Below are 57,671 nucleotides of genomic sequence, written 5' to 3'. Positions count from 1 at the left end.
TGCAGGCGGTCACGCGCACGCGAGCCCGCTTCGCCATCCTCGACCTGACGGGGGTCGAGGTGGTCGACACCGGCACCGCCAGCCACCTGATCCGGATGATCCAGTCGATCCGCCTGCTCGGCGCCGAAGGCATCCTCACCGGCATCCACCCGACGATCGCCCAGACGATCGTGGGGCTCGGCATCGACCTGACGCACGTGGCCGTGTTCGCCAAGCTGCGCGACGCGCTGGTGTACTGCCTCGGCAAGCTGCGGGCCCGCGCGAAGGTCTGACGGCGCTGATTTTCTGGCTTTGAGGACATGTCCTCGGGGTCATTCACCGCAGTCCGCGGGTGAGCGCCCGCGGACGAGGCTGTCCCGAGAGCCCGGAGGTTCAATCCTCCGCGCGCAGGCGGCACAGCTTGAGCCACTGCTCGACCTCCGGGTCGCGCAGGCCGGCGCCGAAGGTCACGCAGCCGGAGAAGTCGCCCAGCTCCATCGCCGCCTTGGCCTGCAGCTTGCGGACCTCGGGCTCGGAGGCCCAGCACTCGTGGTGGCGGCTCTGGTCGCGCAGCACGCCCCAGCGCTGGGTCCGGCGCGCCTCGGTCGCCTTGGCCCGGATGCGCTGACAGCGAGGGCTCAGGTGCGTCTCGTCGGCGTCGGTGTCGGTCGTGGGCGCGGGCCGGCGGGCGACCTTCGGGCCCGGCTCGGTTCGCGGCAGCTCGAGGGCGGGCTGCGGGGGCGCGAGCGGGACGACCGTCGGCGCGGGCAGGGCGGGCGGCGGCGGCTCGATCGTCGGCGCCGGCGCTGCGGGCGTCGGCGCGGGTGGCGGCGGCTCGATCGCGGCCGCGGGCTCCGGCGCGAGCTCCACCGACGCCACGCCGGCCGTCAGCAACAGGCCGGCCGCCAGCGCGAGCGGCCATCGCCGGCGCCGGACCGCGGGCTGCGGCGCGGTCGCGCCCTCGGCGGGCCGCGGCGCCGGGTTCCGCAGGTCGGCGAGCACCGCGTCGAGGCGGGGCACCAGCGCCGCGCCGTCGGCGGGGCGGGCCGCGGGGTCGATGCTGAGGCAGTCGGCGATCAGCCGCACGAGCCGCGGCGGCAGGCCGGGGCGGCGGGCGTCGATCGACGGCGCCGCGTGCAGCAGCTTGAAATTCAGCAGCTCGAACGCGTGGCGGGCGGTGAACGGCAGCGAGCCTGACAGCAGCTCGTAGAGCATCACCCCGACGGCGTAGACATCCACGGCCGGGGTCGCCGCGACGCTCGCGGCCTGCTCGGGCGCCATGTAATCGGCCGAGCTCGAGTGGGCGCCGGCCTCGTGCGACGGGTGCTCGCCCGCGCCGGCGTGCAGCACCACCTTGGCCGCGAGCCCGAAGTCGAGCAGCTTGACGACCTCGCCCTCGGGCAGCGCCGCCAGCATCACGCTGCTCGGCTTGAGCGCGCAGTGCACGATGCCCGCCGCGTGGGCGGTCGCCAGGCCCAGCGTGACCTGCCGCATCAGCGAGCACGCGCGCTCGGCGTCGAAGACCAGCACCTCCTCGAGCTCCTGCGCCAGGTCGCGGCCCTCGAGGTAGGCCATCACCAGGAACAGGCGCCCGTCCAGCAGCACGCCGGCGTCGAACACCTCGACGATGTGCGGGTCCCCGAGCGAGCCGGCCCTGCAGGCGTCGACGCGGAAGCGGCGGGCGATCGAGGCCCGCGCGCTCGGCTCGGCGTGCAGCACCTTGACCGCGACGCGATGGCCGACCTCGAGGTGCTCGGCCAGGTACACCGCACCCATGCCGCCCTCGCCGAGGCCGGCGAGGATCCGGTAGCGGCCGGCGATCAATGTCCCGACGGACATGTCCTGGGGGACATGGGGTCCGAGGTCGGCGGACGCCCTGGCTTCGAAGCTGTCCATCAGCACCCCGAGCGAGCCTCCGAGACTAACACGAGGCCCGCGGGCCCGGGCCGCCCTGCAGGCGCAGGTCGGCGCGCGCGAGCCCCGATGTTGAACCGTGTTCCGCTCGGGTTGATGGGGCCCGCGCACGGTCGCACAGCGAAGTCGAGGTCGGGTCATGTGGCCATTCCCGGCGCCGATCTCGATGGTGCACACAGCGGCGCCGACGATACGCCGCGGACGAGGGCGCGCCGACGCGCGGGTGAACGCAGCCCCGGCGGGGCGGCCGGGAGGGTGATGTGGGTCCGGTGGTCGATGTCCACATGTCCTCGGGGACATGTCATGACAAAAGGCGCCCCGAGCCGCGCGGCGAGGGTGGGGACAGATCTCATCGAGCACGAGCCCACGGCTCAGGCTGGCAGCCCGGGGCCGCGGCGCTCTGTACGCAGAATCGCCTGTCCTGCCGCTCTTGCCAGCATTGGCGCCCGGCCGGCGGCCGACGGCGTCGGCCGATTTGCCGCACCTCGTTTTCGCGCCACATCTTTCACGGTCGCTGGCCCGCCCCGGCGGGTCCCCGCGCCAGGAGGAATGCGTCATGCCAAAGCCCCAGATCTACGACATCTTGCATCGCGAGCACGAAGAGGTCAGCGAGCTGTTCCACGAGCTCGAGGAGGCCAAGGGCGCCAAAGCTCTGGAGCTGTTCACCCGGCTCAAGATCAAGCTGGTGCCGCACGCGCGGGCGGAGGAGGCCGTCCTCTATCCGCGGCTGCTCGACGAGTCCAACACCGAGGACGAGACCCGAGAAGGCATCGAGGAGCACAAGCAGGTCGATCACCTGATCGCCGAGATCGACGCGATCGGCCCCGACCACGAGGCCTGGACGCCGAAGATCAAGGTGCTCGCCGACATGGTCGGGCACCACGTCGACGAGGAGGAGGGCGAGATGTTCCCGCTGGCGCGCCAGGTCGTGAGCGACCGCGAGGCCGAGAAGCTGGCCGAGGAGTACGAGCGCGAGCGCGACTCCTTCGTCCAGGATCTCGAGCGGACCGCCCAGGAAGACGCGGCCGAGTGAGCGGCGGCGGGCCGCGCGGAGGTTCAAGCACCTGTCTCTTCGCGCAGCTCGCCCTGGTCGATGCGCCAGGTGACGCTGGTGCACGCGCGGGCGAACGCGTCGTCGTGGCTGACGGTCACCAGCGCGCCGGGGAAGGCCGCGAGCGCCGTCTCCAGCCGCTCCACCGCGGGCAGGTCGAGGTGATTGGTCGGCTCGTCGAGCACGAGCGCCCACACCGGCCGGCCGAGCCCGAACGCCAGCAGCAGCTTGCGCGCCTCTCCCGGTGAGGGCCGGCGCGAGCGCAGCAGCGCCCCCGGATCGACGCCGAGCGCGGCCACCACCGCGAGCACGCGGCCGCGCTCGTCGGCCGGCAGCTCGCGGACCGCGTCGAGGTGGGCCACGGCTTCCTGTTCGGACATGTCCTGCGGGACATACAGCACCCGGGTCGGCGGGCAGCGCAGGCGGGCCAGCAGGGCCCGGATCAGCGTGGTCTTGCCGGCGCCGTTGGGCCCGGCCAGGCGCACGTGGGCGTCGCGGGCCAGGGCGACCTGCACCGGCCCGAGCACGCGGCGATCGCCGGCGCGCAGCTCGGGCAGGTCGAGCGCGGCGAGGTAGGCCGAGGGGGCCCGCTCGCCGGCGACCGCGATCGGCCCGCCGAGCTCGCCCTCGTAGGCGTGCTCGGACAGGGCCGCGGCGCTGCGATCGATGGCGCGCCGCAGCACGCTGGCGCCGCGTCCGAGCGACTTCTCCGACCACTCGGCGAGGGTCGCCGCGCCGAGCGTGCGCGAGTCGCTGTCGTGCTTGCCCTTGCTGCGCACGCGACGGCTGCGATTCGCGGTCGCGCCGGCGAGCGCGCGCCGCTGATCGTCGAGCCGTCCCTCGAGTCGGCGGTGCTGGCCCTGCAGGGTCGCGCGGGTGGCGTTGTGCTCGGCGCGCTCGGCCTCCCAGGCGCGCCTGGCCCGGCTGTACGGCAGCGCCCAGTCCTGCACCTCGCCGCCGGTGACCCGCAGGGTGCGGTCGGTGAGCCCGTCGAGCAGCGCGCGGTCGTGGCTGACGACCACCCCGAGCCCGTGAAAGCTTCGCAGCGCGGCGAGCAGCAGCCGCCGGCCGGCGTGGTCGAGGTGGTTGGTCGGCTCGTCGAGCAGCAGCACGTCGGGCGCGTCGACCAGGGCCGCGCCGATCTGCCAGCGCTTGCGCTCCCCGGGCGACAGGCTGGCCCAGCGCTGCAGATCGGACGGATCGAGCGCGAGGTCGCCGTGCAGGCGGCGGGCCTCGCCGTCGTCGCGCGCGGCGAAGCGGGCGATCTCCGGCGTGCACACCTCCACGCTCTGGGGACATGTCGTGAGGGACAGGTCCGGAGGGTCACGCTGGATCTCCCCGCCGGTGGGCGCGAGCGCCCCGGCGAGCAGGCGCAGGAGGGTGGTCTTGCCGGCGCCGTTGGCCCCGACGAGGCCGGTCCAGCCGGGCACGAGGTGGAGGTCGACGCCGGAGAGCAGCGGCAGGTCGCCGAACGAGAACGCGAGGTCGCGACAAAAGAGAGTGGCCATGAAGATGCTCCTGAATCTCGCCCGCGGCCAATACGGCGCGTTGCGGGCGGCTGGGGGACAGCGGGATTCAGGCGTGCAGCTTCAAGGGCGGGCCAACTCCGTGGGGGTTCGACGAGGGGCACCATAGCCGCAGGCCGGGAGCGGCGCAAGTCGGCGCGCTTTGCGGAGCGCCGGGCGACCTCGGCCGTCGCGCGTGGGAGACGTCGGCGCAGCGCCGGCGTTGAGTCGCGGTCGCCCGGGCTTCACGGGACGGACCTCGTCATCGGGACGAAGGGTCTTCATGCTCGCCCCGGAGGTCACGCGAGCGGCAGCATCGTGCGCCCCATGCTCGCGTGGATCCCCTCGCCCGACGGGACCCAATCCCCGCTCTCATGCATGGGGCGGTACTCATGCGATTGTCGCGGCGCGCCAGAATGGGGGGAGTCGCCTGCAGCGAGCCGCCTTGGCCGTCGACTCGCCGCAAATTCACCGCGGTCGGCCTATCGTCGATTTCGTGCCGCCGCGAGCGGCTTCTGATAGCGTCCGCGCCATCATGATCAAGCGTTCGATCTTACTTTTTGCGCTGATGCTGCCCGGTTGCGGCGACAGCAAGTCCGGCGACAGCGACACCGAGACCGGCACCGGCACCGGCACCGACACCGACGCGCCGACCGGCACCACCACCGACGCCGGCACCGGGACCGAGACCGGGACCGAGACCGGGACCGAGACCGGCGCGCCGACCGGCAGCGGCGGCGATCAGCCGGTTCAGCTCGATCCGTCGGGGTGCCTCTCGCAATGCGTGGAGGACGTCGATCCGTCGACCTCGCTCGTCGAGGTCAACTGCGAGGTCTGCGACTACGATCCCGTCCAGCACGTGTGCGCCGCGATCGTGGCTTGCGAGCAAGTCATGGGCGGCTGGGCGATCCCTGCCGGTCAGGAGGCGTGCTTCGCCGCCCGCATCGACGGCGGCAACGAGACGCCGTCCGAGATCGACAACATGAGCCAGGCCTGCGTCGACGGCGGCAGCAACCTCGAGATCGAGCTGCTCCGCGGCGGCGAGGCGCCGGCCGGGACGTTCGTGGCCGTGACTTGCGACTGGTCGACGAACGCCGCCATGGACTGCCCCGATCTGCCGGCGCCCTGATCGCGGCGGTCGGCGCATTCGCGGGGTTCCCAATGGCGCGGGCCTTCACGGCGCGCGCCATTCGAACGTCTGCTCGCCGTGGTCACCGCCGCAGAACGGCGGGTCGTCCTGGCCGATCAGGCGAAAGCCGCGATCTTCGTAGAGGCGGCGCGCGGCGTCGAGGCCGGGCAGGGTCGTCAGGTACACCCGCGAATAGCCGCGCTCGCGGCAGAAATCCATCGCGCTGGCGAGCATGCGGCGGCCGAGCCCGAGCCCGCGGGTGGCGGGGTCGAGGATGAAGAAGCGCAGCCGCGCCGCCTCGCGGCCGGCCTCGAGGCGCGGCCCGTCGATCGTGAGGGCGCCGCAGGGGACGCCGTCGCGCAGCGCGACCCATACGCGATCGCGCGACGGATCGAAGCGGCGGAAGAACTCGCTCTGGCCCTCGGCGACGAACGCGTCGACGCGCCAGTCCGTGCCGTGGCTGGCGCTCATGCTGCGGCCGAACAGCCCCGAGACTGCCCCGATCAGGCCCGGCGGATAGTCGGCCATGGTGCGGATCTCCGTCAGCGTCACGCGCTCGAGCATGGCCGACCTTCGGCCGCGCCGCGCCGGCGGTCAAGCTCGTGTCATGCTCGACGGGCCGGGGCTCACGGGCCCGCGGAGCGCCGTTCGGGCGCGCCGGGCTCGCTGCGGGTCGGGCGGCATCGCCCCGCGAGCGAGGGCTTGATCGGGCCCGGCGGATGGGAAATCGTGGTCCATGGCTTACGCAAGCAAGGACCACCGGGGCGCGTTCGCGTGCTTCGTCGCGCTCGTCGGTTGTGGCAGCGGCGGCGGTGATTCGCAGTCCGACGCCGGCACCGCGGCGCACACCAGCGAGTCGGAGGCGACCGAGACCGCGAGCGCGCCGACCGGCAGCGGCAGCGGCAGCGACAGCGAGGGCGGCCTGCCGACCGGCAGCGGCACCGACACCGCGTCGGCGGGAGGCACCGTCAGCGCCGGCAGCGACGCGATGACCGGCTCGACGGGCGCGACCGAGGGCGTGAGCGACGGCGACGGCGAGTGCGGCAACGGGGTGCTGGAGCCCGGCGAGCAGTGCGACGACGGCAACCTCGCGGGCGGCGACGGCTGCGAGCCTGACTGCTTGCTCGCGCACACCTGCGGCGACGGCAAGCACGAGGTCGGCGAGGCGTGCGACGACGGCAACACCGAGGACGGCGACAGCTGCAGCGCCGACTGCCAGGTCGTGACGCCGCCGCAGGTGTGCGGCAACGGCTCGGTCGAGAAGCCGGAGCTGTGCGACGACGGCAACGACGGCGGCGGCGACGGCTGCGAGCCCGACTGCACCTTCACGCCGCCCGAATGCGGCAACGGGGCGATCGAGGCCGGCGAGGCGTGCGACGACGGCAACCAGGTCGACGGAGGCGAGTTCGACTATTGCAAGAACGACTGCAGCAAGCACCACCCCGCGGCCTGCGGCGCGCCGGTGACCTACGCCGTGTGCGACGACGCGATCGATCTCCACGATAAGACCGACCCGAGCGCCGCCCTGCGCGCGATCGGGGTCTGTGATCTCCAGGCCGACGACTCGGTCGTCGTCACTGCGTTCGAGTTCGATCCGGCGGCCCAGCCCGACACCTGGCAGGTCGCGCGCGGCTTCGGCAGTTACGCCGCCGACCTCGACGGCGACCCGAACACCCCGCCCGAGCGGCTCTACGCGCCGCGCGAGGGCAGCGCGTTCCTGATGCTCTCGACCGGGACGATCGCGGCGCCCGACGCCGACGGGATCGTGATCGAGGCGACCTTCTCGCAGGTGGGGCACGGGGCCAACGGCAACTCCGGCGACGACGCGCTGCCGGGCCCGTTCAAGGCGGTCGACGGCAGCAACGGCGGGGCCGGCGGCACGCCGTTCGTCGGCTGCGACAACGGCGAGCCGGGCGGCGACGGCGACTGCTCCGACACGCTGCAGGCGCAGTGGCAGAAGACCAACGGCAAGGTCAACGACCGCATCTACTTCAGCTTCGAGACGGTGGTGCCGGCGCTGACGCACGGGTTCACCTTCGACTTCGTGTTCTGCTCGTCGGAGTGGCCGGGCTACGTCGGCACGGTCTTCAACGACATGTTCTTCGCCTACCAGGTCGACCCGACCCCCGACGACCCGAACGCCAACCCGCCCGTCGACGCCTACAGCGGCAACGTGGCCTTCATCCCCGACCCGAAGGACGCGGACAAGGGGCTGCCGCTGACGATCACGGCGCTCGACAGCTACTTCGACGGCCCCGGCTACACCAAGGCGGAGCCGCAGCTGTGGGGCACCGGCTTCGAGGGCCATGCTTGCTCGCACTGGTTCACCGCCCGCGGCGGGGTCCAGCCGGGCGCGGCGATCACGGTGGGCTTCTTCCTCGCCGACATGTCCGACGCGAACTGGGCCACGGTGGCGCTGCTCGACGCGTTCCGCTGGGACTGCGAGGGCTGCGTGCCGAGCGACGTCGACGACTGCGGGATCAAGCCGCAGTGAGGCGCGCGTGGGCCGGGGCGTGCGCGGCCGCGAGCGCGGGCGTGCTCCCGGCGATCCGCGCGACCTTCAGTCGCGCGGTGCGGTACGCTCGGGCCGTGGCCGTCGTCGCGCGCTGCAACGGGACCGAGATCGATCGCCGGGACGGTGAGCTGTGGATCGTCGAGCGGCCCGCGCCGCCGCGCACCGCGGTGTTCGTGCTGGCCCTGGTGGCGGTCATCTCGCTGATCAACGCCGCGGTCCAGGCGGTGTTCGCGATCCGCGGCGGCTCGGACCACGCGATCGCGGCGGCGATCCTGACGGCGCTCGGCGGCGCGTCGGCGTGGCTGGTCGTGAGGGTCGTGCGGTTCGGTCGGCGCCGGGCCGCCGCGGAGCCGCGACCGCTGCTGATCGTCGACGTGGCAGGCGGGCGACTGCTCGACCCGGCCCGCCGCGTGCTGGCGCCGCTGGCCGCGGTTCGCGTCGAGCGCGTGTTCCAGGCCGCATCGTCGGCGCGGGCGCTGGCGCTGCGCTGGCCGCAGGGGTCCTGCATCATCGCCCGCGGCAGCCCGTTCGGCGACTCGGTCGACGACTGCGCGGCGGCCCTGCGCGGGCAGGGGCTCGGCGGTGATGCGGCCGCCTGAGGGTCGCGGACGGCTCACGGGACATCGGCGGCTCGGCGGGCCGGAGTCGGCTAGGATGGAACGATCGTGTCCACCGAGAGCGACGAGGACGAGGTCTTGCTGGCGGCGTGGCGGCGAGGCGAGCGGGCCGCCGGGCAGCAGTTGTTCGAGCGTTACTACGAGGCGGTGGCGCGGTTCTTCGTCAACAAGGTCGGCGAGGCCGGGACCGAGCTGATCCAGCGGACCTTCCTCGCCTGCGTGGAGGGCATCACGCGCTTTCGCGGCGACGGCAGCTTTCGCAGCTACCTGTTCGCCATCGCCTATCGCCAGCTGTGCCTGCACTACAAGACGCGGGCGCAGGCCCCGGTCGACCTCGCCAGCGAGTCGGTCGCCGGGCTCGATCCTTCCGTCGCGGGGATCCTCGTCGAGCGCGAGGAGCAGCGGCTCTTGCTCGCCGGGCTGCGATCGATCGCCCTCGAGCTGCAGGTCGTGCTCGAGCTTCATTATTGGGAGCAATGCACGGTCGCCGAGATCGCCGCGGCGCTCGACATCCCCCAGGGCACGGTGAAGTCGCGGCTTCGTCGCGGACGCGAGCAGCTGCGCGAGGTCATCGAGCGCCTGGCCGCCACCCCCGAGCTCGCGCTCAGCACCTTCCGCGGGCTCGAGAGCTGGGCCGAGGGCGTGCGGGTCCGCGCAGAGCGCGATCGTCCGTGAATTTTTCCGTGATCCGGATCGACCCGCGACGAACCACGCGGGCATGACCCACTCTCTCGCCGAACACGTGATCAAGATCGAAGACGTCGACGCCACGCACCCCAGCGGCTCCACAGCCGCGGCGTCGCTGACGCACGAGACCCTGCTGTCCCCGGGCATACGACCGGACGTGCTGGCCGCGCCGGAGCACCTGCACGCCAAGCGGGCCGTGGCGGCCGCCATCTTCGGGGCCGAACCGGAGGCGGTGCAGCTCGGGCGCTATCGCCTGCTGAACCGCGTCGGCGCCGGCGGCATGGGCATCGTCTACGCGGCGTACGACGATCGCCTCGACCGCAAGTTGGCGCTCAAGTTGATCCGCCCGAAGCTCCACGGCAGCGCCAGCGGGGCCTCGCGCATCCTGCGGGAGGCGCGGGCGCTGGCGCGGCTGTCTCACCCCCACGTGGTCCACGTGTACGAGGTCGGCGAGCTGGCCGACCAGCGGATCTTCGTGGCCATGGAGTTCCTGGCCGGGCCGACGCTGCGGGCCTGGCTGGACGGCGAGCGGCGCCCGTGGCCGCAGGTCCTCGCGGTGTTTCGCCAGGCGGGCGAGGGCCTGGCCGCCGCCCACGCGCAGGGCGTGGTCCATCGCGACTTCAAGCCGCACAACGCGATCTTCGGGGCCGACGGCCGGGTCCGCGTCCTCGATTTCGGCCTGGCCCAATTCGAGGGCTCCGAGGAGGCCGGTGAATCGACCGAGCCGGCGGGCGGACGCGAGCCATCGCGCAGTCTGACCAGCACCGGCGCGGTGCTCGGCACGCCGGCGTACATGGCCCCCGAGCAATTCGCGGCCAAGCGGGGCGACGCGCGCACCGACCAGTTCAGCTTCTGTATCGCCCTCTACGAGGCGCTCTACGGCCACCGACCGTTCGCGGGCGAGACCCTCGCGGAGCTCACCGACGCGGTCAGCTCCGGGCGCGTGTCGCCGCCGCCGAAGTCGGCCGCGGTGCCGGCGTGGGTCCACGCGGCGCTGCTCCGCGGGCTGCAGTCCGACCCCGAGCGCCGCTGGCCGACCATGAACGCGCTGCTGGCCGCGCTCGCCGGCGACCCGGCGGCCCGGTGGCGGACCCGCCGGCGCTGGACCAGCGTGAGCATGGTGGCCGCGGGCCTGCTCACCGGAGGGGCGTGGTGGGCCGGCGAGCAGGTGCGTCGCGCCGACGCCGAGGAGCGCGCGGAGCTCGACCGCGAGGTGGCGATCGCCCGCGCCGAGGCGACCCGGCAGGCGCACGCGAGCGCGCTGGCCCACGCCCGTGGATCGCTGGCCGAGGCGCCCCTGGCGACGCTGCAGGCCCTCGCCGAGCTCGAAGCGCTCGACCCACGCGAGGCCCTCGAGGCGCGCACGCTGGCCCTCGCGGCGCTGTCGCGCGGCCTGCCGGACCGGGTGCTGCGCGGCCCGGAGGCCGAGGTGCTCACGGTCCTGCCGGCGGCGCAGAGCCCGTGGATCTTCGCCCAGGACGGCGCCGGCGATATGTGGCGCTGGGGCGACGAGCGCGACCAGGGCCAGCGGATCGCCCGCCTCGGCGCGCCGGCTGCCCCGCTGGTGGTCGCGCCGAGCGGGCAGGCCTGGGTCGCCGCGCACGCCGACGCGCTGATCGGCGCCCACGCGTTCGCGGGCGAATGGCAGCAGTGGCGGACGGCGTGGCACGACGACCGCCGGGCGTCGGCGATCGATCGCCTGATGATCACCACCGACGAGGCGTGGCTGGTCCGCCCCTTGCCGGCCACCGCCTGGGATCTCCGCACCGGCCGCGAGATCGCCGACGCGTTCCCGCCGGCGCCGGCCAGCGACCCGCAGAACCGCGCGCTGGTGACCCCGGACGCCCGCTTCCTCGCCCGCGGAAAATTCGGGGCCGACACCGTCAGCATCTGGGACCGCACGACTGGTGAGGCCCGCACGGTCACGGCTCACGGCGGCCTCGACCATTTCCTCGGGGTCTCGTCCGACGGCCAGTTTCTGTACGGGACCAGCACGCGCGACGGCGAGGCGCGGGCGATCGCGTGGGACCTCGCCCGCGCGACGGCGCACGAGTGGCGCGGCGACGTCGGCATGATCCGCGGCCTCGGGTCGCTCGTCGGGCTGGTCCAGCGCAGCAGCGATGGGCTGGTCCTGTGCGCCACGCAGCCGCTCGCGGCGGAGTGCGCGTGGCGGCGGCCGCTGGTCCAGGGCGACGATCGCGTGCTGGTCGGCGGCGAGGGCTACGCGGTGGAGAGCGCGGCCCAGCAGCAGGTTCGCCGCCCGCTCGATCTCGGCGAGCTGGCGACCGGCGCCGTGCTGCGCCGCTTTCATGCCCCCGCCGACTACGATTATGGCCAGCTCGATCACGCGGGGCGCTACCTCGCCCGCCGCGGCCCGGCGATCGACGTGTGGGAGCCGCGGGACGCTGCGCACACGATCGTGGATCTGCGCCGCGGGCTGGCGAACACCTCGACCCTGCACTCGCCGGCGGCGAAGTTCCTGATCCGCCACCACAAGCCGACCGGCGCGCTGACGCGGATCGACACGCGAGCCGGCACGAGCCAGCCGCTGGCGCCGTGCCTGACGGCGGGCGAGGGCGGGGTGTCGATCGTCGTCGACGAGACCGGCCGCGCGCTCGTGTCGCACGGCGGCAAGCTCGATCTGTACGCCGCCGGCAGCGATCAGCCGCGCGCGATCGCGGGGGTGGTCGAGCCGGTGCTGCGGGTCTTCCTCGCCCCCGACGGTCGCGGCTTCGCGGCCATCGCCGTCGACGGCACGGTGTACGCGTGGTCCGATCCGGACACCAGCCCGCGCAGCTTCGAGGGCGGGGACGGCGGGTGGCGGACCCTCATGTACGACCCCGGCGGCGCGCGGCTGGCGTCGCTGTCGTCGACCGGCGGCGTGCAAGTCTTCGCTGACGGCGCCCTCACGCAGGTGATGGCGCCCGTGAGCCCGAAGGTGAACCTGAACATGGACATGTCCGGCGACGGACGCTGGCTGGTGGCGCTCGAGCTCGGCAGCGGGAGGCTGGTCGTGCACGACCTGGTGGCTCGCACCACCCGCCCCCTCGACGTCGCCCTGGGCCTGCGCGCCGAGGGTTACTTCGGACTGCGGGTCTCCCACGACGGCCAGCGGATCGCCGTCAGCGACGGAGAGCGGCTGTTCCTCGTCGACGCCGCGACCGCGGCGGTGCGATCGATCGACGCGGGCGGCAACATCTGGTCGATGCAATTCGACCCGGGCGGCGAGCTCCTGTTCGGCGCCGTCGGCGACACGATGCAGGTCTGGGAGCTCGAGAGCATGACGGCCACGCCGATGTGGACCACCAAGGGCTTCGCGCGGCTGCTGCAGCTCGGCCCGGACGGCGAGCTGGTGGCCCGCGAGGACGGCGAAGTCCATCGCTTCGCCCTCGGCCTGGTGCCGCGGAGCCCGGCCGAATTGCAGGCGTGGCTACGCGCCCAGGTCGCGCGGCTCACCCCGTGAATCGAGCGGGTGCCTCGCCGCGCGCCGGCGAGGCGCCGGCCGGCGCCCGCTCACGCGGTCATGCGCAGCGCCAGGCCGAGGAGCCGCGACTGCAGCCACTCCTGGGCGCCCTGCGGGCGATCGAGCTGCATTCGCTGCAGCGCCTCGAAGTCGTCGGTGGCGGCGCCGGTCATGGCGCGCACGGCGATGTGGAGCTTGTGATCGGCGTGGGCCTTGAGCCAGCCGAGCGCGCGGGCCAGCCGCTGCTCGACCGGGGTGAAGTCGCTGCCGAGCGGGTAGTCGGGCAGCGCCCCGGCGGCCCGGTGCGGGGCCAGCCGCTCGCGCAGCGCCTCGGGCGTGTTGTCGGCCCAGCGCCCCGGCGCCGTGAAGCCGCGCCGCAGCTTGAGGTTGGCCTCGGCGGCCGCCAAAAGGCCGGCCTGAAAGCGGGCGTCGGCGATCGCCGCCATGGCGATTACGCAATCCTCGTCGGCCTTGCCGCGCACGTCGGCGATCCCGTATTCGCTGACGTAGACGTCGCGCAAATGGCGGGGGATGGTGGTATGACCATAGCTCCACACGACATTGGAGGACGTGCGGCCGCCGCTGTCACGAATGGCGCGCAGCAGCAGGATCGAGCGCGCGTCGGGCATCGCGTGGGCCATGGCGACGAAGTTGTACTGCCCGCCGACGCCGGAGACGACGCGGCCGCCGTCGAGCGCGTCGGAGGTCGCGGCCCCGAGCGCGGTCGCCATCATGCAGGTGTTGAAGAAGCGGGCCTCGCGGCGCTGCAGCCGCTTGAGCGGCTCCTCGGGGCCGTCGAGGTCGTTGATGGCGCTGACGCGGCGCATGCCGATCGCGCGCCGCTCGGCGTCCGGCAGGGCGCGCAGCCAGGCGTAGAGCTCGGGCGAGCCGAGGTAGAACGCGCCGTGCAGGTACTCGCCGTCGCGCGCGAGCCGGGCCAGGTCGTCGGCGTCGGCCGAGCCGCCCTCGACGCGCTGCATCACCGCGAGGTCGTCGACGACCTTGCGCCCGACCACGCCGACTTGCACGAGCCGGCGGAAGCCCTCGTTGATCATCTCGCTGCAGCCGTAGAGGCCGACGGCGAACGGCGCGAGCGCGGGGTCGTCGGCGCGCGGCGAGCCGAGCGCGCGCAGGACGGCGCGGTAGGTCGCATTGTCGGTGTGCCGCAGGACGAGCGCGTGGCTCAGCGCGTCGGCCAGCGCGCCGATGCCGATCTGCAGCGTGCCACCGTCGCGCACCAGGGTGCTGGCGTGAAAGCCGATCGCGTAGTCGGCGTCGGCCACGGGCTGGCGCGGCAGCCCGAACAGCTGCGGATGCGGGCCCGGAGGCTCGACGACGACGTCGAACAGCTCGGTCGGCACCGCCGCGCTGCCGCCGAGCCACGGCAGCGACGGATCGATCTCGGCGATCAGCAGCGGGCGCGGCAGCCCGCGCGCGGCCACGGCGTCGAGCGCGTCGAGGGTGACGTCGGTGTTGCACGACAGCGACAGCCGGGTCGGCGGCGCGTCGCCGGGCTCGCGCGCGACCTTCTGCACGATCGCGTTGAGCCCGCGCTCGGCCAGCGCGCGGGCCACGTGGGTGTAGTTGAGGCTGGTGTAGCGCCGCTGCGCCGCCGGGGAGCCGAGCAGCGCGCCGGACTGCAGATAGAACTCCTCGACCTCGACGTGCGCCGGCAGGGCGTCGCGACGCAGCGCTTCGACGTAGGCCAGGCGCGGGAACTCGTCGCCGAAGTGGCGGCGCACGAACGGGGCGAGGAAGCGGGCCTGCAGGCCCTCGCCGGGCTCGGGCGGATCGAGCGAGAGCGCGGTGTAGAGGTGCAGGGGCCGCGTGGGGTCGGCGGCCACGCGGTGATACAGGGCGTTGAGCAGGCGATGCGGCTTGCCGAGGCCGAGCGGGGCGCCGACGTGCAGCGGGCCGGGCACGCGCGCGAGCAAGACCTCGACGGCGTCGTCGAGCGAGGCGAGGAACGTCGGCGCAGGTCGCATGCGGAGAGCCTAGCGTCTTCGCCACGCCCGGGCGGCGCGCAGAGGTTTCGCCCGGCGTGGCCTCGCCGGTGACGCGCGAGGTCGCGTGCGTGTCGCCGCGTCGGAGTCGGCGACGAGTGCCTCGCACGGCTCCGTGACGATGGGTTCTCGCGCGCCATGCGCTCGGCGGGCTCTGCCGCTCGGCGGCCGCCGCGAGATTTTTTTCGTCGAGGTGGGTCGGGCGTGTCGAAAGCGGCCCCGCGAAAACGACATCTCTCGTGAGCACGGCCGCGGAGCCGCCCAGGCAGGGCCGGGTCACCCCCAACGTCAACACGGCACATCACGAAGGATTCACCATGGCAGCCACGATCAAGCAGCGGATCTCCACCTTCCTCTGGTTCGACGATCAGGCCGAGGAGGCGGCGAACTTCTACACCGCGATCTTCCCCGACTCGCGGATCACCAAGACCACGCGCTACTCCGCCGAGAGCGCCGGGCCGGGCGGGCACAAGCCGGGCTCGGTCATGACCGTGGGCTTCATCCTCGACGGCATCGAGTTCGGCGCCATCAACGGCGGGCCGATGTTCAAGTTCACCGAGGCCATCTCGCTGGTGGTTCACTGCCAGACCCAGGCCGAGGTCGATCACTACTGGGAGCGCCTGAGCGAGGGCGGCGACCCGCGGGCGCAGCAGTGCGGCTGGCTCAAGGACAAGTTCGGCGTGTCGTGGCAGGTCGTGCCCGACGCGCTGTTCGAGGTGCTCGGCGACCCCGATCCGGCGCGGGCCAAGCGGGCCACCGCGGCGATGATGCAGATGAAGAAGCTCGACATCGACGCGCTGCGCCAGGCCGCGGCCGGCTGACGCGGGCGCGTCGGGGCGTCCGCGATGCACCACCACGCCGACGCGCGGGAACGGGCCCGCGCTCGGCCTTGACGCGGCGCGGCCGTCGGCGCCTAGACTGCGCGAGGCCGATGTCATCCTCCGACGACGCGCTGGCGGCGATCCGCGCCCGCCCCGACGACGACGGGCCGCGGCTGGCGCTGGCCCGGCAGCTGCGTCAGCGCGGCGACCCGCGCGGCGAGTTCATCGAGCTGCAGTGCGCGGCGGCCCGGAGCGAGGACGACGACGCGCAGGGCGAGCTGGTGATCCGCGCCGAGGCGCTGCTCGCCCTTCACGACGAGGCCTGGCACCACGAGCTCGGGCTGCGCGTCGGCGAGGCGACCTGGACCCGCGGCTTCGTCGACACGGTGTCGCTGACGCCGGGTCGGGTCGCGGCGATCGGCGAGCGGCTGGTCCGCGATGCGCCGGTCCAGGGGCTGCACCTGCGCGGGATCGAGGACGATCTCGAGGCGCTGAAGGCGACGCTGTGTACGCCGCTGCTCGCGGTCGTCACCAGCCTCGATCTCGCGGCCGAGCGCAACGACATCGGCGAGGACGGGGCGCGGGCGCTGGCGGAGGCGACCCACATGTCCCAGCTGCGCGCGTTGAAACTGCGCGCCAACCGGATCTTCGAGGCCGGCGGGCTGGCGCTGGCCGGCGCGAAGCACCTCGCGGGCCTGACCCGGCTCGACCTGCAGAGCTGCCGGATCGGTCCCGAGGGCGTGCGCGCGCTGGCAGCCGCGTCGCACCTCGCCGAGCTGCGCGAGCTGTGGCTCGGCGGCTCGTTCTTCGACGGCGCGGGCGACCCGTGCGGCGACGAGGGAGCGCTCGCGCTGGCGTCGGCGCGTCACCTGCGGCAGCTCGTCACCCTCGACCTGCAGTGGAGCCGCCTCACCCACGTGGGCGCGCGGGCGCTGGCCGCGACGCCCAACCTGAGCGGCCTGCGCGAGCTGTGGCTGGGCGCCAGCTACCTCGGCCCCGCCGGCGCCAGGGCCCTGGCCGAGGGCTTGCCGAACCTGACCCTGCTCGACCTCTACGACAACGAGCTCGGGCCCGCGGGCGTGCGGGCGATCGTCGGGCGGATGCAGCGGCTGCGGACGCTCGACCTGAGCCACAACCACATCGGCATCGCCGGCGTGGAGGCCATCGCCTACGCCGACTCGCTCGCGGGCCTGCGCGAGCTCCGGCTGGCCTACAACAAGCTCGACGACGACGGCGCCGCGACGCTGGCGATCGCCGATCAACTGACCGGGCTGACGCAGCTCGACCTGCGCGACAACGACATCGGCCCCGCGGGCGCGCGCGACCTGATCGAGGAGCCGTGGCTCGCGCGCCTCGAGTGCCTGCTGCTCGACGACAACCCGCTCGGCAACACCGCCGCGCGGGCGCTCGCGGAGGCGCCCCACATCACGCGGCTGAGGCGACTGAGCCTGCGGCACACCGGCTTCGGGCCGAAGGGGGCGCGTGCGCTGGCGTCGGCGGCCCACCTCGCCAGCGTGCGCGAGCTGCTGCTCGACAGGAACCACGTCGGCGACGAGGGCGTCGCGGCGCTGGCGTCGGCGCCCTGGCCGCGGCTGCGGCTGCTCGTGCTCGCCAACGCGGCGATCGGCGACGAGGGGGCGCGCACGCTGGCGGACGCGCCGCTGCTGGCCGGGCTCGCGGGCCTCGATCTGGCGGGCAACCGCGAGATCGGCGACGACGGATTCGCCGCGCTCGTAAGCGGACCGCTGGCCGCGCTGACGGAGCTGTGGTTCAGCGGCAGCGCGATCGGGATCGCGGGGGTCGCCGCGCTCGGGGGGGCGTCCCACCTCCGCCGGCTGACACGCCTCCATTTGAGCAGCCGGGAGCTCGACGGCGAGCGGCTGCGCCCCCTGGTCGGCGCGCCATGGCTGAACTCGCTGCAGCGACTGGTCACCGGGTCGCGCTGCGCAGAGGACCAATTCGAACCGACCCTGAGCGAGCTGCGGGCGGTAGCTCCAGATCTTCAGGTCGAATGATTCACCGGCGCCGGGCCGGCGCGGCGAATGCGAAGAGTGTCGAAACCCGCGACGAACGCGGAAGCCCCCTTCGCCTCCGATGTGGGTGCGACGGCCATCGGACGATGCCCGGCGGGCGGCTCCGAGATTTCGGCGATGTCGCCGAATCGCCCGCTCGCGCCGAGGCCGCGTGGCATTGACGGGGCGCGTCGGCTCCACGAAGATTTCGCGTTCGACATGACCCGATGAGGCGATTCGAGCGCGGAGACGAGCCGATGCCACGATTCGCTGATTCGCGCACCTTGGAGAGAATCTCGTGAATCACGAAAAATACGATGTAGCGATTCTCGGCTCGGGGATCGCGGGCGCCGTGCTGGCCGCGATCCTCGGCCGCCAGGGGTTCCGCGTGCTGCTGCTCGAGAAGGGCACACACCCGCGCTTCGCCGTCGGCGAGGCGATGCAGCCGCAGAGCTCGATGCTGCTGTGGATCCTCGGCGAGCGGTTCGACGTGCCGGAGATCCAAAACCTGAGCTGCACGCAGAAGATCTTGCGGCACGTGACCCGCAACTGCGGCGTGAAGAAGACCTTCGGGTTCCTCTACCACGACGAGGGCCAGTGGCAGGACCCGAACAAGGGGCACCTGTTGGTCCCGCCGCCGACGCCGCTGGCGTCCGAGAGCCACCTGTTCCGCGCCGACATCGATCACTACGTGGTGAAGGCGGCGGTTCGCTACGGCGCGACCTACCGCGACCGCACCGACGTGGTCGACTTCTCGCTCGAGGACGACGGCGTGGTCCTGCGGGCCGCCTCCGGCGAGGAGTTCCACGCCCGCTACCTGGTCGACGCCACCGGCCACAAGTCGCTGGTGGCCGAGAAGCTGGGCCTGCGCCCGGAGGTGCCGCCGCTGCGCACCCAGTCGCGCACGATCTTCACCCACATGCGCGGTTTCCAGCGCTACGACGACACCATCGCCCCGCACGAGCGGCCCGGCCTGTCGCGCGGCTACTACGAGGGCACGCTGCACCACGTGATCGACGGCGGGTGGTTCTGGGTGATCCGCTTCGACAACGTGCCCGGCTCGGAGAGCGACCTGACGAGCGTCGGCCTGACCCTCGACATGCGCAAATACCCGCAGCGCACCGATATCACGCCGGAGCAGGAGTTCTGGGACGTCGTCAATCGCTACCCCAGCATCGTCCGCCACCTGCAGGGCGCCGAGATCACGCGGCCGTGGGTCGGCACCAGCCGCCTGCAGTTCACCGCGACCGACAGCGTCGGCAAGCGGTTCTTCCTGATGTCGCACGCCCACGGCTTCATCGACGCCCTGTACTCGCGCGGCATGATCAACACGTTCGAGACGATCCACGCGTTCGCGCCGCGGCTGATCCAGGCCCTGAAGGACGACGATTTCGCGGTGGAGCGCTTCGAGTACCCGAAGCGGCTGCAGGACGCGATGCTGCTCGACAACGACCGCATGGTCCACAACTCGTTCCGCTCGTTCGCCAATTTCGAGACCTGGAACGCGTTCCTGCGGGTGTGGCTCGTCAACATCCTGTTCGGCGACCTGCGCATGTTCCGGGTCTGTCTCAAGTACCTCGAGACCGGCGACAAGGCCGAGTTCGCCAAGCTCGACGCCGACCCGCTGCCGCTGGAGCCCGCGCCCGGCGAGGATCCGCTGGAGGACATGCGCCGCTTCACCGACGCGACGTTCGACCGCTGGGAGGCCGGCGAGATCGACGCGGACCAGGCCGCCACCCTGGTGTTCGAGGTGCTCGGGCGCGCCCCCCTGCCGCCGATCCACCCGTGGGGCGACCCTGCCGCCCACCACGCCGACGTGCTGCCCGAGAAGCTGAGGCAGATGATCGAGTGGGGCAAGACCGAGGCGAAGTGGCCGATGAACCGCTGGTTCGACTTCGACCTGAAGTACCTCGAGCGGCTGCGCCCCGACCCGGCGGCCTGACCGGGCCGCGCCGGCGTGTGTCCGAGGGGACATGTCCGAAACTTTCGGACATGTCCCTTCGGACATTCCGCGCGCACGCCTCGAGCCGGCGCGCCCATGGATTGGCGCGGCTTCACTTCCGGCGCCATCCGCGTCGGCCTCGCGTCGCGGCCGGCCCGAGGCTCAGGGCCGGTTCTCGCGCGGGAAGTTGTGCATCCACGGCCCGGCCTCGTCGAGCACGCGCGCGAACGACGGGCGCGCTGCGAGCCGCGCGAGGTAGGCGGCGAGGACCGGGCGCTCGCGCAGCGATGCGATCTGGTCGGCGTAGAAGAGGGCCGGCGAGGCGGCGCAGTCGGCCAGGCCGAACGACGAACCGGCCGCCCACTCGCGCCCCTGCATGTGGGCCTCGAGCACGCCGAACGCGGCGTCCAGAGTGCGCCGCGCCTCGTCGACGCCGAACGGATCGCGGCTGCCCTCCGGGCGGATGCGGTCGCCGACGACCTTCTGCATCGGCGTCGAGAGGTAGAGGTCGCAGAAGCGGTCCCAGAAGCGAGCCGTGAGCGCCTCCTCGGGCTCGGTGGGCAGCATGCGGCGCGCGGCCGGGGCGTAGCGCTCGAGGTACTCGATGATGACGCTGGTCTCGGCGACGGTCCGCCCCGCCGTGGCGTCGACGAGCACAGGCATCTTGCCGATCGGCCACAGGGCGTAAAACTCGGCCCGCGCGGACGGGTCGGCGAGATCGAGGTGCTGGAAGGTGAACGCGGTCCCGGCCTCGTAGAGGGCGATCAGGACCTTCCAGCAATAGGAAGACAAAGGATGGGCGTGCAGCGTCAGGTCGGGCATGGGGAAGGGGGCTTCATCGGCCCACTACCACGATTATCAAACGAGGCAAAGCCGCGCGGCCGAGCCCGCTCGCGCAAGGATATCGGAACCGCGGGGGATGGGCTGTGAGAGGTGGGCGAGGCCGGTGAGCTTCAGCGACGACATGGCCGTCGAGGCATGTCCTTCAGAAAATGTACAAAAGTACATGTCTTGAAGGCCATGCCGCGCGGCCGAGGCTCACTGCTCGACGAGGATGATCGGCGAGGCGGTGAGGTCGAGGCCGAGGAGGCCGCCTTCCGGGCTCACCGGGGTGGCGGTGCCGGTCTGGCTGAAGTCCCAGGCGTGCACGTCGAAGCTCTTGTCGGTCGGCAGGTCGAATTGGGCCTGCGCCGATTCGTCGGTGCCGGGCGCGTAGGCCCAGGCGACGATCGCCTGGCGGTCGTCGGGCAGGCGGAACGCGTAGGCGCGCACGTCGGCGGGCGCGGCCAGGGCGGCGGCGGCGACCGGGTCGGCGCGCGAGTCGGCGAGCAGGGTGTTGAGCGTCTTCGCGGCGACGCCGGTGACCGAGGGCGTCGCGTCTTCCTTTTTGCCGAGATCCTTGATGTCCTGATAGAGGCCCATCTCGCCGAACGACTCGCCCGGGTCGCCGTCGCTGAGGATGAACCAGTCGGCGCCGACGAACTTCTCGGCCTGGGCGCGCGCGAACACCTTGACGTAGAAGTTGCGCGCGTACTCGAGGCCGCCGGGCTGGCCGTTCAGGGCGGTCTTGGGCGCGCCGACCTCGGTGACGTTGTAGGGCCGCTCGGGCACGCCGGCGGCCGCCATCTTGGCGGCGAAGGCGTCGCGCGTGGCGAAGAAACCGTCGGCGCCGGCGTCGGAATTGCCGGGGGTCCACAGCGGGTAATAATGGTAGTTGAGGACGTCGAAGTAGGCCGCGCCGGTCTCGGGGAACTCGCCCGTGACGGCGCCGCCGTCGGGGTTGTCGGTGTAGCGCAGCAGGGCGTCGAGGAAGTTGGGGTAGCCGATGCCGCCGAGGGCGATCTTGGCGTCGGGATCGGCGAGCAGGGCGGCCTCTTTGCTGACCCGTAGCATGCGCACGTAGTCGAAGATCGAGCCGCCGAAGCGCACCAATTGCTCCTTGGTCGGCGGATCGGTGTCCCACGTCTCGGTATAATTCCAGTCGGCGACCCAGTCGGGCTCGTTCCAGATCTCCCACATATCGACGTGGTCCTTGTACGTGCTGACGGTCTTGTACACGTATTCGGCCCAGTAGTTGTCCGGGTTGATGGCGCCATCGACGATCGCCGGCTCGTAGAGGTTGGCCGGGATGTAATGCGCGAGCTCCCACTCCGGGGTGCCGTCCGGCGCCGAGGAGTGCTCGGCGATCGGCGAGGTCAAGAAGGCGATGTGACGATCGAGGCCCATGCCGGCGTAGGCGTCGACGTCGGAGACCTCGATGTCGTAACCCCAGGTGACGAGGTGCCGCTCGGGCAGCGAGACGCGGATGCTGTTGCAGCCGACCTGTCCCGCGAGCCAGGCGCCGTCCGGATCGGGGAAGTTGGGGTTGCGCACGCCGATGTTGATGCCGCGGCGGAAGAAGCCGCCGAGCTCGTTCGGGTCGGGCGGATCGCCGGTGGTGCCGTCGGTGGTGGTGGCCGGGGGCGTGGTGTCGCTCGCGGCGGTGGTGCCGTCGGTGCCGGTCGGCGCGGTCGGGCCGCCCGTGGTCGGCGGGTCGTCGGTGGTGGTGCCCGGGGTGCCGCCCTCGGTCGCGCCGGGCATCGTCCCGGGGGAACCAGTGCCACCGGTGGTGTCGGTGTCGCCGCCGCCGCCGGTGCAGGCGAGCATGCAGAATACCGGTGCGCCCCAAAGCCATGCTGTACGTCGCATGGACATGAATGGACCACAAAACGCCGGCGCTGTCGCCCGTGGACGTCCGGCGGCGCCATTCGTCGCTCCGCGCGCGTCGGTGGGCCGGAGAGCGTGTGTCGGCGAATCCCTCAGCGCGTGTGCGGACGCCGAGGTCGTGAAGCCGCAGTCGATTTTCGCGCGAGCCGAGAATCGGTGGAGTGCATCGCGGTGCATCGAACGGCGCCGCGCCTCGCAATGCTGCGAGACGCGGGTCGCTGCACCGCTGTCTACGCGCGCAGGGTCGCGGCGAAGAGGGCCTCGAGGGCGGCGAAATGCCGCGCCTCGCAGGCCGCGTCGTACGTCGGGTTGTCGGTCACGGCGAAGCCGTGCCGGCCCGGGTAGACCTCGATCGTGTGCTCGACGCCGGCCTCGGTGAGGGCGGCCTCGAGGGTGCTCCGGGCCTCGTCGGTGAAGGTTGCGTCCTCGATCGCGCCCGCGACGTAGACGCGCGAGCGCACGGCCGCGGCGCGCAGGTGCGGGCTGTCGGGCGCCGCGGTGGCGAGGCCGCCGCCGTGGAACGAGGCCGTCGCGGCGATCCGGTCGCCGAAGATCGTGGCGATCCGCAGGGAGATGTTGCCGCCCATGCAATAGCCGGTGGTGCCGACCTTGCCGGTCACGTCGGGCCGGGCGGCGAGGTGGTCGAGCACCGCGCCGACGCCGATGCGCACGGTCTCGTCGGCGGTGGCGGACAGGTAGAAGCGCTGAAACCACCGCTGGCGCACAGCCGCGTCGCCGAAGATCGCCGTGATGATCGGCCGATCTTTCTCGCCCTCGGGCAGCAGGTCCTGAAGCTGGCCCACGCGGAAATAGAGGTCGGGGATGGCGACCAGGTAGCCGAGGTCGGCGAGCCGCCCGGCGATCTCGAGCATGGCCGGGCGCTGGCCGCCGGCGTCCGTGCAGAGGATGATCGCGGGCCAGGGCCCGGCGCCGTCGGGTGTGACGAGTTGGGTGTGGTCAGTGCCCGCGGCGGTTTCGAGGTCGACGGTGGAGACGCGCATGCGGCCCGAGCTTCGCGCGCCGCCCGGGGCACGTAAAGGTGCCCGTGCAGCGGGATCGCCGCGTCCGACCGCCCGGGCTCTCATGGTTCGAGGACAGCGCGCGCTGTCGGGCGTCGCTTCACAGCGAGCAGCCCTCGAGGATCCACTGACCGATGGTGTCGATCGCCGCCTGCGACAGCGCGGGCGCGGGCGGCGGCGGCATCATGTTGCCGTTGCCGCCGATTGCGAGGTGGGTGCCGTTGATCTTGTGCCATAGATAGCTCTGCTCCGGGACGCCGGGGACGATGAGCTGCATGTCGTTGATCTCGAACGAGGCCTGGCTGATGAGCGTGTCGTAGGGATCTCCGGAGAGGACGAACCACCCCGACGCGGCGCCACCCGGCGTGTGACAGTCCGTGACGCAATTGGCGTCCCAGATCGGCTGAATGTCGGCAGCGTGGCTCAGCCCTTCGCCGGTGGTCCCGGGTTCGGTCGGCCCGGTCTCGCCACCCGTCGGGAGGTCGCCCGTGGTCGCGTCGGTGGTCGTGGGCGCGTCGGTGCTCGTGCCAGTGGGGTCCGTGTCCGTCGCCGGCATCGTGTCGCTGCCGGGGCCGCCGCTGGGGCCGCCGCTGGGGCCGCCGCCGGGGCCGTTGCTGACGGCCGAGCCCTGCGACAGGGAATCGAGCGGGTCCTGGTTCTCACAGGCTGCGATCACGGGCAGGACGAACAGGGCGTGGCAGAGCAAAAAACGGGTCATAGATCGAGGCCAAAGTAACACGCCGAACGGTTCGGGTCCGCCATATCCCCGTGCCGCCCGCCTGCCGCATGCCTGCAGAATCTCCGGCTCCTGCCGCGCCTGGCGTCGTGAGGGCACCAGCACCCGGATTGTCGACGAACCATGCGCCATCGATCATGCGAATGGCGAATGTTTCACCAATGCGCGATCGGTATGCTTTTTCTTTCGTCGATCGTAGGGCCCGGGTCCGGTGCGCGCGGGTGGCCGCTCTTCCGACACGGGGTGCGACGCCGATGTCGTGCGCGGCTGCATTCGCAGGACAGCCGGGTCCCATGGTGATGCTGCGATCGCCGTGCTACATCGATCGCCTATGCGTTCGATTACCGTGACCTGTTTGCTGTTTGCGGCGACTCTGGCGTGCGAGCTCAAGGCCGTGCCCGAGGAGTCCGCCACCGCGCCCACGAGCGATGCGACCGAGACTTCGGCGGGCGAGACCGAGACCTCCGGGGAGCCGACCGGGACGGCGACGACGACCACCACGGAGACCACGACCACCGGGAGCGAGTCCTCGCCGAGCGAGGCCAGCGTCACCGAGACCGGCGAGGAGACCGAGCAGCCGCCGCCGCTCGAGCCGACGCCGTGCGAGGGCGAGGCGGTGCCGCTCGAGGTCGCCAAGCTGGCCCGGGTGGTCATCCCCGACGAGCCCGAGTGCGCGGTGCAGACGACGAGCTGCTGGGAAGGCCCGGAGGAGGGCACGCTCGAGGTCCACCTCGCCGGGCAGGCGCACGCGTGCGCCGATACGGAGCAGGGGCTGGAGTGCGGGCAATGGGAGGTGAAGATCTGGATCCCGCCGGGCCACCAGTCGCCGGGCCTTCATCAACTCACGGGCCCCGAGGTGCGCGGGGTCGAGTCGGTGTACGGCGCGGACCAGGGCGACGGGGTGTGCGACTGGAGCGCGACGATGCTCGACGCGACGCTCGAGATCGTGTCGATCGACGCGAGCGGGATCGAGGCCCGCCTGTGCCACGTCAACTCGCCGCAGCTGGCCGCCGCCGGGATCGACCTCGCGGGCAGCTTCTCGGTGTCGACCTGCGAGTGACAGCGAGCGCGCGACGGCTCGCTCCGCCGCGCGCCAGCTCGAGGTCACCCTCGACCTGCCTCGCCGATGAGGCGGCCGTCGGATCGCATCGAGTCACGTGAAACGGGCTGTGAGGCCACCTCACGGCGTTTCTTCGCGCATGTCCTGGAAGACATGTCCTCCGAGACATCCGTCGCGCGTACGCCCTGAGCGAGGGGATGGCGACCGCGCGCGACGGCTCGCGGCGCCCGGTCAGCGGCGGCGCGGGGCCTTGCGCGCGGCGTGGGCGATGCCTTCTTGCAGCGTCGGCAGGGTGACGACGCCGCGCAGGTCGACGTCGAGGCCGACGAGGGTGCGGGCGACGTCGGGGCGGATGCCGGTGAGGATCGGTTCGACGCCGAGGAGGCGGACGGCCGCGGCGGCGCGCAGGAGGGCGCCGGCGACGGCGGTGTCGGCGTGCGGGACGCCGGTGATGTCGAGGATCGCGTGGCGGGCCTTGCGGGCGGCGCAGCCCTCGAGGAGGACCTCGATGATCTGGTCGGCGCGGCTGCCGTCGAGGGTGCCGACGATCGGCATGGCGACGACGTCGTCGCCGAGCGGGATCAGCGGGGTCGAGCGCTCGGCCAGCGCCTGGGCCTGGGTGCGGATCAGCTCCTCGCGGATCGCGGCGCGCTCGGCCTCGGCGCGGTTGCGGCCGGTGACGTCGAGGTAGACGACCACGGCGGCGAACATCTCGCCGCTCTCGTCGCGCACGGGGGCGGCCGAGAGCTCGAGGGTGACGATGCCGACGCTCTCGTCGAGGCTGCGCACGTCGATCACGCCGCTGTGCGGGTCACCGGTGGCGAGGGTGCGGTAGAGCGGCAGCTCCGAGAAGGGGACCGGGTCGAGCGTGCCGGTCTGATACATCGTGTAGGCCTCGTAGTAGACGCGGCCGTCGGCCTCGACGCGCTGCTTGCCCATGGTCTCGACGCCGATCTGGTTGGCGAGCAGCGGCTTGTGGGTGCCGGCCTCGGCCAGGTAGACGCCGACCGGCAGGTTCTCGAGCACGGCGGTCAACATCCGCCGCTGGCGCTCGACCTGGCGCAGCGACTCCTCGCGCTCGGCCAGCAGGCGGCGGCCGGCGAGGAACGAGGCTAGCCCGAAGGACAGGGTCTTGAGGACATATCGCTCCTCGCTGGTGAACGTCCGCGGCGCGCCGAAGTGGGCCACGACGACGCCGATGACCCGGCCGGCGGCCTCGCTGTGCAGCGGCAAGAACACCTGGGCGCGGATGCCGTGGCTGATGATGAACTCGCGGTAGACGGCGTCGCAGCGCGGGTCGGCGGCGATGTCCTCGAGGAACACCGGCGCGGCCTGGTCGTACCAGAGCTGCGAGATCGAGAGGTGCGAGCGGAGGTCGATCTCGCCGTCGGTGGCCGCGAGGCCGGCGGCCTCGAACCACTGGGCGACGTGGCGAGCCAGGACCGGGACGCCGTCCTCGAACACGGTGGTGAGGTGGAGGTTGACGGCGAACGGGCCGAGCGGGCGCAGGTAGACGAGCGCAGCCCCGAGCATCTCGACCTCGTTGCGGGCCTCGGCGAGCCCGGTGAAGACCGTGGCCAGGATGTTCGCGGTCGACATGGAGAGCTCGACCGGGGGAGCGACGGTGTGGGGCATACGCGGGGGCTCAAGGTAGCTCGGGACGCAACGCCGTTCACAGGTCCGCGCCCGCGTCGCCAGTGCGCCCGCGCGCGGGGGTCGCCGCAGCGGCACCAGCGGCTCCTGGATGCGATCCTGGAGTGTCATGATCCCTCGATCGAGCGCCGCGTCGGGACGCGTGTCCGGGGCGCCGCGTCGGCGCGACGTCGCGGCCATCGCCGGTTGCGCCGTGCGTGGCGATGCGCGACGGTGCGCCCGTGACCGGCTCGTCTCGCATCTCCACGCTCGCCGTCCACGCCGGCGAGCGCCACCCGAACCCCGACGACGCGATCGTGCCGCCGATCGCCTGCACCGCGACCTATACGTTCCGCGACACCGCCGCGGTGCGGGATCACTTCGAAGGCCGGGTCCAGCGCGAGGAATACGGCCGCTACGGCAACCCCTCGGTGGCGGCGGTCGAGCGCAAGCTGGCGGCGCTCGAGGGGGCCGAGGACTGCGCGCTGCTGGCCAGCGGGATGGCGGCGATCTCGACGACGCTGTTCGCCCTGCTGCGCCAGGGCCAGCACGTGGTGTTGACGGCCGACGGCTACCGGCGGACGCGCCAGTTCGTGACCGGCTTTTTGCGCAAGTTCGGGGTCGAGGCGACGCTGGTCGAGCCCGGCGATTACGAGGCGCTCGCGGCGGCGATCGTGCCGGGCAAGACGCGGGTGCTGCTCGGCGAGTCGCCGACCAACCCGTACCTGCGCGTGGCCGACCTCGATCGGCTGGCGGCGATCAAGGCCCAGCACCGCGGCTCGGGCCTGAAGATCGTGATCGACGCGACCTTCGCCACGCCCGTCAACTTGCAGCCGCTGCGGCGCGGGGCCGACCTGGTGATCCACGCCGGCACCAAGTACCTCGGCGGCCACAACGACCTGCTGGCGGGGGCCGTGTGCGGCGACGCCGGGCTGGTCGGGGCGGTCCGGGACCTGCGCGGCATGCTCGGCGGGGTGCTGGACGGCCACAGCGCGTACCTGCTGCACCGCGGGCTCAAGACCCTGGCGCTCCGCGTCGAGCGGCAGAACGCCAGCGGGCAGCGCATCGCCGAGTTCCTCGAGGGCCACCCGGCGATCGAGCGCGTGTTCTACCCGGGCCTGGCCTCGCACCCCGACCACGCGGTCGCGCGGGCGCAGATGCGAGGGTTCGGCGGGGTGGTCAGCTTCCTGGTCCGCGGCGACCTCGACCGCACGTCGCGGTTCATCGACGCCTGCACGGTGCCGCGGATCGGTCCGTCGCTCGGCGGGGTCGAGAGCCTGATCGAGCAGCCGGCGCTGATGTCGTTCTACGAGCTGACGACGGACGAGCGGCGGGCGGTGGGGATCCGCGACAACCTGGTCCGCCTGGCGGTGGGCGTCGAGGACGTCGAGGACCTGCTGGCCGACCTCGACCAGGCGCTGCGGGCCTGAACGACAGGTCCCTCGGGACATGCTCTCCGGGGCATGTCTGCATGGGCATGTCCATCGGGACATGCCCCCGAGGCCAGGCGGTTCAGGCCTTGGGCGCGGCGGCGCCGACGATCCGGCGCAGGTTGGCGAGCTTGATCGGCTTGACGACGTGCTCGTCGAAGCCGGCCTCGTGGGCGAGCTCGCGGTGCTCGGGCGAGCCGTAGCCGGACAGGGCGATCAGCACCGGGGAGTGGCCGTCGAGCCCGGCGCGGACCCGGCGGGCGACCTCGTAGCCGTCGATACCGGGCAGGCCGATGTCGACGAAGGCGACGTCGGGCCGGCCCTCGAGGGCGCAGCGGACCCCCTCGAGCCCGTCGGCCGCCTCGGCGACGTCGTGGCCCTGCAGCTCGCACAGCTTGCGCAGCATCTTGCGGCCGTCCTCGTTGTCGTCGACGACGAGGATCCGGCGGCGGGCGGGGGCGGCGGCGGGCTCGCTGGGCTGGGCCGGGGCCAGCTCGCGCGCGGCCTGCAGCGGCAGCCGGATCGTGAGCTCGGTGCCGAGGCCGAGGCCGTCGGAGCGGGCGGTGATGGTGCCGCCGTGGAGGTCGATGAGGCCGCGCGCGAGCGTGAGCCCGATGCCGAGCCCGCCGTGCGAGCGGTCGAGCGAGCGGGTGGCCTGGGCGAACAGGTCGAAGATGGCCGGCAAGGTGGCGGCGTCGATGCCGATGCCCTGGTCGCGCACGACGACCTCGGCCTGGCCGCCGACGAGCGCGAGGCGGATCTCGATGGTGGTGCCGGCGTCCGAGTACTTGCTGGCGTTGTCGAGCAGGTTGGTCAGCACCTGCTCGATGCGCCCGCCGTCGGCCAGCACCGGCACCGGCTGCGGCGGCAGCACGAGGCGGAGCTCCTGCCGGCGCGGCCCCGCGGCCCGCTGGCGCATGACTTCGACGACGCGGCGGACCAGCGCGGCGAGGTCCATCGGCTCGCGGTGGAGGACGATGCGGCCGCGAGTGACGCGCGAGACGTCGAGCAGGTCGTCGACGAGGCGGGTGAGGAGGGTCAGCTGGCGCCCCATGATGTCGCGCGTCTGCTGCTCGAGCTCGTCGCGCGGCGGGTAGCGGTCGAGCACGGGCAGGCCCATGTGCAGCGCGGCCAGCGGGTTGCGCAGCTCATGCGCCAGCATGGCCAGGAACTCGTCCTTGCGCCGGTCGGCCTCGACCAGCAGGCCGTTGCGCGCGACCAGGGCGGCCTCGGCGTCGTGGAGGCGGAGCAGCGCGCGCACGGTGGCGATCAGGTCCTGCGGCTCGAACGGCTGGGTGAGGTAGCCGTCGGCGCCGGCCTCGACGCCCTCGACGCGGTTGGTCGAGGTGACGAAGGTGGCGGAGGTGTGGAGGATCTTGATGTCGCGGGTGCGCGGGTCGGCCTTGAGCCGGCGGCACACCGTGAGGCCGTCGATGTCGGGCAGGCGGATGTCGAGGACGATGAGGTCGGGCTTCTGCTGCGGGTCCTGGGCCAGCGCCATCGCCTCGCCGCCGGTCGAGGCCTCGATGACCTGCATGCCGGCGTTCTTGAGCATCTTCGAGACCATGTAGCGGTTGGCCACGTGGTCGTTGACGTTGAGGATCAAAGGTTTGCGGGCGTCTTTCACGCTCCACCTCGTTCGTTGGCGGGCGGCTGCTCACGGATGCCCGCGTGACGGAGCGCGTCGCGGATGCGATTGATCGCCAGCTCGCGCGACAGGTGCTCCTTGGAAAGGATGGCCTCGGTGCTCTCCGCCAGCCGCTGTCGGTCCTCTACGGGGAGCGCATGCGAGGTGACGATGATGACGGGGATCGGTCGCGTGCGCGGGTCGGCCTTGAGCTGGTCGATCACGTCGAACGCGGTCATGTTTTCGAGCAGGAAGTCGAGCAAGATGACGTCGGGCCGCTCGCTCAGGGCCAGCTGGACGCCGGTGTCGCCGTCGGCGGCCTCGAGCAGCTGGTAGGGCGTCGCCTCGAGGAATTTCTTGATCAGGTAGCGGGCCGCGGGCTCGTCGTCGACGACCAGGACCTTGGCGCCGCGCCCGGCGGCCAGCACCTGCAGCTTGCGGATCAGCTTGTCCTCGTCGACCGGCTTGAGCCAGAACTCGTCGGCGCCGAGCGCCCGCGCCCGCGACTCGCGGTTCATCACCGTGCACACCAGCACCGGGATGTCGTTGGTGGCCGGGTCGCGCTTGATGTCGGCGAGGAAGTTCCAGGTGTCCTCACGCTCGAGCATGACGTCGAGCAAGATCGCCGAGGGCCGGACCTGCTCGAGGACCTTGCGCGCGTCCTCGGTGGTGCGCGCCGGCAGCACCTGGAAGCCCGCCATCGACAGGTAGCGCTCGTAGACGAACACGGCGCTGCGGTCGTCCTCGACCACGAGCACGGGGGCGCGCGTCGGGTCAGGCTGGCTCGCGGCGACCTCGAGCTTGCGGAACGCGTCGATCTCGGCGTGCTCGAGCGGGACGGTGACGCAGAAGGTCGAGCCGACGCCGGGGGTGCTCTCGAGCTCGATGCGGCCGCCCAGCGCCTCGGCCAGCTTCTTGGCCAGCGGCAGGCCCAGGCCGGTGCCGGTGGCGGCGCGCTGGAGGGCGCCGTCGATCTGCACGAACTCCTCGAACACGCGCGCCTGGTCGTCGGCGGCGATGCCGATGCCGGTGTCCTCGACCAGCACGCGCAGCTCCTCGCCGTCGACGCGGGCCGACACGCGGACGGCGCCGCGCTCGGTGAACTTGAGCGCGTTGGCGATCAGGTTGCGCAGGATCTGGGCCAGCTTGCCCTGGTCGGTCTCGAGCCCGACGTCGGGCGCCGGGTCGAACAGCAGCTCGACCCCGCCGCTCTCGCGCACCAGCGGTCGCATGGTCCCGCGCAGCGCGGCCCAGAAGTCGGGCAGGGCGAAGCGAGCGGCCCGGATCGGCGCGTTGCCGGCGTCGAGCCGCGAGAGGTCGAGCATGTCGTTGATCATGCGCGACAGCTCCTCGGCGGAGTCGCGGATGAAGGCGACCTGGGTCTGCTGCTCGTCGTTGAGCGGGCCGTCGGAGGCGGCCAGCAGCAGGCGCGAGAGGCCGAGGATCGAGTGCAGCGGGGTGCGGAATTCGTGGCTGACGCCGGCGACCAGGCGGCTCTTGACCTCGGCCGAGGAGCGCAGGCGATCGGCGTGTTGCTCGAGCTCGGCGTGCAGGGCCCGGATGGCCTTGTTGGACTCCTCGAGCCGGGTCTTCTGGCGCGCGAGCTGGCGGTTGAGGTCGACGATCTCCTGCACCGCGCGGGCGGCCTCGCCGATCGCCTCGGCGTAGCCCTGCGGGACGAAATTGCCGACCAGAGCGATGCGCCCGTCGAGCGCGCGCGCCGAGAACGACAGCGTCACCGGCTTGCCCGCGAGCACGAGCGGGAGCTCCCAGCCGCCCACCGGCTCGGTGGCCGCCTGGCGCAGCAATTCGTCGAGCTTGGTCTCGCAGCCGGGCACGACCGCCGCGCGCAGCTCGGCCGCGGCGCGCAGGCCGTGCCGCTCGGCTCGCGGGTCCGCCCACTCGATCCGGCTGTCGGGGGCCACGATCAGCGCGAGCTCGCGGCTGAGCGCGTCGATCGTGGCTTCGAGTGAGGAGGTGGTCGGCTGCATACGGCTGAGCGCGGAGGCTCTCCCCTGTTTGGCTCATACACAAGCACTCGTCGACCCGCGATGACAGATTGTCATTAAAGTCACCCGCGCCTTGACCCGGCCGCGCGTGCGGAGCACGGTGGGATCGTGACCGCGGCCCGCGACCCGCTTCGCCGGCTCAAGGACGACACTGCAGATCTCCACCGCGAGGCGGAGCTCCACGTGCGAATCCTCGACGCCGACGCGACCTTGACCGACTACCGCCGCTACCTGGCGGCGATGCTCGGTTACCACGCGCCGCTGGAGGACCGGCTGGGTGCTCACGCCGGGCTCCTCGCCGTCGGCTTCGCGGCCGCCGAACGGCGCAAATCCCCCATGCTCGTGGCCGATCTGGGCGTCCTGGGCGAGGATCCCTCGACCGTGCCCCGATGCGCGGCGCTGCCCTCGACGGCCTCGCTGGCGAGCGCGCTCGGGGTCGCCTACGTGCTCGAAGGCTCGACCCTCGGCGGCCGCTACATCCTCGCCAAGCTGCCGCCGGCGCTGACCGTGCTGCGCGGACGAGCGACCGCGTTTCTGGCCGGCTACGGGCCGGACACCGGGGCTCGCTGGCGCGCCTTCGCGGCCGTGGTCACGCGGGTGGTGAGCACGACCGAGGCCGAGGCCGAGGCCGTGCTCGCGGCGCGCGCGACCTTCACGCGCCTCATCGACTGGCTGGCCCCGCGCACGCGAGCGGCCGGGCAGGCGTTGCGGGAGGCGTCATGACCCCGGTGCTGGCGCAGCTGCGCGACAGCTACCTGCGGGCCCAGCTCGCGGGCGATCGACGCGAGGCGGTGCGGCTGCTGCTCGAGGACGGCCTCGGCGGCGGGGCCCACGTCGACGAGCTGCAGTTGCACGTCATCCGCGCGGCGCAGGACGAGATCGGTCGGCTGTGGCAGCTCAACCGCGTCAGCATCGCCCAGGAGCACATGGCGACGGCGATCTCGCACCTGTCGCTGGCGGCGCTGTTCGAGCGCGCGACGCCGCAGCCGCCGCTCGATCGTCGCGTGGTGCTGGCGTGCGTCGAGGGCGAGCTGCACGAGCTGCCGGCGCGCCTGGTCGCCGACGTGCTCGAGCTCGCGGGCTTCGAAGTGCGCTACCTCGGCGCCAACGTGCCGACCGAGGAGCTCGTGGCGGTGGTGCGCGAGGAGCAGCCGGACCTGATCGGGCTGTCAGTGACGATGAGCTTCAACTTGCCGGCGCTGCGGGCCGCGGTCGCGCGCGTGCGCGAGATCAGCGATCGCCCGGTGTTCATCGGCGGACACGCGACGCGCTGGTCGCCAGGCCTCGCGGGCGAGCTCGGGGTGGTGCAGGCAGGCGACGACGCGGGCGAGCTGGTGACGACGGCGCGGCGGCTGGCGGGGGTCGAGGCGTGAGCCACGAGGCCCTGATCGCGCAGCTCGCGGAGGCGAGCGACCGCCTGACCGAGCGCGTGCTCGGCGAGATGTACGTCGACCCGTTCTGGCGCGAGCGCTTCGGCGAGCGGGCCGACCGGCACGGCCGCCAGGACGGTCGCTTCCACGTGCAGTACCTGCAGCAGGCGCTGGCCGGCGACGACCCGGCGGTGCTCGAGAACTACGCCCGCTGGTTGCAGCAAGTGCTGACCGCGCGCGGCATGTGCACGCTGCACCTGGCCGAGAACTTCGAGCGTCTGGCGGCCGCGATCGCCGACGAGCCGTGGCCCGACCGCCAGGCCGCGGTCGACCTGCTGAGCGCCGCGGCGGCCGCGCTGGCGTACCCGGACGGGCTCGCGCGCGAGGTCCAGCGCCGCGCCGATACTTTGGTCCTGGCCGCCGCGGTGGCCCTGGCGGCCGCCGGCGACGACGAGCCGCTGCAGGTGGTGGAGCTCGGCACGCTGGTGTCGTACTGCGCCGACGCGCTGGCCCTGGGCTCGCCGGCGGTGCTGGCCGACCATGTCCGGTGGTTGGCGGGGTTCCTGGGCCGCCGCGGCATCCCGCGCGCACATCTGGTCCGGCGCGTGGAAGCCATCCGCACCGCGCTGGCCCAGCAGCTGCCCGACGAGCCCGCGCTGGCCGAGCTGTTCGCGGCGGCGCTCGCGGCGGCCGAGGCGTGAGCTGTCCGTGAGGACATGCTCGATGGGGCAGGGTGAGCGCGGAGGCGAGCGGCGGCGGAGTGCTCGGTGGGACATGTTCGGAAGGGCATGTCCCGTGGAGCATGTGACTTCACGGTCCGGCGCGCGAATGTCTTTGACGACATGCTCGATAGAACATGTCCGATTGGCCAGGCCGGTTCGGGCGACCGTGGCCGCGGGTTGGATCACCCCCGTCGGAGCCCGGCGGCTGCCCTGGATCTCGCCGTGAGGAACCGGGCCATCGGCGCGGCCACGACGGGCCGCGCACGGCCGCTCGCGGGCAAACCGCCCGGAATCGCCCGCGGGGTCCGCCGGCGCCTCGCGCCTTTCGGCGTCGGGCGGGCTCGCGGAGGGGCCGTGCAGTCGCTCCGGCGAGGGCGGCGCGCTTGCGCCGCTGCGTGGCGACGCGTTAGCCTGACGGGCGATGTTGCGCAAGTTCGCCGTCCTCGCGCTCGCCCCGCTGTTCGCCTGCGGTTCGACCGACGCCCCCCACACTGAGACGGACGGAGCGAGCTCGACAGGTGACGGGAGCACGAGCGAGACCTCCGGCGAGCCGGCCTATCGAGCGACGATCCGGCGCACCAGCTTCGGCATCGCCCACATCCAGGCCGACGATCTCGGCAGCGCGCTGTTCGGCCAGGCCTACGCGTTCGCGCAGGACCACGTGTGCACGCTGGCCGATCAGATCGTCAAGGTCCGCTCGGAGCGCGCCAAGTACTTCGGGCGCGGCAGCGGCGACGCGTTCCTGACCAGCGACTTCGCCTACCTCGCGCTCGAGGTCGGGCCGCGGGCGCAGCGGATGTGGGACGCGGCGCCTGCCGAGGTCAAGACGGCGATCGAGGGCTACGCGGCCGGCTACAACCAGTACCTGCGCGATACGCCGCCGGGGCAGCTGCCGGCCGACTGCGCCGGGGCGCCGTGGGTCAAGGAGATCGACGCGCTCGACCTGGCCCGTTATTACGTCGACCTCGGGCTGCTCGGCAGCAGCAATCAGCTGGCGGGCTACATCGGCACGGCCCAGCCGCCGGGGTCGCCGCTGCAGCTGCCGGGCGGGCCGCTCGCGGGCCTCGGCACGCTGACGAGCGGCGGCTTCGGCAGCAACGGCTGGGCCCTCGGCGCCGAGAAGACGACCAGCGGCGGCGGCATGGTCGTGGCCAACCCGCACTTCCCGTGGACCGGCGAGCTCAAGCTGTGGGAGAGCCACGTGACGGTGCCGGGGCAGCTCAACATCTACGGCGTCGGCCTGATGGGCGTGCCCGGGGTGCTGATCGGCTTCAACGACGAGGTCGCGTGGACGCACACGTTCTCGTCGGGCACGCGCTTCACGTTCTACAAGTTGACGCTCGACCCGGACGATCCGACGGCCTACCTGTACGACGGTGCCTCGCGGCCGATGACCGCCAAGACCTTCGAGGCCGAGGTCGCAGGCGAGGGCAAGGTGTCGCGCACGATGTGGTACAGCCATTACGGGCCGATGCTCAACGTCGACCCGATCGGCTGGTCCGGCGACCTCGCGCTGACCTACCGCGACGCCAACATCGACAACCCGCGGCTCATCGAGCAGTTCCTCGGCATGGACCGCGCGACCAGCCTCGACGGGTTCAAGCAGGTGTTCAAGACGGTGCAGGGCATCCCGTGGGTCAACACGATGGCGGCCGACAAGCACGGCGACGCGTGGTACGCCGACGCCTCGGCGACCGGGCAGATCACCGAGGCGGCGATCGCCGGCTGGCAGGCGGCGATCGAGAGCGATTTCCTCACCGGGCTGCTGTACCAGCAGGGCGGCCTGGTGGTGCTCGACGGCAGCGACTCCAGCTACGAGTGGCAGGACAGCGGGGACGCGCGCGCGCCGGGGCTGGTGCCGTTCTCGGCGATGCCGCAGCTGGGCCGCCGCGACTTCGTGCTCAACGCCAACGACTCGTACTGGCTGGCCAACCCGGCGGCGCCGCTCGAGGGCTTCTCGCCGCTGCACGGGGCGGAGCGCGCGCCGCAGTCGCCGCGCACGCGCGTCAACGCGATGCTGCTGCAGAACGAGGCGCCGTTCGTGGCGGCCGGCGAGGACGGCACGTTCTCGCTGGCGGAGATCCAGGCGGCGATCCAGGGCAACCACTCGCTGACCGCGGAGCTGGTGCTGGACGCCTTGCTGGCCCGCTGCGACGCGCAACACGTGATCGAGGTCGCCGGCAGCGTCGTCGACCTGCGCACGATCTGCCAGCTGCTCGGCGCGTGGGACCGCCGCTTCGACCCCGACAGCGTCGGCGCGGTGCTGTTCCGCGAGTACCTGGCGGCCTATGGCCCCGACTCGGTGCTCGACCGCGGCTCGCTGTTCAACGTGCCGTTCGACGTCGACGACCCGGTCCACACCCCGCACACGCTGATCGCCCCGGCCGCGGGCCAGGTCGACGGGGCCCTGGTGGCGCTCGGCGAGGCGGTGGTCAACCTGCGGACCGCCGGGGTGCCGCTGTCGGCCCCGCTCAAGCAGCTGCAGCGAGCGCCGCGCGGCAGCGTCGAGATCGGGGTCCACGGCGGGTTCGCCAAGGAGGGCATCGCCAACGTGGTCGGCTACAACGGCGGCCTCAACTCGACGCTGCTGCCGAAGGTCGGGCGCCCGCCGGCGATCGACGGCACCGCCGGCCTTACGGAGCGCGGCTACGTGATCAACTACGGCTCGTCGTTCGTGATGGCGGTCGAGATGCTGCCCGACGGGCCGCGCGGCGAGGCGTTCTTGACGTACTCGCAGTCGGAGGACCCGCGCTCGCCCCACTTCCGCGACCAGACCGAGCTGTTCTCGCAGAAGCAATGGCGACCGCTGCTGTTCCGCGAGGCCGACATCGCCGCCGACCCCAACCTGCACGAGACCGTGGTCGAGGGCAGGTGATGCCGATGCGCTCGTTCTTCCTCTACGCCGGGATCGCCCTGGTCGCGGGCTCGACGCTCGCGCTCGAGATCTTGCTGACCCGCATCACCAGCGTGATCGCGTGGTACCACCTGTCGTTCTTCGTCATCGCGCTGGCGATGCTCGGCATGACCGCGGGCTCGATCTACGTGTTCATGCGCCCGGCCCGGTTCACCCAGGCGACGGTGATGCGCCGGCTGGCCCGCAGCTCGGCGCTGTTCGCCGCGCTGGCCCCGCTGGCGGTCGCGTGGACGATGTCGGGGCCGCTGCTGCCGGTCATCGACCTGATGGGCTTCTTCGCCCTGCTCGGCTTCGGCGCGGCCCTGGCGGTCCCGTTCGCGGCCGCCGGGGTGGCGCTGACGCTGGCGCTGACGCGCGCCGGGCTGCCTCCGGGCCGCGCCTACGGCTGCGACCTGCTCGGCGCGGCGGCCGGCTGCGGGCTGGTGATCCCGCTGCTCGACGTGGTCGACGCCGCCAGCGCGGTGCTGGTGGTCGGGGCGATCGCGGCGCTCGGCGCCCTGGCCTTTGCGACATGTGACGAAGACCCTGGCGAAAAGCGCAGGTCCCTCGGGACATGTGGCGCGCTGACGCTGGCGCTGCTGGGGTTCGCCGGCTTCAACGCGGCCGCCGAGGCGCCGCCGCTGCGCCCGGCGTGGGTCAAGGGGGTGCGCGAGGACCCGCGCGAGTTCATGCACGTGGCCTGGAACACGCACTCGCGGGTGACGGTCGGGACCCAGATCGCGCTGCCGCCGTACCTGTGGGCGCCGGGGCGCAACATGCCGCTCGAGGCGCGGGCGCCGATCCAGCAGCGAGTGCTGAAGATCGACGGCGCGGCGGCGACGCTGATGGCCGAAGGGGCAGGTTCGGATCACGCGTACCTCGACTGGGACCTCAGCACGTTCGCCCACCGCCTGCGCCCGCACGGGCCAGCGGCGGTGATCGGGGTCGGCGGCGGTCGCGACGTGCTGGCGGCGCTGCGCAGCGGCCACGCGCCGGTGGTCGGGGTCGAGCTCAACGCGGCGATCGTCGACCTGCACCGGCGGTCGATGGCGGACTTCTCGACCATCGCGGCGCGCCCGGGCGTCGAGCTGCACACCGACGAGGCGCGCAGCTTCTTCTCGCGCGACGACCGGCAGTACGAGGTGATCACGATGTCGCTGATCGACACGTGGGCCTCGACCGGCGCCGGCGCGTACAGCCTGTCGGAGAACGGGCTGTACACGGTCGAGGGCTGGCTGGTGTTCCTGCGCCGCCTGGCACCCACGGGGGTGTTCACGGTGTCGCGCTGGTACAAGAAGGAGTCGCCCGGCGAGACGGCGCGCATGGTGGCGCTGGCGATGGAGGCGCTGTGGCAGCTCGGGGTCGAGAAGCCGCGCGCGCACCTGCTGCTGCTGCAGGTCGAGAGCGTGGCGACGCTGCTGGTCTCGCCGACGCCGTTCACCGCGGACGACCTCGACCTGATGCAGCGCGAGGCGGTCCGGATCGGCGTCAACATGGTGCTGACGCCGCGTCGCCTGCCAGCCCAGCCGCTGCTGGCGGAGCTGGGGGCGATCGAAGACCGGGCGACGCTGTGGCAGTGGGCCGAGCGCCAGACGCTCGACCTGACGCCGCCGACCGACGACCGGCCGTTCTTCTTCAACATGCTGAAGCCGGGCACCTGGCTCGAAGGCCAGGAGGAGCTCAGCGAGCTCGATCTCGGGTTCCTCGGCAACCTGCAGGCGACGCAGACGCTGGTGTACGCGACGCTGGTGAGCCTGCTGCTGACGCTGGCGGCGCTGCTCGGGCCGCTGGTGGCCCGGCCGGCGCAGACCGAGGTGAGCCGAGCGAGCGAGCCGACGACGGGGCTGGCCCCGGCGACGCTGGCGGCGGCGCTGGCCTACTTCGCGCTGATCGGCCTCGGCTTCATGTTCGTCGAGATCGCGCTGCTGTCCCAGGTGGGGGTGTTCGTCGGCCACCCGACGCTGTCGCTGGCGGTGGTGCTCGGCGGCATCATCCTGTCGGCGGGCATCGGTAGCCTGCTCAGCGGCAAGCTGGCGGTCGAGCGCGGAGGGGCCGTGGCGTGGCTGTTCCCGCTGATCCCGGCGCTGATGGTGGTGGCGGCCCGGCTGGCGACCGGCCCGGTGACGGAGAACTTCGCCGGCGCCGAGACGACGATCCGCGTGCTGCTGTCGATCGCCCTCATCGCGCCGCCCGCGGTGGGGATGGGCATCTGCTTCCCGCTGGGGCTGCGCCTGGTCGAAAGGGCAGGCGGTCACGCGGTGACGCCGTGGCTGTGGGGCATCAACGGGGCGTTCGGAGTGTGCGCGAGCGGCCTGGCCCTCGGGACATCCATGACGTGGGGCATCTCGACGACGATGGCGATCGGGGCAGGCTGCTACCTGGCGCTGGTAGCCTGCGCGCGCAAGTTGGCGCGCGCGGGCAGGTGAGAGCGGCGGGCTCGTAGCGGCCTCGCACGCGAGCGACCGGGCGCTGCGGACCGTCAGCGCTCCGGCGCGTCGCATCGCAGCGACACGAAAGGCCGGGTCGGAACGGCGACCCCGCGATGAGTGGATCGCTGGCTCGTTGCCTGCGCGCGCCGAATGCTGGCGAGCAACGGCCTCAAGCTCTGGAACTGCTGCCTCCTCACATCAGGTCGGGATCCGGGTCCCGACGCACGAAGGCGACGCGCAGGCCGCAGAGCACGATGCAGGCGACGAGCATGGCGATCGTTCCGGCGCGCTCGGCAGTCTCCCAGGGCGGCTCCTGCATGGTGCGGAGCATCGCCGCGAGGCAGAGGATGAGCAGCGCGTCGGTGACGAAGTGCCCGGCGGTGCGCGTGCCGACCTCCTCGCTGCCGGCCCGCGCGGTGGCGACGGTGCGCCGTCCGGCGCGGATCCGCCGGAGGAGGATCCAGTGGCCGCCGATGGTGGCGGCGAGGAACAGGAGGAGGAGCACGCCATCCTCGGCCGAGAAGCCGCGGACGACGCTCGCGACGACGGCCCCGGTCCCCAGCAGGGTGAACATCTGGATCAGCAGATCGGCGAGGACGCCGAGGATGGTGAACAGCACGACCATGGCTTCAGCCCGGCCGCGTGACAGCGCGCAGCCACTGCAGGTAAGGCTCGCCGCAGGCGCTCGGCTGGAGCGCGACGACCTTGGGGACGGAGTAAGGGTGAACGTCGGGGATCGCGGCGTAGAGGGCGTCGAGGCGATCGGGGGTGGTCTCCATGACGACGAGGGCCTCGTCGTCGCTGCAGATCTGGCCGTCCCACCAGTAGCGCGAGCGGACCTGCGGGAGGATGTTGCCGCAGCCGACGAGGCGCCGCTCGAGCAGCGCGAGGAGGATCTTCTCGGCCTGGTCGGGAGGACAGGTCATGAGGATGACGTGGATGTCGGGAGCGTCGCCAGGCATGGTTCGAGCGTAGCGCAAGAGAGCCTCGAGAGCGCCAGGGCAGTGTCAGCAGACGCAGCCGCAAGCCTCTGGCAGCTCGGGGAACTCGGTGCTGCATTGCTCCCAGCCGTCGGGCTCGACGCCGCAGGAGCCGCCGGGGTGGTTCACGACGTCGAAGTTGCCGTCGCCTTGATCGCGGACGTACACGCGCTCGAGATCGGGGCAGCCGCTGCCGAAGCAGCCATCGCCGACGTAGAAGCCCTGGACGCAGTGCGCCGGCCCGGCGACGACTTCGCAGCCGGTGTCCGGGCTCCACTGCGCGACGGTCTCGACCCACACGCAGTCCGAGTGGCCGCCCGGGCCGGGGATGGCGTGGCAGTCATCCAGGTTCGTTTGATCGCTGCAATCACCCGCCGGCGCTCCGGTGGTGCTCGTGACCTCGGTGCCGGTGGGCTCGGAGCTCGAGGGGGTGCCGCTGTCCGTCGCTGCCTCGGTGTCGGAGGTCCCGGAGGAGGAAGTGGTGAGCGGTTCGCCGGTCGTGGTGGGCGACGTCGAGGAGGAGGAGGTGGTGCTCGCGGTGCCGGACGACGAGGTCGTGGAGGTGCTCGTGGGGCCGGTGGTGGTGTCGCTGTCGCTCTGCTTGGCGGGGCCGCAGGCGAACAGCGTCAGAGTCACGGACAGGTATGCATGAAGGGATCGACGCATAAGGTTCTTGCCGGCGACCCTACGCGCGATCGCGGGCCCCGACCAGGGCGCGGTCGCTCTGCTCACGGTCGAAGGTTCGCGAGGCTTCGACGGCATCCGAGCCGAGGGTCGTGCTGTCCCTCGGGACAGGTGATTGCACGCTCGAGCTGACGAGTCCGTGGAGCCTTCGCGGTCGACCGACCGGGGGCTCGAAGGAGATCGGCGCGGCCGGTTCATGATCTGCTCGAGATCAGAACGTGACGGCGCTGGCAGGGTCTCGCTCGATTGCGCGTACAAGGATGCGGATCCGCGGTGCAGCGGGCCGCTGTCGCGATGTCGATGGGCAGTAGTGCGCAGCGCGAGTTCGCGCTGGCAGAACGCTCGGCTTGACAGGGCTGCGCGGCCGGTCGGATAAGGCTTGGCGGCCGCTTGGGCCCTCGCACTTATGGCGAAACCGATCATCGTCAACTGGGGCGGCGTGCAGTCGACCTTCGATCACGAGAAGCTCGACCGCGCCAAGCTGTACGGCAAGCGTCAGCGCCAGATCCTCGACCCTCACGAGCAGCGCTGCGAGCGGGCCGAGCTGTCGCGCGACGGCACGCTGCTGATCCGCTCGGGCATGACCGCGCAGGGCTACTTCGACGAGGGCAACGCGTGGATCCCGAACGGCAAGCTGGTCGGCCTCGACGGCGACGGCAAGCCGCTGCCGCACATCCCGAGCACGCTCGGCGAGGCGCAGAAGCTCGAGGGCCCGATCGATCCGGGCGAGCTGCTCGACCTCGCGGTGCGCTCGGTCTACACGCTCGACCCGAACGGGCTCGACCCCAAGCTCGAGGGTGAGCTGCGCGGCGGCAAGGTGTTCCGCTTCGTGTTCAGCTACCGCGGCGGCTACGACACCGAGCTGGCCTACCTCGTGTGCAACGGCGGGGCCTACTTCGCGCTGGTGGGCTCGCCGGCGGTGAGCGAGTGGTGCGAGCTGCAGACCACCGTGGCCGACGATCCGGGCGGCGACGACGACGGTGACGAGCTCGACTTCGAGATGTTCTGAGGGACAGGTCAGGGAGACAGCCATGCGCAAGATCCAGCTGATGAACGAGGAGAAGCGCGACGCCACGCTCGCGCTCGAGTCGGTCAAGGAGAAGGTCGGGCCGGTGTCCGGCGTGCCCGGCAAGAAGCTCGAGTTCCGCCGCTACCTGGCGACCACCGAGGCCGGCACTTTCGGCAAGCTCAGCGCGCTGCCGGGCGACCTGGCGCAGGCGCTCATCGACGGCGACCCCGAGATCGACATCGAGCAGGTCGGCAAGGTCGTCGGCGACACGCAGACCGTGTTCCTGTCGAGCAAGGGCGAGGTGCTGCACGCCTCGCCGAGGCTGGTCGACGTGCTGTTCGGGCCCGACGGGGCCGAGCGCGAGCGCAAGCCGGCGGCCGACATCCCGGCCAACACCAACGAGAAGGAGTCGCCGGTGCGGTTCACCCCGCGGCGGCTGCCCAAGGCCGAGGTGGTCACCAAGTTCGCGTTCCGCCGCACCATCCAGATCAAGCACGTCGACGGCCTGTCGTTCGACTTCCTGTTCAAGATGGCGAAGGAGCTGCACGACAAGGGCGAGATGGCGCTGCTCGGCGCCGGCGGCAAGGGCCGCGATCCGCTGATCTTCCAGGAGAACGGCACGCCGTACCGCGGCTTCCTCGAGGGCCGCGTCGACGGCCAGAAGTACAAGCTGCTGCTCCACCTCTCGAACCTCGAGCTGCGCGCCCCGGGCGCGCCGGCCACCTGACCTTTCGGACAGACCGGAGATTTTCATGAGCCTGTTCTCCACCGACAGCGCCCGTCCGCTCGGCAAGGGCAAGCAGAGCCCGGCCGGCAGCCTGCTCGATACCGAGCTGGCGGCCATGTTCCGCAACTACAAGCGCGCCGTGGCCGGCAGCTACCGCGCGCTGCCCTTCGAGGACCTGGCCCGCGGGTCGGTCCCGCCGGGCGTGCTGCAGGTGTCGCCGAAGGTCGACGGCGAGCTGTGGTTCCTGGTGCTCGACGAGCAGCAGGCGATCCTGTGCTCGCCGACCGGCCGCGTGGTCTCGGGCGACGTGCCGGTGCTGCTCGAGGCCAAGGCGGCGCTCGGGCGCAAGCAGGGCCGCACGGTGCTGGCGGGCGAGCTGTTCGCCGCCAAGGCGCCGGGCCAGGGCCGGCCGCGCGTCGGCGACCTCGGGTCGGCGATGGGCGGCGAGGCGCAGGCGCAGGTCGAGCGCATGGCGTACTTCGCGTTCGACGTGCTGCACGGCGGCGACGCCGAGGCGCCGCAGCGGCCGCCGCTGTACGTCGACCGCCTGGCGCTGTGCCAGCGGCTGCTGGCCGGCGGCAAGCGGCTGCAGGCGATCAAGACCGAGGCTGCGACCGGCGCCGAGCAGATCATGCAGCGCTGGAACGAGTGGGTCGAGGGCGGCAAGGGCGAGGGCCTGGTGGTCCGCACCGCCGACAACCTGGTCTTCAAGCTCAAGCCGACGATCGACATCGACGCGGCGATCATCGGCTACACCGACAGCTCGGACGAGCCCGAGGCGGTCGGCTCGCTGCTGCTGGCGATGATGCGCGACGACGGCCAGTTCCAGGTCATCGGCGCCTGCGGCAACATGCCGACCGAGCAGCGCAAGTCGTTCTACCAGCAGATGTCCGGCAAGGCCGTGGCGTCGAACTACCGCTACGCCAACAGCAAGGGCGCGCTGTACCGGTTCGTCCCACCGGAGACGGTGATCGAGGTCAAGGTCACCGACATCCAGGGCGAGGACTCGAGCGGCGACCCGATCCTCCGCATGGTGCTCGAGCACTCGCAGACCGGCTGGCGCACGATCCGGGAGATGCCCGGCGTGTCGATCCTCCACCCGGTGTTCTCGCGCATCCGCAGCGACAAGACCGTCAACCCGGTCGACATCCGCGTGGCCCAGGTGCTCGAGCGGGTCCAGATCGACAGCCTCAACAAGAAGGCCGAGCGCCTGGTCCTGCCGGCCTCCGAGGTGATCCGCCGCGAGGTCTACGCCAAGAGCGCGAAGGGCCAGCAGGCGGTCCGCAAGCTCGTCATCTGGCGCACCAACAAGGACAAGGCCGACCCCAACTACCCGGCCTTCGTGGTCCACTGGACCGACTTCTCGGCCGGCCGCAAGACGCCGCTCGAGCGCGAGGTCCGGCTGGCGCCGACGCTCGGCGAGGCGCTCAAGATCGGCGACGAGATGGTCGGCGAGAACATCAAGAAGGGCTGGGACAAGGTCGGCTGATCGCGGCTGATCGCGGCTGTCCGCGAGGGCATGTCCCTCGGGCCATGGCGAAAGGGGCAGGTACTTCGGGACCTGCCCCTTCGTGCATGTGCGATCGTACAGGCGCCCGCTGGTGCGCCGGCAGGCGCGGGCAGAGCTGCCGTTGGCGCGGCGGGCACGGGCTGCGGCCGAGACCTGGCCCTTCGGTCAGGCCGTCTCGCCGCCGTCGATCGCCAGCGCCTGACCGGTGACGCCGCCGGCGCCCGGGCGCACGAGCCAGGCGATCAGGTCGGCGACCTCGGCCGGGCTGCGCAGCCGGCCCTGCGGCGAGAAGCGGGCCAGCGCCTTGCGGGCGTCGTCCTCGCTGCGGCCGGTGGTGGCCTGGATGTTGCGGGCGGCGTCGGCGACGATGTCGGTGTCGGTGAAGCCGGGGCAGACGGCGTTGACGGTGACTTCCTTGGCCGCCAGCTCGACGGCGAGGGCGCGGGTCCAGCCGAGCAGACCGGCCTTGCTGGCCGAGTAGGCGGCCGTGTACGCGTAGCCCTTGAGGGCGGCGGTCGAGGCGACGTTGACGATCCGGCCCCAGCCGCCGGCGATCATGCCGGGCACGAGGGCGCGGGTCAGGACGAACGGGGCGGTGCAGTTGAGCTCGAACAGGCGGGCCCAGTCGTCGTCGCCGGTGCGCGCGAGCGGGGCGGAGTGGGCGGCGCCGGCGTTGTTGACGAGGACCTGGACCCGCGCGCCGAGCTGGCCTTCGAGACCTGTCACTTCGGACAGGAAGGAGCGGCGAGCGGCCGGTTCGCCGAGGTCGACGCCGAGGACGTGGGCGCCGTGCGGAGCGCCGAGCTCGGCGGCGGTGCGCGCGAGGACGTCGCGGTCGCGGCCGGCGAGCAGGAGGGTGTGGTTCGGCGCGAGCGCCTCGGCGACGGCGCGACCGATGCCGCGGCCAGCCCCGGTGATGAGCGCGAGCGGTGCGTTCGACATGCGGGGCAGTGTAACCGCCCGGCCGAGCGCGCGTGTCATCACCGCGCTCACTTCTTGAACGGCGAGATCAGGTCGGGCGAGGTCGACGACTTGGGCTCGGGCTTCGGCTTGGGCGGCGGCTCGACGGGCGGGGGCGGCGGCTCGGGCTTGGCCTCGGACTTCTTCGGAGAGGTGGCCTTCTTGCTCGTCGGCTTGCTCGCGGGCAGCGGCTCGAGCGTGACGGCGACGATCTGGTCCTCGCTGGGCACGAGCTTCAGCGGGGCCTCGACGCGGCCCGCGGCGCGCAGGCGGAGCAGCCGCGCGCCGTCGCTGCGCGGGAGCTGCAGGCCGCGCGGGTCGGCGGTGGTGCCGAGCACCGCGCCGCGCTCGTCGAGCACCTCGGCGGCGAGGCCGGCGGTGTCGATCCGGACCGTCACCGTCGGCGGCGCGAGCGGCAGCAGGTCCGGCGAGAGCGGGGGCGGGGCGGGCACGGGCGCAGGCGGCGGCAGCGGCAGCAGCTCGGGCGCGCTGACCGGAGGGACATGTTCTTGGGGACCTGTCCTGTCGGCGCTGTCCGAAGAGTCAGCCAGAGTGAACAGCACGAGCGCGCCGGCGGCCAGGACGGCGCCGCCGAGGCCGGCGATCAGCGCGACGTTCGTGCGCGGCGGCGGCGGGGCGAACGGCATCGGGAAGGCCGGGGCGGTGGTCTCGGGCAGGGTCGGCCGCGGCGGGGCGTCGGCGCTGCGGAACTGCATCGGCGCGCCGCGGGCCGGCCTGGCGCGCGTGGTCTCGGGCACGAGCTCGGGGGCGACGCCGGCGTCGACGGCCAGGAGCGCGGCGGCCAGCGCGTCCATGGTCTGGAACCGCAGGTCGGGGTCCTTCTGCAGCGCCTTGAGGACCACGGCCTCGGCGGCGGCGGGGATGTCGGCGTGCGGGGCGACGTCGGCCGGCCGCGGCGGGGCGTCGAACATGTGCTTGTTGAGCAAGCCCATGAAGGTCTCGGCGACGAACGGCGGCTTGCCGGTCAGCAGCTCGAAGAGGATCACGCCGACGGCGTAGATGTCGACCCGGTGATCGTGGCGCTCGCCCTGGGCCTGCTCGGGCGACATGTACTCGGGCGTGCCGAAGATCATGCCGGTGCGCGTGAGCGCCTGGCCGACCCCCTCGTCGGGGTTTTGCAGCTTGGCGATGCCGAAATCGAGGACCTTGATTACGTCGCGGCCGTCGCGGACGAGGCGGAAGCAGTTGCCCGGCTTCATGTCGCGGTGGACGATCCCGCGGTCGTGCGCGGCCTGCAGGGCGCGGCACAGCTGGACGACGATGCCCTGCGCGCGGGGCCACGGCAGCGGCGCCTCGCGCTGGATGACGGCGGCCAGGTCCTCGCCCTCGAGGTACTCCATGACGAAGAAGGCGGTGCCGTCGGCGGTCTCGCCGAAGTCGTGGATCTCGATCACGCCGTCGTGATCGATCGCGGCGGCGGCCCGCGCCTCCCGCAAGAACCGCTCCTTGAGCTCGGGCTTCAGCGCGTACTCGGGGGCGAGGATCTTGATCGCCACCTTCTTGCGGATGAGCGCGTGCTGGGCCAGATACACCGAGCCCATGCCGCCGGCGCCGAGCAGCCGCTCGAGCGTGTAGGTGCCCTTCAGGAGGTCGCCGATCCGCCGATCGGAGGGCGGGGCGGGGCCGTCGCTGCCGGCGGGGCGGACGGTCTGCGCGCGGGCGTCGATCGGCAGGGTCTTCGCGCTCGGCTCGGACATCGCGGCTCCGTGCGCGCACGGGCGCCGGAGGTGCAGTGTGGCACTGTCGGCCCGCGGCCGTGAAGGTCGGGCGGCGCCGGTGCGCGCGTGCGGTCGATAACGCGCGGGGCGGACGCAGCCCGCTTGTCGCTGCTTCGCCGGAGGTGGTAGCGTCGGGCGTGCTCTCGCGCGGACGGAGGCGTCAGAACGGCCGAATCCTCGCGCAGACGCGGTTTTTTCGGCTGGTCGCGGCGATCGCCCTGAGCCTCGCGGCGGCCGCCCCGGGGCCGGCGGCGGCGCGCCAGGGGCCAGCGGCGAGCACCGATGAGGCGGAGGCGCAGCGGCTGTTCGAGGAGGGCTCGCAGGCCTACAACCTCGGCAAGTTCGAGGTGGCGCTCGAGAAGTTCGAGGCGGCGTACGAGCTGAGCCGCGCCGAGGCGCTGCTCTACAACCTCGGTCAGGCGTACAGCAAGCGCCACGAGGTCGAGCCCGATCCGGCGTACCTGCGGCGAGCGCGGGTGCTGTTCCTCAACTTCGCCAAGATCAGCGAGGCGGCCGGCAGCGACGCCCGCGACGCGCGCGCCCGGGTGGCGGCGATCGACGCCCAGCTGGCCGCGATGCCGCCGGCGGGGGGCGCGACGCAGCCCGAAAGGCCGGCGCCGGGGCCGGAGCTCGAGTCGAAGCAGGCGCAGCCGTATCGCCCGCGCGCGCCCGGGATCGCCGGCTACGCGCTGATCGGCGCGGGCCTGGCCCTCGGGACAGGTCTCGGCGCGGCCGGGCTGGTCAGCGCCGGGCGCATCGACGATCAGCGGCGCGAGGAGGGTCAGTACGTGCCGCTGCCCTCGGGGCGCGAGCAGCTGTATGCCGATCACTATCAATCGGCGCGCACGCTGGCGTTCGTGGGCATCGGGGTCGGCGGGGCGCTGGCGCTGGCAGGCGTGGCGCTGGTGGTGGTCGACGCGGTGCGCGGCGACCGGGCCGGGCCGCGGCGCGCCCAGGTGCGGCCGGGTGGCCTGGCGGTGGCGTTCTAGCGGAGGTCCATGCGCGCGCGTCTCAGTTCGCTCCCCGTCGCCGCGATCGCGGCGGCCAGCTGCTTTCAGGTCGAACCGCTGCCCGACTGCGGGGCGAACGCGGGCGAGGGCGGGCTGCACACGCCGCATCACGTGTGCATGCCGCGCGCCGGGGCGCCGCTGGAGCTGCCGATCGCGCCGCGTCGGCTGCTGCGCGGCGACTTCGACGACGAGGGCGTGGACAACGACTTCGCGGTGCTGCTCGACCTCGGGCGCATCCAGATCCACACGACGCGCGCGCAGAAGACCGAGCTCAGCGCCGAGCTCGAGATGGCGGGCCGCATCGAGGCGATCGCGGCGGCCCGCTTCTTCGGCGAGGGCCACGGCGACGACCTGCTCGGGGTGACCGCGGGCACGCCGGCGACCGGCACGGCCGGCAAGGTGTTCGGGTTCCACAACGGCGGCGACATGTTCGCGCGCACGTCGCCGGAGCAGTTCGACGCGGCGACGCTGGTGCCGTGGGGCAACTGCCCGGCGCCGAACAGCATCGAGACGCTCGACGTGGTCGGGGTGGAGAAGACGACCGGCCTGGCGATCGGCTGCGAGAGCGGACCGGCGCCGAAGGACAAGCCCGACGAGGAGCCGCTCGACGGGATCGTGGTCGCGGCCGACGACGGGGCCCTGTTCGCGCTGCAGCGCCGGGTGGGGCTGCAGATCCCGGAGCTCACCGGGATCCACGCGGTCAACGTCGCCCAGCTCGACGGGCTCGGGTTCGAGGACATCGTGGCCGCGCACAGGCCGAAGGACAGCGAGCACGAGTCGCTGGCGATCTACCTGGTGAGCAAGGACGCGTTCACCATGAAGGCCGACGAGGCCGAGCGCCTCGACATCCCGCTGTCACACTACGAGATCCGCCGGGTTCTGCTCGACGACCTCGACGGCGACGGCGATGTCGACCTGGTCGCGGTGCACCCGACGGCCCGCGGGATCTCGGTGGTCCGCCAGCGCCGCAGCGAGCCGCTCTTGTTCGAAGCGCCGCAGTTCTTCGAGGTCGGCCAGGAGATCCGCGACGCGGTGCTCGGCGACTTCACCGGCGACGGCGAGGTCGATGTCGCGGTGGCCCACGACGTCGACGGCACCGGCCTCAACGCGATCAGCGTGCTGGTCCGCACCCCCGATCTGACGCCCGGACAGGTCGAGTACGCGCTGGCGCCCGCAGGCGAGGTCAGCGGCGAGATCGTCGACCTCGAGCCGCTCGACTACGACGGCGACGGCCGCATCGACATCGGCGCGGTGCTGAAGGTCGGCAGCGAGGGCCGGGTGTTCTTCTGGCTCAACCGCTCGCCTGGCGGGGAGTGAGCGGCGAGCGCGGCGGGGCAGCGCTCGCCACCGATGTCTGAAGGGACATGCCCGATCGGGCATGGCGAAGGGGACATGTCCGTTCAGGCATGTCCTCGAGGGCAGGCTCACTTCTTCGAGAAGCGGGAGCCGATGGCGAAGCCGAGCAGCAGGGGGACCAGGCCGATCACGACCACGGCGGTGGCCCAGCCGGCCTCGGTGAGCTTGGCGCTCTCCGGCGGCTGGTAGTAGTCGCCGTGGGTCTGCAGGATGCTGCAGGTGGACTCGTCGGTCACGAGGCGACGGGTTACCAGGTCCTCGCGGGTCTTCTTGCAGGGGAAGATGTCCATGTGCGAGTTGGCGGCCACGAAGTAGGTGGCGCCGACCAGCACGAGGCCGAGGATCAGCTTGAGGGGGGTCGGGCGGAACATCGCACCCGGGGTACCGCGGCGGTCGGCGGCGGGTCAAGCGCAGGGCGGATGTCCCTGACGACAGGTAACGATGTTCAGTCGGGCGTGGCGAACAGCACCAGGTCGCGGACGGCGACGTGGGCGTCGGGGCGCTCGGGATCGTGGACTTCCACCCGCAGCCGCGGGGCCGGGCCAGGCAGGGCGACGCTCGTCGGCGGCGAGTGCCACACGCCGGGCTGCTCGTCGGGGGGGTCGAGCTCGAGCAGCAGCGCGTCGTCGGCGAGCACGCGCACGCGGCCGGACGGGCTCAGGCGAGTGCCGCGGAGGGTCACGGCGAGGCTGATCGAGCTGGCGCTCGGGACATGTTCGATGGGGAAGGTCAGCGGGTCGCCGGCGCGGACCACCAGCGAGGGGCCGTCGAGCTCGCGGGCGCGGTCCAGGCCGGAGCGCAGGCGCGTGAGGGCCCGGCCGGGGGCGAAGCGGGCCGGGGTGACGCGGTGGCCGAGGTCGTGCGGCGGGCTGTAGGTGCGGGCCCAGGCCGGGGTGGGTTCGTCGGGGCCGCGATCGGGGCCGAGCAGGCGGACCTCGGCGAGACCGCCGTGAGGGCAGGCGAGGTCGTCGCGCGGGCGGGGGCTGCCCCACAGCTCGACGCGGCGCGGGGGCGCAGCGAAGGCGATCGGGCCGAGAGTGTCGCGGGCGCGCGCGGGGCCGGGGCCAGGCGGATCGAGGGCGACGGGCTGACCGTCGACGACGATCCGCCAGGCGGGGGTGTCGCCGCCGGGCTGGGCGACGAGCACGAGCGAGCCGGGGCCGTCGCCGGGCGGGAGGTCGAGGACCAGCGGGTGCTCGAGGTCGAGGCAGGTCTGTCCGTCGGGCAAGTAATAAGAGGACAGGTTCAAAGGGCCAGGTCCGACGGCGCGGCCGGCGTCGATCCGCCAGCTGCGGACGGCGGCGCGCCGGGCCGGGTCGACGCGGACCTCGAGCAGGCCGACGCGCAGGTCGGTGCGGGTGACGCGGTCGGGGAGCCGGTCATCGACGGGGGTGAGGCGGTCGAGGTAGAGCTCGGCGAAGGCGACAGGACGGGCGACGAACGGCGGCGGCAGGAGGTCGTCGACGAGCGCGAGCGGGGCGGCCTGGCCGGGCAGGCGCAGCGGGTGGGTGGCCTCGCCCAGCAGGAGGTAGACGGGCGGCGGATCGTCGCCGCTGGCGGCGGGCCCGGCGACGAGGAGCTCGTGAAGCGCGGCGTAGGCGGCCTCGCGGCTGCGGTAGGGCAGGACGGTGCGGCCGTGGCCGAAGGCGAGCGCGCCGCCCAGCTGGCTGAACACGTGGACGTGGTGCCAGCCCTCGCCGCCGGCGAGCACGACGGCGCGCTCGGGCAGCTCGGCGGCGAGGTCGTCGATCAGCCGCTCGGCGCCGGCGAACTCCTGCAGGCGGGTGGCCGGGTGGCGCAGGTAAGGCAGGGCCTGGGCGACCAGCAGGCCGAGGCCGAGGACGAGGCTGACCTTTCGCGCATGTCGCGAGAGACCGGTCCTTCGGGACATGGCCCGATGGACATGCATGAGCGCGAGTGCGGCCAGCAGGCAGGCGGCCGGCAGCAGCTCGGGCACGAGGTAGCGGCCGTAGTAGTAGAGGCCGACCTGGGGCAGGTTGCGCTGGGCGTAGAGGGCGAGGGCGGTGACGGGGAGGGTGGCGAGCGCGAGCAGCCAGACGATCGGCGTGGTGGCGACGGGGCGCAGGCGGGCGAACACGACCAGGCCGAGGCCGGCGGCGAGCAGGAGCGGGACACCGAGCAGCGGCAGCGCCGGGTCGAGGCGGCTCCACGGCGGGCCGGGGGCGCGCAGGAGCAGCCAGGCGAGAGCGCCGAGGGCGGCGAGCACGGCGAGCACGAGCGGGAGCCGGCGCACGCGGCCGCGGAGGCGATCGAGGGCGGCGTCGAGGGCGAGGTAGATGGCGATCGCCACGGCGCCGAGGACGAGGGCGCCGCCGGCCGAGAGCGCGGCGACGGGGCCGAGCTGGCGCTTGAACTCGTCGTGAAGGTACGGGTACCCGGTGGCGAGGTGGAGCGCGAGGCTGGCGAGCAGCAGACCGAGCAGCAAGGTCGGCGCGGACATGCGGCGAGGGCCAGGTCCGGGGCGCAGCCACAGGACGGCGAGCAGGGCCGGGGCGGACAGCCACAGGTTGCCGCGCACGAAGCCGGCGAGGCCGAGCAGCAGGGCGGCGGTGAGCTCGAGGCCGTGCGCGGGGTCGGAGCGCGGTGCGGCGTCGGGGACGGAGCTGGCGGCGGGATCGGAGCTGCGGGCGGCCGACGTGGGGAGGGAGGTGCGTGAGCCGCTGCTGGCGTCGGCAGCTTCGCGGGGGGGGTCGCGTGATGCGAGGCCGCGGGCGACCGCGAGGGCGGCGGCGAGCAGCAGCAGGCCGGTGAGTGACTCGGTGAGCGGGGTGCGGGCGGTCCACACGGCGATCGGCGACAGCGTGAACAGGCCGGCGGCCAGCCACGAGGCGCCGGCGCGCGGCCACAGGCGCTCGCCGAGGGCCCACAGCGCGAGCGCCGAGAGCACGCCGGCGAGCGGTGCGACCAGTCCCATCGACCATGGCCCAAAGACCAGGCCGAACAGCGCCAGCAGCGACGGGTGGAGGTGCAGGAACTGCGGCACGACCTCGCCGTCGTCGCGGCGGGTGAGGTAAAAGCCGGGGCGATAGGCGCCCTCGTAGCGGCCGACGCGGGCGGGGCTGCGATCGGCGTGGTAGAGGCCGAGGATGTCCCCGGGGCCAGGTCGCAGCTCGGCCTCGGCGCCGGCGCGGGCGAGGACCGGGTCGGTGTGGCCGGTCCGGCCGGTGCGCAGGGTGTGGCGGGCGCGGAGCACGTAGGTGCCCTGATCGCGGCCGCCGAGGTCGGCGGGGATCGGCGGCCAGCGCAGGGCGGCGGCGACGAGCAGCAGCGCGAGCAGGCCGGCGGCGCGCGGCAGGTCGCGGGCGGTGCGGCGCGCGGGCGCTCGCTGTCCCCAAGGCCAGGCGAGGACCGCCAGGGCGAACGCGGTGAACGAGAACGACGGGGCCGAGAAGATGCCGGCGACGGCCAGCAGCGCGGCGAGCAGGCCGAGCCCGCCGAGCGCGACGGCGGCGACGAGGGCGAGCGACTCGGCGCAGGCGAGCGGGCCGCAGCGCACGTGCCAGCGCCGCGCGAACGCGACGAGCACGGCGGCGAAGGCGATCACGGGCGGCACCGCGCGCGAGGATAGCGAAAAAATCCGCGTCCCTGGCGGGACGCGGCGGGAGCGGACATGTTCTTACGGGCATGTCCGGCGAGGGCCCGGCCTATCGCCGAAACCCTCGCGGGTAAGCGGTTCAACTGCCGGAGGCGCGTCGCTTCTGCCCCTGCGGCGGCGGCGGCGGCATCGGCCGGTTGGTGGCGGCGGGCTGGGCGGGCTGGGCGGGCTGGGCGGTGCCGGCGACCTTGTGCATCGGCGTGGTCGAGACCGTCGTGGCCGGCGTCGGCTCCTCGACGACCTCGACGTCGGTGCGCCGCACCTTGTCGCGCACGGTCTCGGTGCGCGTCTCGACCTCGCGGCCGACCACGACCTCCTCGACCACGCGCGCCTCCTTGGCGACCACGGCCTCCTCGGCGTACTCGGTCATCTCCATGGAGGACTCGCGGAAGGCGCCCATGTCCTCGCCGGTGGCCGGGCGGTCGACGGGCCGGCGCTTCACCGTCACGTGCTCCTCGCGCAGGCTGACCTGCTCCTCGACCGGGCGCTCGGTGACCCGCGCGTAGACGCGGACGCGGCCGTGTTCGACGACGCGCTTGCCGACCAGCAGGTCCTCCTCGACGACCTTCATCTCCATCGAGGCGTCCTTGAAGTGCGGCTGCTCCATCTTCTGCGCCGCGCCGGTCGTGCCCTTGGCGCCGATCGTGCCCGACGCCTCGGTCGGCCGCTGACCCTGCGAGGGCGCCGGTTGCTGCGTCCGCATGGTCGCCCCGGTGGCGGCCGGCTGGGCGCGGTAGGTCTGACGCTCGCGCGACACCTGCTCCATCGTGTACGGCTTGGTCGTCGGCTCGTAGCCCTTGTAGCCGGTGGCGTGGAAGTGTTCGCGGCGGCGATCGACGTCGACCGCGCCCGCGCCGCTCATCATCGAGGCGACGTCGGAGGCGCGCTCGTCCGCGGACTGCACGAGCACGAGGGTGCCGCCGCGGCGCACGGCCTCGGCGTAGAAGTGGGCGTCGTGCTCGGGCACGCCGGCCTGGGTCAGCGCGCCGACGAGGCCGCCGAGCGCGGCGCCGGCGGCAGCCCCGACGCCGGCGCCGGTGAGGGCCGCGAGCAGCGGGCCGGCGGCGACGATCGGGCCGACGCCGGGGATGAAGATCGAGCCGATGCCGGCGAGGAAGCCGAGCACACCGCCGACGCCGGTGCCGACGATCGCGCCGGTGCCGGCGCCGGTCTTGGCGCTCTCGGCCATCGCCTCGTGGCGCCCCTCGGACGGATCTTTGTCGAGGTTGATCGGGATGTTCTCGAGGTTGTTGGCGACGACGCTCACGTCCGCGCGATCGATGTTGCGCTTGAGCAGGGCGGTGACGACGGCCTGCGCGTCGGTAAAATCGTCGAACAGACCGATGACGGTTTTCATGGCGGCTTCTCCTGGGGTGGTTCGGTTGTGGGTGACAGAGATCGCCTCGGCGCGGAGCCGCAGCGTCTGCTGCTCGTGGAGGGGCACGCGATGCACGCGGATGTGCAGCTCCTCGCGGAGGACGAGTTGCTTCTGCACGACCACGACCTCCTCGTGGACCGGCAGGATCAAGGTGTCGCCCTCGCGGCGGACCGGCGCCGGGGCCTCGACCGGGCGACCGATCGGGACCCGCCAGCTGACCACGTGCTCCTCGACGCTGGCGAGCTCGACCTGCTGGTCGCGGGCGTCGACGGTCTTGTCGACGCGCACGCGGCCCTGCTCGCGCACGCGAGCGCCGACGCTCAGCCGCTCCTCGAGCCGAGGGATGACGATCTCGCGAGGCGAAGCGGGGCTGTCCTCGGGGACAGATGGCGCGTCGGGAGCGGCCGCACGGGCCTCCGCGGGAGCCTCGCGTGGGCTGTCCTCGGGGACATGTGATGAGGGCAGCGCGGCGCCGTGGCTGTCCTCGGGGACAGGTGATGACGAAGAGGGGCTCGCGCGACTGGCCTCGGGGACAGGTGGCGGCGGCGCCTCGGGTCCGTGCGCGCGGGGGACCACCGCGCCGAGGCTGTCCTCCGCGACGACCGCGCTTAGGCTGTCCTCCGGGACAGGCGAAGACGGCGGGCCGGCGGGGCTCGTCGCTTCGCTGTCCTCGGGGACAGGTCTTTTCGGCGGGGTCGTCATTGTCGATCACTGCGCGGCGAACACGTAGATAAGGACGGTGGCGACCAGCAGCACCACCATCGCGGGGATGACGACGGGGGTCAGCCACGGCACGCGGGCGGGCGGACGCTCGTAGGTGAGGTGCAGGGTCCGTCGCTCGAGCAGCAGGGCGCTGGACGGAGGTGGGGTGCCGAGCTTGCGCATCGTGCTTGCCTCGCTGCCAACCGGGCCGCTGCGGCGCGTGGTCCGCGGCCCGGGTGGGAAATCGCCTTGCTTGTGGGCCCGGTCGCGACGGGGCGCCAGCGAGCGGGTGCGCGAACCTCCGCGGCGACTTCGAACGCGACGGCGCCGCGAGGACCAGGCCCAGCCGCCTCGAGATCCTCTATGCTCCGGTCGTGCTCCCGCGGACGATCACGGCGCTGACGATCGCGGCCGTGGCCGTGACGGCGGCCCTGACGAGCCCGGCGTGGACCGCCGCGCTGCTGGCGAAGGAGGGCCCGGCGGAGCACGCGTCGCACGCGGTACTGGCGGCGGCGGTGGTGGCGTGGGCGCTGGCGGGCCGGCGGGCGGACAGGCGAGCGGTGGCGCTGGCGATGGCGGGGTTCCTGGCGCTGGTGCTGGTCGAGGAGGTCGACTGGGGCAGCGTGTACGGCTGGACGACCATCGGCGAGCGCATGGCCGGGGCGTTCGGCCACCGCAACATGCACAACGCCGCCCGCGGGTCGTCGTACCTGCTGTTCGCGCTGCCGCTGATCGGCTACTTCGCGGCCCCGCGGCGGTGGCTCGGCGGACTCGCACCGAGCCGCGACGAGCGGTGGGCGTTCGTGGCGATCGCGGGGCTGTTCGTGGCCGGCAACATGTCAGCGGCGTGGGAGCGCGCGGCGCAGGAGCTGCTCGAGCTGCTGCTCTACGCGCTGCTGCTGGCGATCGGACTGCGGGTCGGACGAGGATCGGGTCGAACGGGTTTGACTACTGCGGCTGTCCGGAAGGACAGCTGAGCAATGAGTCTGTCCGTAAGGACAGCTGACCGCTAAGCGATTCGCCTGCTTGGACGTGCTCGTCGGAGCCGCCGGGAGGCTCGCCGCGGGAGCGGGCACGCCGCTCGAGGACGTGAAGAGGCGTCCGTTCGGCGGCCAGACCTGGCCGTCGAACGGGCGCCCGACGATCTGCCCCGAGGGACAGCCTGCAGCGAAGCCCGGGCGGCGGGTCGGCCTCTCACGGCGGCAGCCGTGCCGGGGGTCCGAGGAAGGGTCGCCCGCGAATACGAGACAGGGTGAGCGCGAGGTACGAGCGCTCACCAGGCGCTGAACTCGCGGGCGACCCTTCCTCGGGCCCCCAGCGAGGCGCAGTCGGCAATTCGCGAAGCAAGCGCCCCCAGGACCCCGGACGCCGAACCCCCGAGCGAGCCAACGCCGCGCGAGCTCAGCGCGGAGCTGGCCGAAAGGTCAGACCGACGAGATGGCGCCCTCGACCGGCGAAGCCGCGCGTGCGCTCGCGTCGTCATCGATGCCGAGCTCGGCCAGCACCTCGGACTCGCTCGCCACCTCCTCGGTCGGCGCCGGCGCCAGCGCCAGCGCGCGGGCAGCTCGCAGGCGCTCCACCCGGCCCTTGCGCAGCAGATACATCTCCTCGATGAGGCCCAGCGTGATGTAGCAGCCCACCAGCAGGATAAGAACCGCCGGCCGCGAGATCCGCACTGCCACCAGCACCCCGCTGGCCAGCAGCAGGCCGACCACCGCCGTGGTCCGCTTCGTCATCTTCAGGTCCTTCATCGAGCGGAAGCGGACCCGGCTGATCATCAAGTACGACAGCACGATCACCAGGCTCGCCACCAGGATGTGGTTTGTCGTCTGGTTGATGCCGATCGCGTGGAACGCCATCACCGTCGAGATCAGCACCGTCGCCGCCACCGGGATCGGCAGGCCGAGCATGTACTTGCCGGGCTTCTCGTCGATGGCGCGCAGCGACAGCACGTTGAAGCGGGCCAGGCGGAACGCCCCGCCGGCGACGAACAGGAAGGCGATGAAGAGGCCCGCGCGGCCGAAGCCCTCGAGGCCCCAGCGGTAGATGACGAGCCCGGGGGCGACGCCGAAAGTGACGAGGTCGCTCAGGCTGTCGAGGTGGAGGCCGAGCTCCGACTGCGTGCGGGTGAGGCGGGCGATCCGGCCGTCGGCCGCGTCGAAGAACAGGCCGAGCATGATCGCCAGCGAGGCCTTGTAGAGCGCGTCGCTGCCCCCACCCTCGTCGCTCAGCCTTGCGCACACGGAGATCGCGTAGAAACCGCAGAACAGGCCGGTGAGGGTGAACAGGTTCGGCAGCAGGAAATAGGTCTTGCGGAAGTCCATCGCCGGGGGCCTCGGAGGGTAGCAAGAAATCGCGCGCGGGGCGCTGCTTTGTCGGCAGATTGCGGACTTTGGTTGACAGGTCGGCGGGCGCGGTCGATGGTCGGCCGCGCTCATGACGCTGCTCCTGCGGGTCGCCTACGACGGCACCGATTTCCACGGATTTGCCCGCCAGGAGGGCATCCGGACGGTGCAGGGCGCGCTCGAGGCGGCGCTGTCGGAGCTGTATCGCGGGCCGACGCGGACGCGGGCCGCCAGCCGCACCGACGCCGGCGTTCATGCGCTGGGCCAGCTGGTGGGGTTCGAGCCCACGCTCCCGATCCCCGCGCGCGGCGTGGTGTTGGGACTCACGAGCAAGCTGCCGCGCGACGTCGGGGTCCTGGGCGCGTGGGCGTGCGAGCTGCCCGA

Annotated in this window: 45 protein-coding genes (2 of these 45 cut by a window edge); 24 read left to right on the top strand and 21 right to left on the bottom strand. The window is 72.6% G+C overall.

Annotated features, from left to right (window positions below):
• On the top strand, positions 1–272 hold the 3' end of the coding sequence (locus tag POL25_RS01815; RefSeq protein WP_272084032.1) for a PAS domain-containing protein. It extends 841 nt beyond the left edge of the window; 272 of the gene's 1,113 nt are visible here — the last part of the coding sequence; the start codon falls outside the window, past its left edge; the stop codon is at positions 270–272.
• 100 nt (positions 273–372) lie between these two features.
• Here the strand turns inward: POL25_RS01815 and POL25_RS01810 are convergent, their stop codons facing one another.
• Entirely contained in the window at positions 373–1,818 is a 1,446-nt protein-coding gene (locus tag POL25_RS01810; protein ID WP_272084031.1) for a serine/threonine-protein kinase, read from the bottom strand.
• A 631-nt stretch (positions 1,819–2,449) separates the two neighbouring features.
• Here POL25_RS01810 and POL25_RS01805 point away from each other — a divergent pair.
• Entirely contained in the window at positions 2,450–2,926 is a 477-nt protein-coding gene (locus POL25_RS01805; RefSeq protein WP_272084030.1) for a hemerythrin domain-containing protein, read from the top strand.
• Positions 2,927–2,949: 23 nt separating this feature from the next.
• On the opposite strand, the gene POL25_RS01800 is transcribed toward POL25_RS01805, so the two are convergent.
• Positions 2,950–4,452, bottom strand: coding sequence for an ATP-binding cassette domain-containing protein (locus tag POL25_RS01800; protein ID WP_272084029.1), 1,503 nt, complete (start codon positions 4,450–4,452; stop codon positions 2,950–2,952).
• A gap of 532 nt (positions 4,453–4,984) precedes the next feature.
• On the opposite strand from POL25_RS01800, the gene POL25_RS01795 reads away from it, so the two are divergent.
• A complete protein-coding gene (locus POL25_RS01795) occupies positions 4,985–5,578 on the top strand; it encodes a hypothetical protein (protein ID WP_272084028.1) in 594 nt (197 codons plus the stop codon).
• A gap of 45 nt (positions 5,579–5,623) precedes the next feature.
• Here the strand turns inward: POL25_RS01795 and POL25_RS01790 are convergent, their stop codons facing one another.
• Entirely contained in the window at positions 5,624–6,142 is a 519-nt protein-coding gene (locus POL25_RS01790; RefSeq protein WP_272084027.1) for a GNAT family N-acetyltransferase, read from the bottom strand.
• Positions 6,143–6,314: 172 nt separating this feature from the next.
• Here POL25_RS01790 and POL25_RS01785 point away from each other — a divergent pair, with 172 nt between their 5' ends.
• The 4 genes from POL25_RS01785 to POL25_RS01770 all read left to right on the top strand — a co-directional run bounded on the left by POL25_RS01785 (position 6,315) and on the right by POL25_RS01770 (position 12,860).
• The gene (locus tag POL25_RS01785; RefSeq protein WP_272084026.1) at positions 6,315–8,072 is read left to right on the top strand and encodes a choice-of-anchor L domain-containing protein; all 1,758 of its coding nucleotides are present in this window, start codon (positions 6,315–6,317) and stop codon (positions 8,070–8,072) included.
• A 95-nt stretch (positions 8,073–8,167) separates the two neighbouring features.
• Positions 8,168–8,692 (top strand): hypothetical protein, encoded by a 525-nt coding sequence (locus POL25_RS01780; RefSeq protein WP_272084025.1) that lies wholly within the window; start codon positions 8,168–8,170, stop codon positions 8,690–8,692.
• Between the two features lie 66 nt (positions 8,693–8,758).
• Complete coding sequence (locus POL25_RS01775) at positions 8,759–9,385, top strand: RNA polymerase sigma factor (protein WP_272084024.1); 627 nt, start codon at positions 8,759–8,761, stop codon at positions 9,383–9,385.
• A 43-nt stretch (positions 9,386–9,428) separates the two neighbouring features.
• Positions 9,429–12,860 carry a WD40 repeat domain-containing serine/threonine protein kinase gene (locus POL25_RS01770; protein WP_272084023.1) on the top strand — a complete coding sequence of 1,144 codons (3,432 nt, stop codon included), beginning with the start codon at positions 9,429–9,431 and terminating at the stop codon, positions 12,858–12,860.
• A gap of 50 nt (positions 12,861–12,910) precedes the next feature.
• Here the strand turns inward: POL25_RS01770 and POL25_RS01765 are convergent, their stop codons facing one another.
• On the bottom strand, positions 12,911–14,845 hold the full coding sequence (locus tag POL25_RS01765) for an acetyl-CoA hydrolase/transferase C-terminal domain-containing protein (RefSeq protein WP_272084022.1): 1,935 nt from the start codon (positions 14,843–14,845) through the stop codon (positions 12,911–12,913).
• A gap of 335 nt (positions 14,846–15,180) precedes the next feature.
• Between POL25_RS01765 and POL25_RS01760 the strand changes: the two genes are divergently transcribed.
• The 3 genes from POL25_RS01760 to POL25_RS01750 all read left to right on the top strand — a co-directional run bounded on the left by POL25_RS01760 (position 15,181) and on the right by POL25_RS01750 (position 19,638).
• Entirely contained in the window at positions 15,181–15,684 is a 504-nt protein-coding gene (locus tag POL25_RS01760; protein WP_272084021.1) for a VOC family protein, read from the top strand.
• Positions 15,685–15,794: 110 nt separating this feature from the next.
• Positions 15,795–17,699 (top strand): TIGR02996 domain-containing protein, encoded by a 1,905-nt coding sequence (locus tag POL25_RS01755; RefSeq protein WP_272084020.1) that lies wholly within the window; start codon positions 15,795–15,797, stop codon positions 17,697–17,699.
• A 295-nt stretch (positions 17,700–17,994) separates the two neighbouring features.
• A complete protein-coding gene (locus POL25_RS01750; RefSeq protein WP_272084019.1) occupies positions 17,995–19,638 on the top strand; it encodes an NAD(P)/FAD-dependent oxidoreductase in 1,644 nt (547 codons plus the stop codon).
• A gap of 162 nt (positions 19,639–19,800) precedes the next feature.
• On the opposite strand, the gene POL25_RS01745 is transcribed toward POL25_RS01750, so the two are convergent.
• From POL25_RS01745 to POL25_RS01730, 4 genes are all read right to left on the bottom strand, one after another.
• Positions 19,801–20,460, bottom strand: a complete 660-nt coding sequence (locus tag POL25_RS01745) for a glutathione S-transferase family protein (protein WP_272084018.1) — start codon at positions 20,458–20,460, stop codon at positions 19,801–19,803.
• Positions 20,461–20,676: 216 nt separating this feature from the next.
• A complete protein-coding gene (locus POL25_RS01740; protein ID WP_272084017.1) occupies positions 20,677–22,284 on the bottom strand; it encodes a glycoside hydrolase 5 family protein in 1,608 nt (535 codons plus the stop codon).
• A gap of 290 nt (positions 22,285–22,574) precedes the next feature.
• Positions 22,575–23,345 (bottom strand): dienelactone hydrolase family protein, encoded by a 771-nt coding sequence (locus tag POL25_RS01735; protein WP_272084016.1) that lies wholly within the window; start codon positions 23,343–23,345, stop codon positions 22,575–22,577.
• 118 nt (positions 23,346–23,463) lie between these two features.
• Positions 23,464–24,081 (bottom strand): hypothetical protein, encoded by a 618-nt coding sequence (locus POL25_RS01730; protein ID WP_272084015.1) that lies wholly within the window; start codon positions 24,079–24,081, stop codon positions 23,464–23,466.
• A gap of 349 nt (positions 24,082–24,430) precedes the next feature.
• Between POL25_RS01730 and POL25_RS01725 the strand changes: the two genes are divergently transcribed.
• Entirely contained in the window at positions 24,431–25,159 is a 729-nt protein-coding gene (locus tag POL25_RS01725) for a hypothetical protein (RefSeq protein ID WP_272084014.1), read from the top strand.
• Positions 25,160–25,390: 231 nt separating this feature from the next.
• On the opposite strand, the gene POL25_RS01720 is transcribed toward POL25_RS01725, so the two are convergent.
• Positions 25,391–26,758 carry an STAS domain-containing protein gene (locus tag POL25_RS01720; RefSeq protein ID WP_272084013.1) on the bottom strand — a complete coding sequence of 456 codons (1,368 nt, stop codon included), beginning with the start codon at positions 26,756–26,758 and terminating at the stop codon, positions 25,391–25,393.
• Between the two features lie 275 nt (positions 26,759–27,033).
• Between POL25_RS01720 and POL25_RS01715 the strand changes: the two genes are divergently transcribed.
• A complete protein-coding gene (locus POL25_RS01715) occupies positions 27,034–28,221 on the top strand; it encodes a trans-sulfuration enzyme family protein (protein ID WP_272084012.1) in 1,188 nt (395 codons plus the stop codon).
• An 82-nt stretch (positions 28,222–28,303) separates the two neighbouring features.
• Here the strand turns inward: POL25_RS01715 and POL25_RS01710 are convergent, their stop codons facing one another.
• Both POL25_RS01710 and POL25_RS01705 read right to left on the bottom strand, forming a co-directional pair.
• A complete protein-coding gene (locus POL25_RS01710; protein WP_272084011.1) occupies positions 28,304–29,848 on the bottom strand; it encodes a response regulator in 1,545 nt (514 codons plus the stop codon).
• Positions 29,845–31,839, bottom strand: a complete 1,995-nt coding sequence (locus POL25_RS01705; protein WP_272084010.1) for an ATP-binding response regulator — start codon at positions 31,837–31,839, stop codon at positions 29,845–29,847. The genes POL25_RS01710 and POL25_RS01705 overlap by 4 nt, the downstream gene beginning before the upstream one ends.
• Before the next feature lie 126 nt (positions 31,840–31,965).
• Here POL25_RS01705 and POL25_RS01700 point away from each other — a divergent pair, with 126 nt between their 5' ends.
• From POL25_RS01700 to POL25_RS01680, 5 genes are all read left to right on the top strand, one after another.
• Positions 31,966–32,580: a biliverdin-producing heme oxygenase gene (locus POL25_RS01700; RefSeq protein WP_272084009.1), complete on the top strand. Its 615-nt coding sequence runs from the start codon at positions 31,966–31,968 to the stop codon at positions 32,578–32,580.
• On the top strand, positions 32,577–33,230 hold the full coding sequence (locus POL25_RS01695) for a cobalamin B12-binding domain-containing protein (RefSeq protein ID WP_272084008.1): 654 nt from the start codon (positions 32,577–32,579) through the stop codon (positions 33,228–33,230). The genes POL25_RS01700 and POL25_RS01695 overlap by 4 nt, the downstream gene beginning before the upstream one ends.
• A complete protein-coding gene (locus POL25_RS01690; RefSeq protein WP_272084007.1) occupies positions 33,227–33,928 on the top strand; it encodes a hypothetical protein in 702 nt (233 codons plus the stop codon). Before POL25_RS01695 ends, POL25_RS01690 begins: the two co-directional genes overlap by 4 nt.
• Before the next feature lie 442 nt (positions 33,929–34,370).
• Positions 34,371–36,824: an acylase gene (locus POL25_RS01685; protein ID WP_272084006.1), complete on the top strand. Its 2,454-nt coding sequence runs from the start codon at positions 34,371–34,373 to the stop codon at positions 36,822–36,824.
• Positions 36,824–39,268, top strand: a complete 2,445-nt coding sequence (locus tag POL25_RS01680; protein ID WP_272084005.1) for a hypothetical protein — start codon at positions 36,824–36,826, stop codon at positions 39,266–39,268. Before POL25_RS01685 ends, POL25_RS01680 begins: the two co-directional genes overlap by 1 nt.
• A gap of 196 nt (positions 39,269–39,464) precedes the next feature.
• On the opposite strand, the gene POL25_RS01675 is transcribed toward POL25_RS01680, so the two are convergent.
• Genes POL25_RS01675 through POL25_RS01665 form a run of 3 tightly spaced genes read right to left on the bottom strand, consistent with a single transcriptional unit; the run spans position 39,465 to position 40,887 of the window.
• Positions 39,465–39,896 carry a hypothetical protein gene (locus tag POL25_RS01675; RefSeq protein WP_272084004.1) on the bottom strand — a complete coding sequence of 144 codons (432 nt, stop codon included), beginning with the start codon at positions 39,894–39,896 and terminating at the stop codon, positions 39,465–39,467.
• Between the two features lie 4 nt (positions 39,897–39,900).
• Positions 39,901–40,233 carry a divalent-cation tolerance protein CutA gene (gene cutA / locus POL25_RS01670; protein WP_272084003.1) on the bottom strand — a complete coding sequence of 111 codons (333 nt, stop codon included), beginning with the start codon at positions 40,231–40,233 and terminating at the stop codon, positions 39,901–39,903.
• A 45-nt stretch (positions 40,234–40,278) separates the two neighbouring features.
• Entirely contained in the window at positions 40,279–40,887 is a 609-nt protein-coding gene (locus POL25_RS01665; RefSeq protein ID WP_272084002.1) for a hypothetical protein, read from the bottom strand.
• Positions 40,888–41,341: 454 nt separating this feature from the next.
• Here POL25_RS01665 and POL25_RS01660 point away from each other — a divergent pair, with 454 nt between their 5' ends.
• Genes POL25_RS01660 through POL25_RS01650 form a run of 3 tightly spaced genes read left to right on the top strand, consistent with a single transcriptional unit; the run spans position 41,342 to position 44,160 of the window.
• Positions 41,342–41,944, top strand: a complete 603-nt coding sequence (locus POL25_RS01660; protein WP_272084001.1) for a hypothetical protein — start codon at positions 41,342–41,344, stop codon at positions 41,942–41,944.
• A gap of 22 nt (positions 41,945–41,966) precedes the next feature.
• Complete coding sequence (locus tag POL25_RS01655; RefSeq protein ID WP_272084000.1) at positions 41,967–42,671, top strand: hypothetical protein; 705 nt, start codon at positions 41,967–41,969, stop codon at positions 42,669–42,671.
• Between the two features lie 25 nt (positions 42,672–42,696).
• Positions 42,697–44,160 carry an ATP dependent DNA ligase gene (locus tag POL25_RS01650; protein ID WP_272083999.1) on the top strand — a complete coding sequence of 488 codons (1,464 nt, stop codon included), beginning with the start codon at positions 42,697–42,699 and terminating at the stop codon, positions 44,158–44,160.
• A gap of 186 nt (positions 44,161–44,346) precedes the next feature.
• On the opposite strand, the gene POL25_RS01645 is transcribed toward POL25_RS01650, so the two are convergent.
• Together POL25_RS01645 and POL25_RS01640 are read right to left on the bottom strand one after the other, a co-directional pair.
• Entirely contained in the window at positions 44,347–45,123 is a 777-nt protein-coding gene (locus POL25_RS01645) for an SDR family NAD(P)-dependent oxidoreductase (RefSeq protein WP_272083998.1), read from the bottom strand.
• 47 nt (positions 45,124–45,170) lie between these two features.
• Positions 45,171–46,859 (bottom strand): serine/threonine-protein kinase, encoded by a 1,689-nt coding sequence (locus tag POL25_RS01640; protein WP_272083997.1) that lies wholly within the window; start codon positions 46,857–46,859, stop codon positions 45,171–45,173.
• Between the two features lie 158 nt (positions 46,860–47,017).
• Between POL25_RS01640 and POL25_RS01635 the strand changes: the two genes are divergently transcribed.
• Together POL25_RS01635 and POL25_RS01630 are read left to right on the top strand one after the other, a co-directional pair.
• A complete protein-coding gene (locus POL25_RS01635; RefSeq protein ID WP_272083996.1) occupies positions 47,018–47,869 on the top strand; it encodes a hypothetical protein in 852 nt (283 codons plus the stop codon).
• 9 nt (positions 47,870–47,878) lie between these two features.
• Positions 47,879–49,207, top strand: coding sequence for an FG-GAP repeat domain-containing protein (locus POL25_RS01630; RefSeq protein ID WP_272083995.1), 1,329 nt, complete (start codon positions 47,879–47,881; stop codon positions 49,205–49,207).
• A gap of 107 nt (positions 49,208–49,314) precedes the next feature.
• Here POL25_RS01630 and POL25_RS01625 read toward each other — a convergent pair whose 3' ends face one another.
• The 4 genes from POL25_RS01625 to POL25_RS01610 form a co-directional block, all read right to left on the bottom strand.
• Complete coding sequence (locus tag POL25_RS01625) at positions 49,315–49,617, bottom strand: hypothetical protein (RefSeq protein WP_272083994.1); 303 nt, start codon at positions 49,615–49,617, stop codon at positions 49,315–49,317.
• 74 nt (positions 49,618–49,691) lie between these two features.
• Positions 49,692–52,820 carry a glycosyltransferase family protein gene (locus POL25_RS01620; RefSeq protein ID WP_272083993.1) on the bottom strand — a complete coding sequence of 1,043 codons (3,129 nt, stop codon included), beginning with the start codon at positions 52,818–52,820 and terminating at the stop codon, positions 49,692–49,694.
• 121 nt (positions 52,821–52,941) lie between these two features.
• Positions 52,942–54,942 (bottom strand): YsnF/AvaK domain-containing protein, encoded by a 2,001-nt coding sequence (locus POL25_RS01615; RefSeq protein WP_272083992.1) that lies wholly within the window; start codon positions 54,940–54,942, stop codon positions 52,942–52,944.
• Between the two features lie 6 nt (positions 54,943–54,948).
• The gene (locus POL25_RS01610) at positions 54,949–55,125 is read right to left on the bottom strand and encodes a hypothetical protein (protein WP_272083991.1); all 177 of its coding nucleotides are present in this window, start codon (positions 55,123–55,125) and stop codon (positions 54,949–54,951) included.
• A gap of 191 nt (positions 55,126–55,316) precedes the next feature.
• Here POL25_RS01610 and POL25_RS01605 point away from each other — a divergent pair, with 191 nt between their 5' ends.
• Positions 55,317–55,919 carry a hypothetical protein gene (locus POL25_RS01605; protein WP_272083990.1) on the top strand — a complete coding sequence of 201 codons (603 nt, stop codon included), beginning with the start codon at positions 55,317–55,319 and terminating at the stop codon, positions 55,917–55,919.
• Positions 55,920–56,366: 447 nt separating this feature from the next.
• On the opposite strand, the gene pssA is transcribed toward POL25_RS01605, so the two are convergent.
• Positions 56,367–57,266: a CDP-diacylglycerol--serine O-phosphatidyltransferase gene (gene pssA / locus POL25_RS01600; protein ID WP_272083989.1), complete on the bottom strand. Its 900-nt coding sequence runs from the start codon at positions 57,264–57,266 to the stop codon at positions 56,367–56,369.
• Between the two features lie 112 nt (positions 57,267–57,378).
• On the opposite strand from pssA, the gene truA reads away from it, so the two are divergent.
• Positions 57,379–57,671, top strand: partial view of a tRNA pseudouridine(38-40) synthase TruA gene (gene truA, locus POL25_RS01595; RefSeq protein ID WP_272083988.1) — the 5' portion only. It continues 580 nt past the right edge of the window; only the first 293 of its 873 coding nucleotides appear in the window; the start codon lies at positions 57,379–57,381; its stop codon lies off the right edge, out of view.

Origin of the sequence: Nannocystis bainbridge, assembly GCF_028368995.1 — a bacterium.
GTDB lineage: Bacteria > Myxococcota_A > Polyangia > Nannocystales > Nannocystaceae > Nannocystis > Nannocystis bainbridge.
The sequence above is the reverse complement of the archived record's forward strand: the minus strand, read 5'-3'. Positions and strand labels throughout refer to the sequence as shown.

Coding starts and splice junctions, on each gene's coding strand:
- POL25_RS01810 (WP_272084031.1), bottom strand. CDS start 1,818: ATGTCCGTCGGGACATTGATCGCCGGCCGCTACCGGATCCTCGCCGGC.
- POL25_RS01805 (WP_272084030.1), top strand. CDS start 2,450: ATGCCAAAGCCCCAGATCTACGACATCTTGCATCGCGAGCACGAAGAG.
- POL25_RS01800 (WP_272084029.1), bottom strand. CDS start 4,452: ATGGCCACTCTCTTTTGTCGCGACCTCGCGTTCTCGTTCGGCGACCTG.
- POL25_RS01795 (WP_272084028.1), top strand. CDS start 4,985: ATGATCAAGCGTTCGATCTTACTTTTTGCGCTGATGCTGCCCGGTTGC.
- POL25_RS01790 (WP_272084027.1), bottom strand. CDS start 6,142: ATGCTCGAGCGCGTGACGCTGACGGAGATCCGCACCATGGCCGACTAT.
- POL25_RS01785 (WP_272084026.1), top strand. CDS start 6,315: ATGGCTTACGCAAGCAAGGACCACCGGGGCGCGTTCGCGTGCTTCGTC.
- POL25_RS01770 (WP_272084023.1), top strand. CDS start 9,429: ATGACCCACTCTCTCGCCGAACACGTGATCAAGATCGAAGACGTCGAC.
- POL25_RS01765 (WP_272084022.1), bottom strand. CDS start 14,845: ATGCGACCTGCGCCGACGTTCCTCGCCTCGCTCGACGACGCCGTCGAG.
- POL25_RS01760 (WP_272084021.1), top strand. CDS start 15,181: ATGGCAGCCACGATCAAGCAGCGGATCTCCACCTTCCTCTGGTTCGAC.
- POL25_RS01755 (WP_272084020.1), top strand. CDS start 15,795: ATGTCATCCTCCGACGACGCGCTGGCGGCGATCCGCGCCCGCCCCGAC.
- POL25_RS01745 (WP_272084018.1), bottom strand. CDS start 20,460: ATGCCCGACCTGACGCTGCACGCCCATCCTTTGTCTTCCTATTGCTGG.
- POL25_RS01740 (WP_272084017.1), bottom strand. CDS start 22,284: ATGCTCGCCTGCACCGGCGGCGGCGGCGACACCGACACCACCGGTGGC.
- POL25_RS01735 (WP_272084016.1), bottom strand. CDS start 23,345: ATGCGCGTCTCCACCGTCGACCTCGAAACCGCCGCGGGCACTGACCAC.
- POL25_RS01730 (WP_272084015.1), bottom strand. CDS start 24,081: ATGACCCGTTTTTTGCTCTGCCACGCCCTGTTCGTCCTGCCCGTGATC.
- POL25_RS01725 (WP_272084014.1), top strand. CDS start 24,431: ATGCGTTCGATTACCGTGACCTGTTTGCTGTTTGCGGCGACTCTGGCG.
- POL25_RS01720 (WP_272084013.1), bottom strand. CDS start 26,758: ATGTCGACCGCGAACATCCTGGCCACGGTCTTCACCGGGCTCGCCGAG.
- POL25_RS01705 (WP_272084010.1), bottom strand. CDS start 31,839: ATGCAGCCGACCACCTCCTCACTCGAAGCCACGATCGACGCGCTCAGC.
- POL25_RS01695 (WP_272084008.1), top strand. CDS start 32,577: ATGACCCCGGTGCTGGCGCAGCTGCGCGACAGCTACCTGCGGGCCCAG.
- POL25_RS01685 (WP_272084006.1), top strand. CDS start 34,371: ATGTTGCGCAAGTTCGCCGTCCTCGCGCTCGCCCCGCTGTTCGCCTGC.
- POL25_RS01680 (WP_272084005.1), top strand. CDS start 36,824: ATGCCGATGCGCTCGTTCTTCCTCTACGCCGGGATCGCCCTGGTCGCG.
- POL25_RS01675 (WP_272084004.1), bottom strand. CDS start 39,896: ATGGTCGTGCTGTTCACCATCCTCGGCGTCCTCGCCGATCTGCTGATC.
- cutA (WP_272084003.1), bottom strand. CDS start 40,233: ATGCCTGGCGACGCTCCCGACATCCACGTCATCCTCATGACCTGTCCT.
- POL25_RS01660 (WP_272084001.1), top strand. CDS start 41,342: ATGGCGAAACCGATCATCGTCAACTGGGGCGGCGTGCAGTCGACCTTC.
- POL25_RS01655 (WP_272084000.1), top strand. CDS start 41,967: ATGCGCAAGATCCAGCTGATGAACGAGGAGAAGCGCGACGCCACGCTC.
- POL25_RS01650 (WP_272083999.1), top strand. CDS start 42,697: ATGAGCCTGTTCTCCACCGACAGCGCCCGTCCGCTCGGCAAGGGCAAG.
- POL25_RS01645 (WP_272083998.1), bottom strand. CDS start 45,123: ATGTCGAACGCACCGCTCGCGCTCATCACCGGGGCTGGCCGCGGCATC.
- POL25_RS01640 (WP_272083997.1), bottom strand. CDS start 46,859: ATGTCCGAGCCGAGCGCGAAGACCCTGCCGATCGACGCCCGCGCGCAG.
- POL25_RS01630 (WP_272083995.1), top strand. CDS start 47,879: ATGCGCGCGCGTCTCAGTTCGCTCCCCGTCGCCGCGATCGCGGCGGCC.
- POL25_RS01625 (WP_272083994.1), bottom strand. CDS start 49,617: ATGTTCCGCCCGACCCCCCTCAAGCTGATCCTCGGCCTCGTGCTGGTC.
- POL25_RS01615 (WP_272083992.1), bottom strand. CDS start 54,942: ATGACGACCCCGCCGAAAAGACCTGTCCCCGAGGACAGCGAAGCGACG.
- POL25_RS01610 (WP_272083991.1), bottom strand. CDS start 55,125: ATGCGCAAGCTCGGCACCCCACCTCCGTCCAGCGCCCTGCTGCTCGAG.
- pssA (WP_272083989.1), bottom strand. CDS start 57,266: ATGGACTTCCGCAAGACCTATTTCCTGCTGCCGAACCTGTTCACCCTC.